The organism is Nocardioides xinjiangensis (genome assembly GCF_017916455.1).
In the GTDB taxonomy this organism is placed as follows: domain Bacteria; phylum Actinomycetota; class Actinomycetes; order Propionibacteriales; family Nocardioidaceae; genus Nocardioides; species Nocardioides xinjiangensis.
Window position 1 is genome coordinate 170412 of the sequence record NZ_JAFMSY010000002.1, and the last position, 56626, is coordinate 227037.

Consider the following 56626-nt stretch of genomic DNA (forward strand, 5'->3'; position numbering starts at 1 on the left):
ATCATCCGCGGGGTGTTGGCCTTGATGCCGAGGTCGACGGCGGCCACGGTGAAGCGCTTCTCGCCCTGCGCCGGGACGACGTACGGCTCGGCGGTGGTGACGGCCTCGCTGAGGTTCGCGCCGCTCATCGCGGCGGCGTCCCGGACGCGCTCGAGCAGGCGCTCGGGGTCGGTCTCGACCGTCGAGATGCCGACGCGCATCGCGCCGCGCTCGCGCAGGTGGCGGGTCAGCGCGCGGGTGTCGACGCCGCTGATGCCGACGACGCCCTGCTCGCGGAGGTCGTCGGCGAGCGTGCGCGCGCTGCGCCAGTTCGACGGCACGCGCGCGGGGTCCCGGACGACGTAGCCCGCGACCCAGATGCGCGAGGACTCCCGGTCCTCGTCGTTCATGCCGGTGTTGCCGACGTGCGGGGCGGTCATCACGACGACCTGGCGGTGGTAGCTGGGGTCGGTCAGGGTCTCCTGGTAACCGGACATGCCGGTGGAGAAGACCGCTTCGCCGAAGGTCTCGCCCTCAGCGCCGAAGGACTCACCGCGGAAGGTGCGACCGTCCTCCAGGACGAGCAGCGCGGGAGCGGGCAGATCGTGGGCAGGCGGTGCCACGCCGTACCTCCTTCTCCGCCTCACGGGACGGATCGTTAAAGGATGTTCGAGCGGCCCCGACCCTACCAGCGGGCGGCCCCCAGGACGCCATCGCGTCCACCGGGTGTCCCGGTCGGACCGGTCGCGCTCACCACGGCTGCAGCGCGAGCTCCGGCCCGTCCCACCGGCGGCGCAGCCACCGGTCGTGGGAGGCCAGCACGACACCGCCCGGCGACGTGGCCAGCGCCTCCTCGAGCTCGCCGGCGAGGGCGAGCGAGACGTGGTTCGTGGGCTCGTCGAGGAGCAGCAGGTCCGGCCCGGCGGCGATGGCCGCGGCGAGCCCGAGGCGGCGCCGCTGGCCGACGGAGAGGCCGCCGACGGGCGTGCGGTGGTCACGGGGGTGCAGCAGGCCCAGCTCGCGGAGCGCCGGGGCGTCCGGCAGGCCTCGGACGGCGTCGTCGTACGTCGCCGCCGCCGAGCGCGCCGGGTCCACGACGTCCGGGTCCTGGGTGAGCTCGCGGACGGTGCGCGCCGAGACCTCGACCGCGCCGGCGGTGGCCGTCAGCCGCCCCGACAGGACGCCGAGCAGCGTGGACTTCCCGGCGCCGTTCGGGCCGGTCACCAGGAGGTGCTCCCCCGCTGCCACGTCGAGCCGGTCCAGGCGGAGCCGGCCGGCCACCTCGAGATCGCGTGCCCGGACCAGCGGCCCGACGGACGCGGACGCGCCGGCCGTCAGGCGGCCGCGGAAGGTCAGTCGCGCCGGCGGCTTGGGCACCTGCTCGCGCTCGGCCGCCTCCAGCCGCCGCTGGGCGTCGCGCTTGCGCCGCGCCAAGGTCTGCTCGACCCGCGCGCCCTTGAACGCGTGGACGAACTTGTCCCCGTCGGTCGGGCCGCGGCCGTGCGCGACCGCGCCCGTCCCGATCCGGGTGGCCGCGCGGAGCCGGGCGATTCCGTCCTGCTGCTCGGCGTACGTCTCCTCCCACCGGCGGCGGGCGTCCGCCCTGGCGGCCTCGTACGCGCTCCACCCTCCGCCGAAGCGCCGGCCGCCGCTGCCGTCGGTCCCCAGCGCCCCGGCGTCGAGGTCCACGAGGTCGGTGCAGACGTCGTCCAGCAGGACGCGGTCGTGGCTGGCCAGGACGACCGCCCCGGGCAGGTCCTGCAGGAAGCCGGTGAGGACCTCGATCGCGTCGTCGTCGAGGTGGTTGGTGGGCTCGTCGAGGAGCAGGCAGGTCGGCCGGGTCGTCATGATGGTGGCCAGGGCGAGCCGCGTGCGCTGGCCGCCGGAGAGGGTGCCGACGACGCGGTCGGCGTCGAGACCGTCGAGCCCCAGGCGCGCGGCGGCCAGGGCGGCGCGACGGTCCGCGTCCCAGGCGTCGTGCGCGAGCGCCAGCTCCAGCGCCCGCCCGTACGCCGCGTCCCCGTCCTCCGTGCCGACGTGTCCGGCGAGCCGCTCGACGTCGGCGACGGCGGCGCGCAGGGGCGCCAGCGCCATCAAGAGCACGTCGGCGACGCTGGCGGTGTCGGCGAAGGGGGGCTCCTGCCCGAGCAGCACCAGGTCGTCGGGGGCGCTGACGGTGCCCGAGGTGCGGGCCCGTGCCGGCAGCCGGCCGGCCACGGCGCGCAGCAGGGTCGACTTGCCCGCACCGTTCTCGCCGACGAGGCCGATGCGGCGCCCGGGCTGGGCGAGCAGGTCGACGCCGGTCAGGACGGCCCGGTCGGGATAGCCGACCGACAGCCCGGTGACGACGAGCGGGGCGAGCGTCCCGGACGAGCGGGTGCCGGACGAACGGTTGCCGGGCGAGCGGGCGCCGGACGGGCGGGAACCGGAGGGTGTGGTGCGTGCAGCCATGGGAGGTCCTCGAAGGAGCTCGGAGGAGCTGGAGGCTCGCCGGGCATGTCGGGCGCGATGATGCGCCGCCGCGGACGCGAGTCGGGTCAGTCCTGGATCCACATGGTGCGACGAGCCTAGGACGTCCGGGCGGCGTCGCCAATCGGTTTTCCGACCGGGCGGCCCCGGCCGCGGCGTCCCGGCACGGAGCTCAGGCCACGAAGACGCAGAACACGTGCCCCTCCGGGCTGGCGTAGGCGCGCAGCGGCTCGTCGGGGTCGTCGGTGCGGTCGAGCCGCTCCTCCCCGCCCAGCGACAGGACGCGCTCGTGCACCGCGTCCAGCGCCGACCGGGAGGGCACGGTCGTGTCGAGGTGCGACACCGACGGATGGCCCGGCTCGGGCCACCGGCTCTCCGGCAGCCGCTCCACGCGCTGGAGCGCCAGGCAGCGGCGTCCGTCGGGGTGGGTCAGCACCAGCCAGTCCGCGTCGTCCGCGCCGTCCGGGATCTCGTCGCCCGGCCGGTAGGCCAGCCCCAGCAGCTCGCGCCAGAACTCGGCCTCGCGGCGTACGTCGACCGCGTCGAGCACGGTGTGCAGCAGCTGCGGGACGGCCGGCGGGAAGTCGAGGTGCTCCGCGGAGGGGTCGGCGGGCGGAGGGGAGCTCGGGTCGGCGGCCATGGCCCGACCCTACGGCCACGACCACAGCCAGCACGCGTGTGACGTGGGACACGGCGCGGCCCGCGGATCCTGCGTACTGTCGGTATGTGACTCTTCGCCGCTCCCTCTCCAGCGCCCTGATCGCCCTCTGTGCCGCCGCCGGCACGAGCGCCGTGCCGGCGCAGGCCGCCGGCTTCGCCGTCCCCGTGCAGTGCGAGGTCGGCACCGAGACGGTCCTGTCCTGGGACGACGTGGCCTACGACCTGCGCGGGACGTGCGGGGTCGTGCGCGTCACGGCCGACCGGGCGAGCGTGACGCTGCCGGCTGCCACGCGGCTGGTCGTCGAGGGGGCCGACAACACCGTCACCGCGAAGCCGGTCTACGACGTCGAGGTGACGGGGGCCGGGAACACGCTCACCGTCCCCAGCGTGCGCTCGCTGGTCCTGACCGGGCCGGGGTCGAGCGTCACGGTGGCCGGGCTCGTCGAGCGCGCCGAGCTGGCCGGCGGCTCCACCATGCTGGGCGCCGACACGATCAACGCGCTGCGGATGCGCGGCACGGACACGGTGACGGCGCGCGAGGCCGTCCGCACCCGCGTCACCGGGTCGGGCAACACCCTCCGCCTGCGACGCGCCGACCGGCTGGTGCTCACCGGCGACCGCAACGCGGTGGTCGTGGAGCGCGGCCGCACCACGCTTCGCGACCGCGGCGAGAACAACCTGCTCGACCTCCGCCCCCGCAGGCGCTGACGGCCGGCAGCGCCGGTCAGGCCAGGGCGCCGTCGCGGACGGTGACCCGGCCGCCGTAGACGGTGTGGACGACCCGCGAGGCGAGGCTGCGGCCGTGCCAGGGGTTGTTGCGCGAGAGCGACGCCGACGCGTCGCGGTCGACGGTCACCGACGCGTCCGGGTCGACCAGGACGACGTGCGCGGGCGAGCCGACCGCGAGCGGCCGGCCCTGGTCCGCCAGGCCGGCGATGCGGGCCGGCGCGACGGACATGACCCGCGCGACGTCGGCCCACGACAGCTCGGGCAGGGCGGTCCGCACGACACCCAGCGCCGTCTCGATGCCGAGCATCCCGAACGCCGCGTCGACGAACGCGTGCTCCTTGTCGTGGCGCGCGTGCGGCGCGTGGTCGGTGGCGACCGCGTCGATCGTGCCGTCGACCAGCGCCTCGCGGAGGGCGTCGACGTCCTCCTGGGGCCGCAGGGGCGGGTTGACCTTGTACGTCGGGTCGTAGCCGGTGAGCAGGTCGGTGGTCAGCAGGAGGTGGTGCGGGGTGACCTCGGCGGTGACGTCCCAGTGCCCGTCCCGCCGCGCCTGCGCCTTCGCCCAGCGCAGCACCTCGACCGACCCGGCGGTCGACACGTGGGCGACGTGGACGCGCGAGCCGGTGTGCCGTGCCAGCATCACGTCGCGTGCCACCACGACCTCCTCGGCGATGCCGGGCCAGCCGGGCAGCCCCAGCCGGCCGGACAGCTCGCCCTCGTGGCAGCAGGCAGCGGGGCCCGCGAGCGTCGGGTCCTGGGAGTGCTGGGAGACGACGCCGCCGAACGCCTTGACGTACTCCAGCGCACGTCGCATCACGCGGGCGTCGTGCACGCACCGCCCGTCGTCGGAGAAGACCGTCACCCGGGCGCGCGAGCGGTGCATCAACCCGAGCTCGGCGAGCTCCTCGCCGGCGAGGCCGCGGGTCACGGCCCCGACGGGCTGGACGTGCACCAGGCCGGCCTCGCGCCCGAGCTCCCAGACGCGGGTCGCGGCCTCGGCGGTGTCGGTGACCGGTGAGGTGTTGGCCATGGCCAGCACGGCCGTGTAGCCGCCGAGCGCCGCCGCCTGCGACCCCGTGAGGATGGTCTCGGCGTCCTCGCGGCCCGGCTCGCGCAGGTGGGTGTGCAGGTCGACGAGCCCCGGCAGGGCGACCAGGCCGTCGGCGTCGAGGGTCTCCGCACCGGCGGGCGCGGCGTCGACGAGCGTGCCCGTGTCGTCGACGTGGAGGTCGGCGGTCCCTTCACCGAGCAGCGAGGCTCCCTTGATCACCAGCGACATCAGGCGACTCCTCCTTGGAGCTCTCCGGCGAGCAGGTGGTAGAGCACGGCCATGCGGACGGCCAGGCCGCTGGAGACCTGCTCGAGCACCACCGACTGCGCGGCGTCCGCCGCGTCGGCGGCGATCTCCAGGCCGCGGTTCATCGGCCCGGGGTGGCAGATCGGCACGTCGGGCTTGAGCAGCGCGAGGCGGCCGCGCGTCAGCCCGTAGCCGACGGTGTACTCCCGGGCGCTCGGGAAGTAGGCGCCGGACATGCGCTCGCGCTGGACGCGCAGCATCATCACGGCGTCCGCGTCGGGCAGCACCGCGTCCACGTCGTACGACGTCTCGAAGCCCGCTGCAGCCGACCACGCTGCGATGCCGCTCGGCATCAGCGTCGGCGGCGCGACGACGGTGACGCGGGCGCCGAGGCGGGTCAGGCACTGCACGTTGGAGCGGAACACCCTGCTGTGGGTGAGGTCGCCGATGATCGCGACGTGGCGGCCCTCGAGCGAGCCGAGGTGCCGCTGGAGGGTGTAGGCGTCGAGCAGCGCCTGCGTCGGGTGCTCGTGGGTGCCGTCGCCGGCGTTGACCACCGAGGCGTCGACCCACTGGCTGACCTGGACCGCGGCGCCGCTCGCGGGGTGCCGGATGACGAGGCCGTCCACGCCCATCGCGCAGACCGTCAGCACGGTGTCGCGCAGGCTCTCGCCCTTGGAGGTGCTCGATCCCTTCGCGCTGACGTTGATGACGTCGGCCGAGAGCCACTTGCCGGCGATCTCGAACGACGAGCGCGTGCGGGTGGAGTCCTCGAAGAACATGTTGACGATCGTCCGGCCGCGCAGCGCCGGGAGCTTCTTGACCTCCCGGCTCTGCACGTCGTGCATGTCCGCCGCGGTCTCGAACAGCTGGAGGATCTCGTCGGTCGACAGGTCGTCGACGGAGAGCAGGTGCTTCACGAGATCGTCACCCCGTCGGTGCCGTCGACCTCGCTGAGCCGGACGCTCACCCGCTCGGCGAGGGCGCTGGGCAGGTTCTTGCCGACGTGGTCGGCACGGATCGGCAGCTCGCGGTGGCCGCGGTCGACGAGCACCGCGAGGCGGACCGCCGACGGGCGGCCGAGGTCGGCGAGCGCGTCGAGGGCGGCCCGGATGGTGCGGCCGGAGAAGAGCACGTCGTCGACGAGGACCACGACCTTGCGGTCGATCCCGCCCGGGGGCAGCGCGGTCTTGTGGGCGCGCCGGGTGGGCTGCGACCGCAGGTCGTCGCGGTACATCGTCACGTCGAGCTCGCCCACGGCCACGGGAGCGCCCTCGACCGTCGCGATCTTGTCCGCGATGCGCCGCGCGAGCGGCACGCCCCGGGTGTGGAGGCCGAGGAGCACCAGGTCGGTGGCGCCCTTGTTGCGCTCGAGCAGCTCGTGCGAGATCCGGGTCAGCGCCCGGGAGATGTCGCGACCGTCGAGGACGGTGCGGTCGGCCCGGCCCGGCTGCTGGCCGGTGGGGGCGGTGACGGCTTCTTCGGGGGCAGGCATCTGCGCGCCGGACCTCCTTCTCCGCCTCACGGGACGGCTCGTTAAAGGATGTCGATCGGCCCCGACCCTACCGGACCGGCAGACCGCTCGGCTCGCGCGGCTCAGCGCTCGAGGATGGCGACCACGCCCTGCCCGCCCGCGGCGCAGATCGAGATCAGCGCGCGTCCACCGCCCTTCTGCGCGAGCAGCTTCGCGGCGACGGGCAGGATCCGCCCGCCGGTCGCGGCGAAGGGGTGGGCGGCGGCGAGCGAGGAGCCGGTGACGTTGAGCTTGTCCCGGTCGATCGCGCCCAGCGGTGCGTCGAGGCCCAGCCGCTCCTTGCAGAACACCGGGTCCTCCCACGCCGCGAGCGTCGCGAGCACCTGCGAGGCGAAGGCCTCGTGGATCTCGTAGAAGTCGAAGTCCTGCAGGGTCAGGCCGTTGCGCTCGAGCATCCGCGGGACGGCGTACGCCGGGGCCATCAGCAGCCCCTCGTGGCCGTTGACGTAGTCGACCGCCGCGGTCTCGGCGTCGACGAGGTGCGCCAGGACCGGCAGGCCCCGCGCCTCGGCCCACTCGTCGCTGGAGAGCAGCACCGCCGACGCACCGTCGGACAGCGGGGTGCTGTTGCCGGCGGTCATCGTGGCGGCGGCTCCCTTGCCGAAGACCGGCTTGAGCGTGGCGAGCTTCTCGACCGTGGAGTCCGGGCGCATGTGGTTGTCGCGCTCGACGCCACGGAACGGCGTGACCAGGTCGTCCTGGAAGCCCTCGTCGTAGGAGCGGGCGAGGTTGTGGTGCGAGCGCGCCGCGAGCTCGTCCTGCGCCTCGCGGGTGATCCGCCACTCGACGGCGGTCAGGGCGGCGTGCTCGCCCATCGACAGCCGGGTGCGGGGCTCGCCGTTCTGCGGGACGTCGAGGCCGATGTCCCCGGGGCGGATCGAGCCGAGCGCCTTGAGGCGGCTCGCCGTGTCCTTGGCGGCGTTGACCTTCATCAGCTTGCGACGCAGCTTGTCGCTGATCGCGACCGGGGCGTCGGAGGTGGTGTCGGTGCCCCCGGCGACGCCGACGTCGATGACGCCGAGCGCGATCTTGTTGGCCACCTGGATCGCGGCCTGGAGGCCCGTCCCACAGGCCTGCTGGATGTCGGTCGCCGGAGTCTCGGGCGCGAGCCGGGAGCCGAGCACCGACTCGCGGGTCAGGTTGAAGTCGCGCGCGTGCTTGAGCACCGCTCCGGCGACGACCTCGCCGAGGCGCTCGCCGCGGAGGTCGAACCTGTCCACGAGCCCGTCGATCGCCGCTGTCAGCATCTCCTGGTTGGAGACCCCGGCGTAGACGGTGTTGGACCGTGCGAACGGGATGCGGTTGCCGCCGACGACAGCGACGGGACGAGTGGTGGGCTGCATGTTCCTATCCTTGCCGGTGGCGCGCCCCGCGCCAACGGGGTGAGGTCCACGTCACGAAAAGTGGACGGTGAGTTGCACTCCGAGTTACATGTCCCGCACCCGGCGCCCGCACGTCCCGACCTCTCCCCACGACCCGACCACGACCCGACCTCGACCCGACCCCGACCCGACCTCGAACCCACGACAAGGACACCGCCACCATGAGTGACCGCTACCAGGGCTTCGCGTCCTCCCCGATCGGCCGGCTGGTCGTGAAGAACCTCGGCCTGCCGAACCCCGTCGCGCTCGAGCGCTGGGCCGGGGGCGACGCGCTCGTCGACGGCCTCGTCGTGCTCGGCGGCACCGGCCGGCTGACGGCCACCCTGCCCGCCACGCTCGACGGACTCGGCATCGCGTGTGCCACGACGCTCGAGGAGGGCGCCCGCGCGAAAGCCCTGGTCTTCGACGCGACCGGGATCACCGACACCTCCGGCCTCGTCGCGCTGCAGGAGTTCTTCACCCCGCTCCTGCGCCGGCTGGAGTCCTGCCCCCGGATCGTCGTGCTCGGCACGCCGCCGGAGCAGCGGAGCGGTTCCGAGCGCATCGCCCAGCGCGCGCTGGAGGGCTTCACGCGCAGCCTCGGCAAGGAGGTCGGCCGCGGCGGCACGGTCCAGCTCGTGTACGTCGCGCCCGCCGCCGACGGCGCCGTCGCCTCGACGCTGGGCTTCCTCCTGTCGCCGAAGTCGGCGTACGTGTCGGGCCAGGTCGTCCGCATCGGCGCCCACGGGGCGACCACGACCGACGAGGTGGCCGACTGGACCCGCCCGCTGGCCGGCAAGGTCGCGCTCGTCACCGGCGCCAGCCGCGGCATCGGCGAGGAGATCGCCCGCGTCCTGCACCGCGACGGCGCGAGCGTCGTGGGCCTCGACGTGCCCCAGGCCGCGAGCGAGCTGCAGACCCTGATGGCCGAGCTCGACGGCGACCACCTCGTGCTCGATATCACCGCCAAGGACGCGCCCCAGCGCATCGCCCACCACCTGCGCGAGCACCACGGCGGCGTGGACGTGGTCGTGCACAACGCCGGCATCACCCGCGACCGGAGGCTCGCGAACATGGCGGCGGACCGCTGGAGCAGCGTCATCGCGGTCAACCTCACCGCCCCCGAGCTCATCACCCGCGAGCTCCTCGACGCGGGCGTGGTCAACCCGGGCGGCCGGATCGTCGGCGTGGCGTCGATCGCCGGCATCGCGGGCAACGTCGGCCAGACCAACTACGCCACGTCCAAGGCGGGCGTCATCGGACTGGTGGACAGCCTGCGCGACGAGCTCACCGACGGCATCACGGTCAACGCGGTGGCACCCGGCTTCATCATCACCCAGATGACGGCGGCGGTGCCCTTCGCCACCCGCGAGGTCGGCCAGCGCCTCAACGCCCTCGCCCAGGGCGGGCTCCCGGTCGACGTGGCCGAGACCATCGCGTGGTTCGCCAGCCCCGGCTCCGGTGCCGTCAACGGCAACGTGGTGCGGGTGTGCGGCCAGATGATGCTGGGCGCCTGATGGCGACCGCGCCGGAGGTCAGGCAGCTCACGGGCGAGCCCGGTGGCCTCACCACGCTGCTCCGCGCGGCGCTGCCCGTCGTGCCGGGCGTCAACCGGCTCCCCGGCGTGCGCAAGGGGTCCGCTCGCGACTTCTCCGGACTGGCGTACGCGCGTGAGGCCGTCGTCGCCGAGCGCGGCCGGGTCGACGCGTACGCCGCGGTGTGCGGGTTCCCGCGCCGCGACGTCGTCCCGCTGACCTACCCGCACATGCTCGCCTTCCCGCTGCACATGGCGATCATGGGCGACCCCGCGTTCCCCTACCCCGCCATCGGCATGGTGCACGTCGAGAACGCGATCACCGCGCACCGCGCCATCGGCGTCGGCGAGTCCCTCGACGTCACGACCTCCGTGGGGGCACCGCGTCCCCACGCGAAGGGCGTGCTGCTCGACTTCGTCACCGCAGCGGTGGCCGGCGGCGAGACGGTGTGGGAGTCGACGTCGACGTACCTGCGCCGCGGCCGTTCCGTCGACGGCGACCCGGCGCCGGGCACCGAGGTCCTCGACCCGCCCGTCGGGGGCGTCGAGTGGCGGCTGCCCGCCGACCTCGGGCGCACGTACGCCGCGGTGTCGGGCGACGCCAACCCGATCCACCTCTACCCCGTCACCGCCAGGGCGCTCGGGTTCCGGCGCCAGATCGCGCACGGCATGTGGACCAAGGCCCGGTCGATCGCCGCGATCGAGAACCGGCTGCCGGCGGCCGTGACCGCGGAGGTGGCCTTCCGCAAGCCGGTGTTCCTGCCCGGCACGGTGGCCTACGCGGCCCGGCGCGACGACGCGGGGTGGACGTTCGCGGTGACGAGCCCACGGGACGGCGCGCCGCACCTGCTCGGTCGCACGCGCCCCGCTTGAGGATCCGCCTGAGGCTCCGCCCGAGGCGGGGCCGGACGCTCCGCCTCGGGCCGCGGGGGCGCCGAGCGGCTCAGCCGCGGGGCGTGCCGAACCGCACGGTCCTGAGCGGGCGCCTGGCCGACGTCGGCGCCCGTCCCACCCCCTGGGTGAAGGTCGCCGTCGCGGGCGACCACACACCGAGGTCGGTGACGCCGTCGCCGTTCCAGTCGCCCGTCACGGGGAGGTCGCCTGCCGCGCCGAACTGCACGACCTCCAGCACGGACAGCCCGGCGGCGTCCAGGCTGCGCAGCGTGAAGGTGGCGGTGGCCTGGTCGTACACGCCGAGGTCGGTCGTGCCGTTGCCGTCCCAGTCGCCGGTGACCGGCAGGTCGTCGGCGTCGCCGAGCCACACCTGGACGGCCGAGCCGTCGGGCATCCGCTGGTGGAACGTCCCCTCGGCCGCGCGCCGGACGCCGATCTCGGTGCTGCCGTCGCCGTTCCAGTCACCGCTGACCGGGATGTCGGAGGGCACGCCCCACCTCATCTTGACGATGCCGCTCGGCGTCTTGAGCTTGAACTTGCTCTTGCGCGGCGTCCGCACGCCCACGTCGAGCCGCCCGTCGCCGTTCCAGTCGCCGAGCAGCGGCTCGTCGTACGCCTTGCCGAACCTGACGGTGACGGGTGCGGCACCGGCGACGTGGACGATGAACGAGGACTTGCGGGCCCGACGGAACACCGCGATCTCCGAGGCACGGTCGCCGGCGAAGTTGCCCGCCAGCGGGACGTCCACGCAGTTGCGGGAGGTCTGGGCGCCGCTGCGGAACTGGCTGCCGTTGAACCACGCGGGCACCACGCTGCGGCCGCTCTTCTCCTCGAAGTGCAGGTGCGATCCGGAGGAGTTGCCGCTGTCACCGAGCGTGCCGATCATCGCGCCCTGGTCGACACGCTGGCCGACGGCGACGACCACGCTGGCCAGGTGGGCGTAGAGCGTGCTCTCGCCGTTGCCGTGGTCGATGACGACCCAGCGCCCGTAGCCGCCGCGCGGCGTGGCGTACGCCGCCGTCACCACGCCTGCAGCGGCGGACACGACCGGTGCGCCGAGGTCGGGGTTGCGGTTCCAGTCGACCGCGTTGACGCTCGGGCTGTGCCCCGGCCGGGTCGAGCCCGTCCAGGTCTCCCCGCACGGGAAGGGCATCTGGAACGCCGTCACGGGCGCCGCCCGGCGCGCACCGGTCGCCGGGGCGGCGGGAGCGAGCAGCGCGAGGGCGGCCGCGGCGGCCACCAGCGTCCTCGCGCGCGGGGTCGTACGGGCAGTCGTACGGGCATTCGTACGGGGGGCAGGACCCATCGGTGAGCGTCCTCGTCACAGGTGTCGAGCGGAGGGCGCTCGGGGCCGGCTGGACGTCACGCACCACACGGGTGAGCGGCAGTCACGGCAGCCCCAATCGCCACACGAGCGATCACAGGTTACGGCCGCGCGACACGCCGGTCATCCAAATGCGACGAATTACAACGATGTAATGCTATGTGCGGGGCTCACGGACCCGGATCAGGCCCTCCTGCGCGACGGTCGCGACCAGGTCGCCGGACCGCGAGAAGACGCGGGCGAGCGCGAGTCCGCGAGCGCCACCGGCGAACGGGGAGAACTGGTCGTAGAGCCACCAGTCGTCGGCACGGAACGGACGGTGGAACCAGATCGTGTGGTCCAGCGACGCCGGCTGCAGGCGCGGCGAGGCGATGGTCATGCCGTGCGGGACCAGCGCGGCGCCGAGCAGCGTGAGGTCGCTGGCGTAGGTGAACGCCGCCTGCTGGACGGTCGGGTCGTCGGCGAGCGTCCCGTCGACCCTGATCCAGAGCCGGGCGCGGGCCGTGTGCTCGGTGTCGTCGTCGATGCCCTGGCCGGTGATGCCGACGTGGCGCACGTCGAGGGCGGCCCACTCCCGCTCCCAGTCCTGGGCGGTCTCGGGGCCCTGGGCGCGGGCGAGCTCGATCAGCGGCAGTCCGTGCTCGGGCGCGGGCACCTCGGGCATCCGGTCCTGGTGCTCCAGCCCCGGCTCGGGGACCTGAAAGTTCGCGGTCATGTAGTAGATCGGTCGGCCGTGCTGGCGCGCCGAGACGCGGCGAGTGATGAAGGACCGGCCGTCGCGGATGCGCTCCACGTCGTAGACGATCGGCACGGTGGTGTCGCCGGGCCGCAGGAAGTACGAGTGCAGCGAGTGCAGGACGAAGTCGCCGTCCACGCTGCGGGTGGCTGCGACCACGGCCTGCGCGGCGACCTGTCCGCCGAAGACCCGCTGACGCGTCGTGCGCGCCTGCGAGCCGCGGAAGAGGTCGACCTCGAGCGGCTCGAGGTCGAGCAGGCCGGCCAGCTCGGCAGCACTCCCCGCCATCAGCGCTCCTCCCAGCCCGGGTCGGTGTCGTTGTCCTTCGAGGGGTCCCTCGACTGGTCGTCGAGGTCGGCGAGGAAGGCCTCGAAGGCGCTGCCGATCTCGTCGCCGGTCGGCAGCGGACCGTCGCCGGCCAGGAGCGAGGAGCCGCTGGCCTCGGCCTCGCGGAAGGAGTCGTACTGCTGCTCCAGCCCGCGGACGACCTCGCCGACCTCGTCGTGCGTGGAGAGGTAGCGGTCGACCTCGGTCTCGGTGATCTCGGCCGCCTCGCGCAGCTCCCCGAGGTCGACGGTGAGCCGCCCCCCGATCTCGAGGTGCTCCAGCAGCACCAGGGCCGCCTGCGGGTACTCCATCTGCGCCAGGTAGTGCGGGATGTGCGCGACGAAGCCGAGCGCGTCGAGGCCCCACTCCCCCAGCCGGACCTCCAGGAGCGCCTGGGCGCTGGCGGGGACGCGCAGCTCGCCCTGCCAGGGGCTCTTGCCCGGCACCAGGTCCGGGCGGTTGGCGTGGGGGGTGATCGCGATCGGACGCGTGTGCGGCACGGCCATCGGCACCGCCCCCAGGCTCACCGTCCGGGAGACCCCGAAGTGGTCGACGACCTCGCGCACCGCACGCGCGAAGGCCTCCCAGCGGATGTCCGGCTCCGGGCCGGCGAGCAGCAGGAACGGCGTACCACCCGTGTCGCGCAGGGCGCGGACCACCAGTCGCGGCGCCTCGTAGTCGGCGTAGTGGTCGCGCACGAACGAGAGCGGGGGCCGGCGCGCGCGGTAGTCGTGCAGCGAGTCCACGTCGAAGGTGGCCACGACCTTGCCCCCGTCGGAGAGCCCCGCGAGGTGGGTCGCCGCGAGCTCCGCGGACTTGCCGGCGTCGAGGAACCCGGTGAGCACGACGACCAGGGTCAGGTCGCCGGCGTCGGCGAGCACCTCGGCGTCGTCCACGATGTGCACGAGTCGGTCGGCCATGCGCCCCACCCTAGTGACCCGCGCGGAGTGACCTGACACACACCCGTCTTCGTGGGCAGCCGTTGTTACCCGAAGGTAACGTGAGCGCACCCGTCCCCTCCGACCCTGGGAGCAGCCCGTGTCCCGTCCTCAGCGTGAGGTCGTCTTCGTCGACGGCGTGCGCACCCCGTTCGGCAAGGCCAAGGGCCAGTACGCCGAGACGCGCGCCGACGACCTCGTCATCAAGTGCATCCGCGAGCTGATGCGCCGCAACCCCTCCCTGCCGCCCGAGCGCGTCGACGAGGTCGCGGTCGCCGCCACCACCCAGATCGGCGACCAGGGCCTGACCATCGGGCGCACCGCCGCGCTGCTCTCCGGCCTGCCGCAGAGCGTCCCGGGCTACTCGATCGACCGCATGTGCGCCGGCGCGATGACCGCCGTCACCACCACCGCCTCCGGCATCGCCTTCGGTGCCTACGACGTGGCGATCGCCGGCGGCGTCGAGCACATGGGCCGCCACCCGATGGGCGAGGGCGTCGACCCCAACCCGCGCATCCTGTCCGAGCGGATCGTCGACCCCGACGCCCTCGTGATGGGCAAGACCGCGGAGAACCTGCACGACCGCTACCCCACCATCACGCGCGAGCGCGTGGACGCGTACGCCGTGCGCAGCCAGCAGAAGACGAAGGCCGCCTACGACGCGGGCCGGATCCAGCCCGACCTCGTCCCGGTCGCCACCCGCTCGGCCGACGCCGGCTGGGGCCTGGCCACCGTCGACGAGCCGATGCGTCCGGAGACCACGCTGGAGTCGCTCGCGGGTCTCAAGACCCCCTTCCGCTCCTCCGGCAACGTCACGGCGGGCAACGCCGCCGGCCTCAACGACGGTGCCACCGCCGCGCTGCTGGCCGACGAGGCGACCGCACGCGAGCTGGGCCTGCCCGTGAAGATGCGCCTGGTGACCTACGCCTTCGTCGGCGTCGCGCCCGAGGTGATGGGCGCCGGCCCCATCCCCGCGACCCAGAAGGCGCTCGACCTCGCCGGCCTGACCATCGACGACATCGACGCGTTCGAGGTCAACGAGGCGTTCGCCGTCCAGGTGCTGGCCTTCCTCGAGCACTTCGGCATCGCCGACGACGACGCCCGCGTGAACCCCTACGGCGGCGCGATCGCCGTGGGCCACCCGCTCGCCTCGTCCGGCGTCCGCCTGATGACCCAGCTGGCGCGCCAGTTCGAGGAGCGCCCCGAGGCCCGCTACGGGCTCACCACCATGTGCATCGGCATCGGGATGGGCGGCACCGTGATCTGGGAGAACCCGCACTGGACCGGCGCCGGCTCGGACGAGGGAGAGATCAAGTGAGCACCGACATCTTCGAGCGCGCCCGCGCGATCGTCTCCGACGCCGAGCGCGTGACGCAGGCGCACCTGCGCACGGTCGCGCTGCCCGGCGCGACCTTCGGGCTGATCACCCTCGACAACGGCGAGGACCACACCAAGCCCAACACGTTCGGCCCCGCCTCGCTGCTCGCGCTCGACACGGCGATCGACGCGGCTCTCGCCGACGACGCGATCGACGCGATCGCGGTGACCGGCAAGCCGTTCATCCTGGCGGCCGGTGCGGACCTGACCGCCATCCAGGGCGGCGGCCCCGACGCCGTACGGACCGTCGCCGAGCTCGGTCACGCGGTCTTCCGCAAGCTGCAGGACGGCGGCAAGCCGTCGTTCGGCCTGATCAACGGGCTCGCGCTCGGCGGCGGTCTGGAAGTGGCCCTGCACTGCACCTACCGCACGGTCATGGACTCCGCTCCCGCGCTCGGCCTGCCGGAGGTCATGCTCGGGCTCGTCCCGGGCTGGGGCGGCGCGTGGCTGGTGCCCAACCTCGTCGGCGCCGACACAGCGGTCACGCTGATCCTGGAGAACCCGCTCAACCAGGGCCGGACGCTCACCGGCACGGCGGCACACGAGCTCGGCCTCGCCGACGCGGTGTTCAGCGGGGCCGACTTCCTCGAGCAGTCGCTGCTGTGGGCTGCGTCGGTGGTCCGTGGCGAGGTCGTCGTCGAACGTCCCGAGGTGGACCGCGGCGAGGCGTGGGACGCGGCGATCGAGCGGGCACGGGCGATCGTCGCCGCGAAGACCGGCGGCGGCTCCCCGGCGGCGGCGAAAGCCGTCGAGCTCATCGCGGCGGCCCGCGACATCGATCGCGACGCCGGCTTCGCGGCCGAGGACGACGCGCTCGAGGCGCTGTCGCAGACCCCCGAGCTGCTCGCCTCGCTCTACGCGTTCGACCTCGTGCAGAAGCGGGCGAAGCGCCCCGCCGGCGCCCCCGACCGGTCCCTCGCCCGGCCGGTCACCAAGGTCGGCATCGTGGGTGCCGGCCTCATGGCCAGCCAGCTGGCGCTGCTCCTCGTACGTCGCCTCGAGGTGCCGGTCGTGCTCACCGACCTCGACCAGCAGCGCGCCGACAAGGGCGTCGCCTACGTGCACGCCGAGATCGACAAGCTCCTCGCGAAGGGCCGGATCAACCAGGACAAGGCCAATCGCCACAAGGCGCTGGTGTCGGGCGAGACCGACAAGCAGGTCGCCTTCGGCGACGCGGACTTCGTGATCGAGGCCGTGTTCGAGGAGATGGCGGTCAAGAAGAGCGTCTTCGCCGACGTCGAGAAGGTCGTCTCCGCCGAGTGCGTGCTTGCGACGAACACCTCGTCGCTGTCGATCACCGAGATGGCCGCCGACCTCGAGCACCCCGAGCGGGTCGTGGGCTTCCACTTCTTCAACCCCGTCGCGGTCATGCCGCTGCTGGAGATCGTCAAGGGCGAGGCCACCGACGACGCGACGCTCGCCACGGCGTTCGCCACCGGCAAGGCGCTGAAGAAGACGACCATCCTCGTCAAGGACAGCCCGTCGTTCATCGTGAACCGGCTCCTGGGCCGGTTCATGAGCGAGGTCGGCCGGATCGTCGACGAGGGCACGCCGGTCGAGGTCGCCGACGGCGCCTTCGCCGGCATCGCCCCCATGCCGCCGTTCGTGCTGCTGTCGCTCGTCGGCCCGGCCATCGCACTGCACAACAACGAGACGCTGGCCGCGGCCTTCCCCGACCGCTTCCACGTCTCCCCCGCGCTCGAGCGGATCGTGGCGGCGCGCAAGACGGCGTACTACGGCCCCGACGGCCGGCTCGACCCCGAGGTCGAGGCGCTGCTCGAGAAGCCGGGCTCGCCGGTGGTCCTCACCGCCGACGAGGTCCGCGAGAGGACTCTCGCCGGCCTGGCCGAGGAGGCCCGGCTGATGCTCGACGAGGGCGTCGTCGCGGCCCCGCAGGACATCGACCTGGCGATGATCACCGGCGCGGGCTTCTCGTTCTGGAACGGCGGGCTGACGTTCATGCTCGACGTCACCGGCATCGCGGAGAAGGCGACTGGGCGCCGCTTCCACTGAGGCTCGCCCGCGGGCGGTGCGTGAGGCAGGTTCCCGAGCCGCAGAACCTGCACCACGCACCGCCCCACACCCGCACGCCCCGGCAGCGGTGCGTGAGGCAGGTTTCCGAGCCGCAGAACCTGCACCACGCACCGCCCGACGTCCGCACGCCCGCGCAGCGGTGCGTGAGACACGTTTCCGAGCCGCAAAACCTGCACCACGCACCGCCCCACACCCGCACGCCGGCGCAGCGGTGCGTGAGACACGTTTCCGAGCCGCAAAACCTGCACCACGCACCGCCCCACACCCGCACGCCCCGGCAGCGGTGCGTGAGACATCTTCCCGAGCCCTAGAACCTGCACCACGCACCGCCCCAGCGGGGGCCGCAGCCGGGGGCCGCAGCCGGGGGCCGCGGCGCGGCCCGCGTCGGCCGTACGACGATCAGGCGCCGGGGTCCGCGGGCACGTCGACGGGCCGGGTGCCGGCGAGCTCACCGCGACCGAGGCGGCTGTGCGAGCGGCCGTAGAGGACGTACACGGCCAGGCCGATCGCCATCCAGACCAGGAACCGCACCCAGGTCTCGCCGGTCAGGTTGAGCATCAGGTAGAAGCACAGGAGCACCGAGAGCGTCGCGACGACGGACACCGCCGGGGTGCGGAACGCGCGGGGCAGCTCGGGACGGGTGCGCCGCAGCACGACGACGCCGATCGAGACGAGGACGAAGGCGAACAGCGTCCCGATCGAGACGAGGTGGCCGAGCGTCTCGAAGTCGACGAAGCCGGACAGCAGGGCGACGCCGATGCCGGTGATGGCGGTGATGCGGTAGGGCGTGCCGAAGGTCGGGTGGACCTTGGCCAGCGACGTGGGCAGCAGCCCGTCGCGGGCCATCGCGAAGGCGACCCGGGTCTGGCCCATCATCAGGATGAGGACGACCACGGTGAGACCGATGGTGGCGCCCACCGCGATGACGTTGCCGATCCACTCGACGCCGACCGCGTCGAAGGCGGTCGCCAGGGGCGCGGCGTCGGCGGGGTCGATGTCGGTGTAGTTCTGCATGCCGGTCACCACGAAGCAGACGGCGACGTAGAGCACGGTCACGATCGCGAGCGACCCCAGGACGCCGATCGGGACGTCGCGCTGCGGGTTGCGGGTCTCCTCGGCGGTGGTCGCGACGACGTCGAAGCCGATGAAGGCGAAGAACACGATGGCGGCACCGGCGATCACGCCGGCGATCCCGAAGACGGCGGGCTCGAGGCCGAAGATCGAGGTGACGAGGGGCAGGGACCAAAAGCTGCCCTCGGCGTCGCCGGTGGGCTGGCTCGGCGGGACGAACGGCGTGTAGTTGGCCGCCTTGACGTAGCCGATGCCCATCACGATGACCAGCGCCACGACGCCCAGCTTGATGGCGACGACGACCTGGTTGACCCGGCTCGAGAGCTTGATGCCGCCGATCAGGACGGCCGCGACGAGCAGCGAGATGAGCACGGCCGGCAGGTTCACGATGCCGTCGCTGGCCGAGGCGAGCGACGCCGGCACCTCGAGCGGCGTGCCCTCCAGCACGTTCTGGAGGTAGCCGGAGAACCCGGCCGCGAGCGCCGAGGCGCCGACGGTGAACTCCAGCACCAGGTCCCAGCCGATGATCCACGCGATCAGCTCGCCGAAGGTGGCGTAGGAGAACGTGTACGCGCTGCCGGCGACCGGCACGGTGGAGGCGAACTCGGCGTAGCAGAGGGCGGCGAGGGCGCAGGCGAGGCCGGCGATGAGGAACGACACCGCGATCGCGGGACCGGCGTTGGTCGCCGCCACCTGGCCGGTGTAGACGAAGATGCCGGCGCCGATGATCACGCCGACGCCGAAGATGGTCAGGTCCAGCGCACCCAGGTTCTTCCTCAGGCGGTGCTCGGGGGCCTCGGTCTCGGCGATCGACTGCTCGACGGACTTGGTGCGGAAGACGCTCATCCCTGCAACCTAGGGCGCGGGCGTCCCCACCGTCGAGTCGGGTCGGTCCGGGCGCGGTCAGGCGGTGTGGTCGACCTGGACCAGCGTCGGGCCGCCGTCGAGGGCGGTGACGTCCTCCACGACGGCGCGGGCGATGGTCTGGGCGTCGAGGCCGATGCGGGCCAGGATGGCGTCGCGCTTGGCATGGTCGAGGAACTCCTGCGGGATGCCGTGCAGGCGGAAGGGCGTACGCACGTCGGCGTCGTTGAGCGCCTGCAGGAGCGCCGCCCCGCAGCCGCCGACGCGGCCGTTGTCCTCGACGCTCACCACGAGGCGGTGCTCGCGCGCGAGGTCGATCACGGCGGGGTCGACGGGCTTGACCCAGCGCGGGTCGACCACCGTGACGCCGATGCCCTGGTCGACCAGGCGGGACGCCACCTCGACGGCTGTGGTCGCCATCGAGCCGACCGCGACGATGAGCACGTCGCGCTCGCCCTCGCGGACCAGCACGTCGGCGCCGCCGACGCGGTCGACGGCCGGGACGTCGGCGGGCGGTGGGCCCTTCGGGAACCGCACGACCGTCGGGGCGTCGTCGACCTGCACGGCCTCCTCGAGCAGCTCGTGGAGGCGAGTCACGTCGCGCGGGGCCGCGAGCCGGAGGCCGGGCACGACCTGCAGGATCGACATGTCCCACATGCCGTTGTGGCTCGCGCCGTCGTCACCGGTGACACCCGAGCGGTCGAGGACGAAGGTGACGCCGCACCGGTGCAGGGCCACGTCCATCAGCACCTGGTCGAAGGCGCGGTTGAGGAAGGTGGCGTAGACCGCGAAGACAGGGTGCAGGCCGCCCATCGCGAGGCCCGCAGCGGAGGTGACGGCGTGCTGCTCGGCGATGCCGACGTCGAAGGTGCGCTCGGGGAACCTCTGGGCGAACACGTCGAGCCCGACCGGGTGCATCATCGCGGCGGTGATCGCGACGACGTCCTCGCGGCGACTGCCGAGGTCGACGATCGCCTCGGAGAAGTGGTCGGTCCAGATCTTGCCCTTCGGCTTCTCCGCACCGGTCTGGACGTCGAAGGGGCCGGGTGCGTGGAACTGGTCGGCCTCGTGCCGAAGCGCCGGGTCGTAGCCCTGGCCCTTGCGGGTGATGGCGTGGACGATCACGGGACCGTTGAAGCGCTTGGCGTTGGCGAGGGCCTGCTCCATGGCGGCGCGGTCGTGGCCGTCGACGGGTCCGACGTACTTCAGGCCGAGGTCCTCGAAGAGCCCCTGCGGTGCGAGCGCGTCCTTCATGCCCTTCTTGACCGCGTGCAGCGCGTCGTAGGCCGCGTGCCCGATGCCCGGGACGGCGTTGAGGCGCTTCTTGACCAGGTCGAGGACCTGCTCGTAGCGCGGGTTCGTGCGCAGCGAGGTGAGCGCCGTGGCCAGCCCGCCGATCGTCGGGGTGTAGGACCGCTCGTTGTCGTTGACCACGATGACCAGGCGGCTGCTCCTGGCGATGGCGATGTTGTTGAGCGCCTCCCACGCCATGCCGCCGGTCAGGGCGCCGTCGCCGATGACTGCGACGACGTGGCGGTCCTCGCCGCGGATGGCGTACGCCTTGGCGAGCCCGTCGGCGTACGACAGCGAGGTGGACGCGTGGGAGTTCTCGACGATGTCGTGCTCGGACTCGGCCCGGCTCGGGTAGCCGCTGACGCCGCCCTCCTTGCGCAGGGTCGCGAAGTCGGCGTGGCGCCCGGTGACGAGCTTGTGGACGTAGGACTGGTGCCCGGTGTCGAAGACCACGCGGTCGCGCGGGGAGTCGAAGACGCGGTGGATGGCCAGGGTCAGCTCCACGACGCCCAGGTTGGGGCCGAGGTGCCCGGAGTTGGTCGCGACCGTGCGGATCATGACGTCGCGGATCTCGGCGGCCAGCTCGTCCAGCTGCTCCGACGAGAGCGCCCGGAGGTCGCCCGGGGTCGCGATCGAGTCGAGGAGTGACATGTCGGCCGAGTCTATTTCATGCCAGGTCGTGGACGGCCACCGCCGGCTCGTGGAGGCTGCCCATCCAGACCCTCCCGTCGTGCTCGCGGACTCCCGTGACCATGTGGTAGCCCGGCCCCTGCTCCGGCGGGGCGAGGTCGAGGTCGTGGACCAGCCGGCCGTCGTCGGCGTACGCCTGCACGCGGATCGTCCGCGCCGGCCTGGGCTGCCACGACTCGGGGATCCGGGTGATCGCCCGGCGCAGGGCCATCGGGGCCCGCCCGAGCCGCTCCACCAGGCCGTTGACGGGACTCGCGACGCTCACCCAGATGAGGCCGTCGCTGCCGCGACTGATGTTGTCGGGGTAGCCCGGGAGGTCGGTGACGAGGTGGTCGCGCTCCCCCGCCCGCGGACCGGTGAGCCAGAGGCGCACGACGGTGCGGCCGCGGCACTCGGCCACGCACACGTAGGACTCGTCCGCGGACAGCGCGACGCCGTTCGCGAAGGCGAGCCCGTCGAGCGCCACCGTGACGGTGCCGACGGGGTCGCGGCGCAGGAGCCGGCCGGTGCGGGTGTTCCGGACGAAGTCGGCCCTCCACTCCTCGACGCCGTGGTGGAGGGAGGAGTCGCTGAACCAGATCGTGTCGTCGGCAGCGACCGCGGCGTTGTTGCAGAAGCGCATCGCGCGCCCCTCGACCCGGTCGACCAGCACCTCCACCGAGCCCGAGGTGCGCGAGACCCGCAGCAGCCCGCGGTGCGCGTCGCACACCAGGAGGTGCCCGCTCCCGAGGAGCTCGAGGCCGAGCGGCCGGCCGCCGGTGTCGGCCACACGACGGGTGCTGCCGGTGGACGGGTCGAGGGCCCAGATCGCCCCGTCCTCGGTGCCGGTGTGGACGAGGCCGTCGGGAGTGACGAGGACGTCCTCGGCCCCCATGGCCGGGACGGGGTGGACGGTGAGCGTCGGCGCGGAGGTCATGGCGCCATGCTGGCGTAGAGGTGGTTGTCGAGGCGGGCGGGTACGACGACGCAGCGGTGAACCGCCCGACCGTGGCCCGCCCTCACATCCGCACCCGGTAGCGACGTCCCCGCAGCGCCTCCTCGACGAGGCCGACCTCGCGGCGTACGCCGAGCAGGCGGGCGTCCTCGAGCTGGAAGGTCTGCACCGCGGCCCGGACGACGGCCTCGTCGGCGACGTCCTTCAGGTCGCCGCGGATCTCGCTGAGCCCCCGACGCGTGGCGAGCTGCTGGGCCTCGACGTGCAGGACGGCGAACCGCGCCAGCACGACGACGTGCCGGCGCAGGCCCGTGAACCGGCGGTAGTCGGGCGGGCACAGGTCGAGCAGCCAGCTGGCCGCCGTGGCCTCCCAGTCCGGTGCGTCGGGCGGACGGACCTGCCTCGGCCAGCCCGGCGGCGCCACCCCCCGGTGCCCCTCGGGCGGGGTCGGCCGCTGGCGCGGCTGCGGCGGTGGGAACACCGGCTCAGGATATCGAACACGTGTTCGATCCCGCCATCAGCCACCGAGGAAGGACCAGCGCACCTCTCGCTCGGCGTTGTCGATGTTGAGGTCGACCAGGCAGATGCTCTGCCAGGTGCCGAGCGCGAGCCGACCGTCGAGCACCGGCACCGTGGCGTGCGGAGGCACGATCGCCGGCATCACGTGCGACCGCCCGTGGCCCCGGGACCCGTGCCGGTGCCGCCACCGGTCGTCGGCCGGCAGCAGGTCTGCGAGCGCCGACAGCAGGTCGTCGTCGGAGCCGGACCCCGTCTCGATGATCGCGATGCCGGCCGTCGCGTGGGGGACGAAGACGTGGAGCAGGCCGTCACCCCGGCCGGCGGCCACCTCGGCGGCGTCGTCGGTCAGGTCGAGCACGACCTCCTCGCCGCCGGTGCGGTAGGAGCGGGTCTCGCTGTGCACCTCAGCCCTCCCGCAGCGCCTGCTCGATGCGCTCCACCTTCGCGGTGAGCTGGCCCTCGTAGCCCGGGCGGATGTCGGCCTTGAGCACCAGGCCCACGCGCGGCGACACCGCCGCGACGACGTCGACGGCCTGCTTCACGACCGCCATCACCTCGTCCCACTCCCCCTCGATGTTGGTGAACATCGCGTTGGTCTCGTGCGGGAGGCCCGACTCGCGCACGACCCGGACGGCCGCCGCGACGGCCTCGGTGACGGACCCGCTCGGGTCGCTGGACATGGGCGAGAGGGAGAAGGCGACGATCATGCCGACCACGCTAGCGGTGCGGCGCTCCCCCGCGCGCCGGCCCTTCCCGCTCGCGCTCCACGCGCAGCCGGTCAGGCGTTGGTGCCCTGCCCGGGCAGCTCCCCCTGGGGGTCCGGCGTGCCGCCGCGGCAGCTCACGCCGAGCTCGGGGGCGGTGTGCCCGTCGCCGTACTCCTCGAGGAACAACCCGAGGCGAGCGTCGTCCGCCCCGTCGAGCCGCAGCTGGGCGTCCCAGACCGTGACGACCACCGGCGAGGGCAGTCCGTCGCGGGGCGACATGATGCCGTTGTCGGGCAGCTGCTCGGCGAGCCGCTGCAGGTCGTCGGCCGGGAGGTCCGGGTCGTGGGTGATCCAGACCGAGCCGTGCTCGAGGTCGTGGACGGCGTTCTCGTCGCGGACGGGCTCGTCGTAGACGCCGCAGGCCAGCCACACCGGGTGGTGCGCGCCGCCCGCCGGTGGGTCCTGCGGGTAGGTGACGTCCCCGGTCGTGTGTGCGCGGTCGGTCACCTCCCACGTCTGGACCAGGCGCAGGTCGAGGGCGCGCCGGGCCTGCTCGTCACCGCGCAGGGCCCGGTCGACGAGCGGGGCCACGAGCGCCGCGCCCATCACGAGGGCGGCGGCCACGCCGGCGAGGAGGAGCGGCAGCCGACGGGGGCGCGCCTCGTCCACGGCGGCGGTCGCTCCCGCCGGCGGCGACTCGTCCTCGGGCAGCACCGGGTGCGCCATGTCAGGCCAGCGCCGCGCGCACGACGTCGGCGCGCGCCTCGAGCTCGTCCTGCGGGATGTCGGGGAGCATGTCCGCCCAGACCGGCAGGTTGGACCCCCGCAGCTCGAGGACGCCGAGGGGCCGCGCGAGGACGTTGACCGAGAGGTGGCCACCGCCGTTCTCCCACTTGCTCACCTGGACGTGGCCCACGCCCGGCAGGGCGCGCAGCGCGCGGTAGGTGCGGGCCACCAGCCGTCCGAGCTCGGCGTCGGCGTCGTCGTCGAGGTCGTCGAGCCGCTCGTGCGCGCGGGCGACGACGTTGGCCACGAACATCAGGCTGGTGCCGCCGGGGCGGATCACGGCGAGGCGCGAGCCGGTGTGCAGGACGAGGTCGTCACGAGCCAGCGCCCGGCAGGTGCCGCACTGGTCGGCCGGGCGCGAGCGGTCCGGCTCGGGGACGACCCGCTCGCCCAGCGGCTTCGGCGTCAGCCCGTCGCGCTCGAAGGGGAAGACCTCCCAGCCGGCCATGTCGCCGAGCGACGGGCGGCCGGCCGCGTCCAGCTGCTGCTGGACGCGGCCGCGCCACACCTCTGCGGGGTCGCTCACCCGCGCAGGAGGCTGCGCAGGACGTACTGCATGATCCCGCCGTTGCGGTAGTAGTTCGCCTCACCGGGGGTGTCGATGCGGACGGTGGCCTCGAACTCGCTGGCCTCGCCGTGGGCCTGGTCGGTGCCCGGGGCGGGCTCGACCTTGACCGTCACCGTCTTCGGCGTGGTGCCGTCGTTGAGCTCGGTGATGCCGCTGATCGAGATGACCTCGGCGCCGGTGAGGCCGAGGTCGTCGGCCGTCTTGCCCTCGGGGAACTGCAGCGGGATGACGCCCATGCCGATGAGGTTGGAGCGGTGGATGCGCTCGTACGACTCGGCGATGACGGCCTTCACCCCGAGCAGGGCCGTGCCCTTGGCCGCCCAGTCGCGCGAGGAGCCGGAGCCGTACTCCTTGCCCGCCAGCACGACCAGCGGGGTGCCGGCCTCCTGGTAGTTCTGGCTCGCCTCGAAGACGCTGGTGACCTCGCCGTCGCGGGTGAAGTCCTTGGTCACGCCGCCCTCGGTGCCCGGCGCGATCTGGTTGCGCAGGCGGATGTTGGCGAACGTGCCGCGGATCATGACCTCGTGGTTGCCGCGGCGCGAGCCGTAGGAGTTGAAGTCCCGCTGCTCGACGCCGTGCTCGGCGAGGTACCGGCCGGCCGGGCTGTCCTTCTTGATGGCACCGGCCGGGCTGATGTGGTCGGTGGTGACGGAGTCGCCGAGCTTGAGCAGGACCCGCGCACCGACGATGTCGGTGACCGGCTCGGGCTCGTCGGGCATCCCGTCGAAGTAGGGGGGCTTGCGGACGTAGGTCGACTCCGCGTCCCACTCGAACGTGTCGCCGGTCGGGGTGGGCAGCGACTGCCAGCGCTCGTCGCCCTTGAAGACGTCGTCGTAGGAGGAGCCGAACATGTCGGCGGTGATCGCCTCGGCGATGGTCGCCTCGACCTCCTGCGGGCTGGGCCAGATGTCGCGCAGGAAGACGTCGTTGCCCTCGGAGTCCTGGCCGAGCGGGTCCTCGAACAGGTCGACGTCCATCGAGCCGGCCAGCGCGTAGGCCACCACCAGCGGCGGCGACGCGAGGTAGTTCATCTTCACGTCGGGGTTGATCCGGCCCTCGAAGTTGCGGTTGCCCGAGAGCACCGACACCACGGCGAGGTCGGCCTCGTTGACCGCCGCCGAGACCTCGGGGATGAGCGGGCCCGAGTTGCCGATGCAGGTCGTGCAGCCGTAGCCGACGAGGTTGAACCCGAGCTTGTCGAGGTACGGCGTGAGGCCGGCGCGGTCGTAGTAGTCGGAGACCACCTTGGAGCCGGGGGCGAGCGACGTCTTGACCCACGGCTTGCGGGACAGGCCCCTCTCGACGGCGTTCTTGGCCAGCAGGGCCGCACCGATCATCACCGAGGGGTTGGAGGTGTTGGTGCAGGAGGTGATCGCGGCGATCACGACCGCGCCGTGGTCGATGTCGACCTCCTGGCCGTCGAGCGAGACCGTCGTCGGCTTGCGGGGCCGGTCGTCGGCCGCAGCGACGGCGTGGTCCTGCCAGTGGTCGGGCGAGCCGTTGCCGTTGCCGCCTCCGCCGCTGCCGTTGGAGGCGGGCGAGTCGCTGGAGGGGAAGGACTCCGCCGAGGCCTCGTCGACCTTCGACGCGACGCCCGCGGGCTGCTCCTGCTGGGGCACACCGGGCTTGCGGTCCTCCCCGCCGGTCAGGTCGTCGCTGACGTAGTCGGCCAGCGCGGTGCGGAAGGCCGCCTTGGCGGTCGAGACCTCGACGCGGTCCTGCGGGCGCTTCGGGCCGGCGAGCGACGGGACGACGGTCGAGACGTCGAGCTCGAGCTGCTCGCTGTAGCGCGGCTCGGCGCTCGGGTCGTGCCAGAGGCCCTGCTCCTTGGCGTACGCCTCGACGAGCGCGAGCTGCTCGTCGGTGCGGCCGGTCATGCGCAGGTAGTCGATCGTCTGGTCGTCGATGGGGAAGACGGCGATGGTGGAGCCGAACTCCGGGCTCATGTTGCCGATGGTGGCGCGGTTGGCCAGCGGCAGGGCCGAGACGCCCTCGCCGTAGAACTCGACGAACTTGCCGACCACGCCGTGCTCGCGGAGCATCTCGGTGATGGTGAGCACGAGGTCGGTGGCCGTCGAGCCCTCGGGCAGCTCGCCGGAGAGCTTGAAGCCGACCACGCGCGGGATGAGCATCGAGACCGGCTGGCCGAGCATCGCGGCCTCGGCCTCGATGCCGCCGACGCCCCAGCCGACCACGCCGATGCCGTTGACCATCGTGGTGTGGGAGTCGGTGCCGACGCAGGTGTCGGGGTAGGCGACCCCGTCGCGGACCATGACCACGCGGGCGAGGTGCTCGATGTTGACCTGGTGGACGATGCCGGTGCCCGGCGGGACCACCTTGAAGTCGTCGAAGGCGCCCTGGCCCCAGCGCAGGAACTGGTAGCGCTCGCGGTTGCGCTCGTACTCGATCTCGACGTTGCGCTCGAAGGCGTCCGCGGAGCCGAACACGTCGGCGATCACGGAGTGGTCGATGACCATCTCGGCGGGCGCGAGCGGGTTGATCTTCGTCGGGTCGCCCCCCAGGTCGGCCATGGCCTCGCGCATCGTCGCGAGGTCGACCACGCACGGCACGCCGGTGAAGTCCTGCATGATCACGCGTGCCGGCGTGAATTGGATCTCCTGGTCGGGCTGCGCGCTGGCGTCCCAGCCGGCGATGGCCTTGATGTGGTCGGCGGTGATGTCGGCGCCGTCCTCGGTGCGGAGCAGGTTCTCCAGGAGCACCTTCAGCGAGAAGGGCAGGCTCTCGACGTCGAGGCCCTCGCCCTTGACCGCGTCGAGCCGGTAGATCTCGTAGGACTGTCCGTCCACGTCCAGGGTGCCCTTGGCACCGAAGCTGTCCTGACTGGCCATCAGCCACATCTCCTCGGGAGTTCGCGGGTTCACGTCCATCTTGCCGCCGGAGGCAGAACGACGGGAAGGCAGGTGACCCTTAGTTCGAAGCGTCGCAGTATCTTGACGTCAAGATATCACACCGAGCCGCGGCGACGGGCGGTAGCGTCGCGGCCGTGCCGAGCCTCCTCCACCTCAACGGGCCGTCGGGCGTCGGCAAGTCCACCCTGGCCCGCGCGCACGCCGCGGCGCACCCCGGCACGCTCCTGTGCGACATCGACGAGCTGCGCTCGTGGGTGTCGGGCTGGGAGGACGACTTCGTGGGCACCGGCGAGGCCGTGCGCAGCTCGGCCCTCGCGCTGCTCACCGCCTACCTGCGGACCGGGCGCGACGTGGTGCTCCCCCAGCTCATCGTGACGCCCGCGCAGGTCGAGCGGTTCGAGGCGGCCGCCGCCGAGGCCGGAGCGGCGTACGTCGGCGTGGTGCTCGACGTCGCCCCGGACGTGCTGCTCGACCGGCTCCGCTCACGTGCCGTCACGCCGGTCACCGCGGTCGTCTCGCGCATCATCGAGCAGCGCGGCGGCGACGAGCTGGTGCTGGCCGGCAGGCGGCAGCTCCTCGGCCTCGCCGACGAGCGCGGCTGGCCGGTCGTCGACGCCGCCGACCGCGCCCGGGCGCTCGCGGAGCTCTGGGGCCTCGTGCGTGCCGCGGCCCGACCGCCCCGCCAGGTCACGTGATCCCGGCCGTCCGGTCCAGGTGCTGGAGCAGGTCGTGGGCCGCGAGCTCGACGTCCTTGTGCCGCCACTCCGAGGCTCGGTAGACGCAGGCGATCAGGCCGCTGCGGTGCACTCGACGGAGGTCGCCGTAGACGAAGGCGTGGCGCGCCTTCGTCTGCTCCTTCGCGTCCTCCGTGAGCCCGAGGAACCAGCGGCCGTAGCCCTGCCACCCGTGCCGCTCGAGGTAGGCGTTCTCGGACTCTGCGCCCGGCTGCACCGCGCCCCAGTCGCTGTCCAGGACGTACTGCCGGGCGTCGATGAGCCGGCGGGCGTGCGCGACGGCCTCCGGGTTGACGGCGTAGCGAGCCATGCCGTCACCCTCGCGGACTACCTGGTGCGTGACAACAGCGCCACGCACTCGACGTGGTGCGTCATGGGGAAGAGGTCGAAGGCCCGCACGGCGGTCAGCTCGTAGCCGTGCTCGGCGAAGATGGCCACGTCGCGGCCGAGCGCGGCGGGGTCGCAGGCGACGTACGCGACGGCCCGGGGGCGGCGGTCGACGACCTGCTCCACCACGACCCGCTTGGCGCCCTCACGGGGCGGGTCGAGCACCACGAGGTCGAACGGCTCGTCGAGGGCCGAGCGCAGCACCCGGTCCGTGGGGCCGCACTCCACCGCCGCCGGCCGCAGCGGCGACAGGTTCGCGCGGGCGTGCCGGCAGGCGGTGCGATCGGCCTCGACCGCCACCACCCGGGCCCCGGTGGCCTCCCCGACGAAGCGGGCGAACAGTCCCACGCCGGCGTAGAGGTCGAGCGACCGCTCGCCGGGCTGTGGGTCGAGGAGGTCGAGCACCGCCTCCACCAGCACGCGCGGCGCCTCGGGGTGGATCTGCCAGAAGCCGTCCGCCGCGACGGAGAAGGGGTGCGTGCTGCCGGCCGCGGTGACCTCGCGCACCACCGTGTCCTCCGAGGCGCGCGGCACGCCCGCCTCGACCACCGGGTCCGGCAGCCGGGAGGGCGGGCGGGCACCCTCCGCCGCGATGGGGCAGTCGGCCAGCGGCACGAGGTCGTGGGAGCGGTGGGCGCGCATCGCCGGACGACCGTCGGGCATGGCGGCGTACCGCTGGCGGGTGCGCCAGCGCAGGCCGTCGTCGTCCCGGCCGGGGACCGGGACGGCCTCGACGCGCAGGCCCGACACGAGCGGGGAGTCGGCGTCGAGCCCGCCCAGGCGCACCAGCTGCTCGCGGACGACCGCGGTCTTGAGCTCCCGCTGCGCCGGCACGGCCACGTGCTGGAGGTCGCAGCCGCCGCAGAGGCCCGGCCCCGCGACGGGGCACGGCGCGACCACGCGGTCCGGGGACGGGGTCAGGACCTCCACGGCGTCCCCGCGCCAGAAGCGGTCGCCGTCGGTGCCCTCGGTGACCTCGACGACCACCCGCTCGCCCGGCAGCGTGTGACGCACGAACACCACCCGTCGCTCCGGCTCGGGCAGTCGGGCGACGCAGTGCCCGCCGTGGGCCACCGGACCGACCTCGACCTCGAAGCGCTCCCCCACCCGCGAGCGACCGCGGGCGCGACGGGGCCGGTTGGCACGGCTCACGCGCCGTCGCCCCTCTCGGAGCCGCCCCGGGAGTCGACCCGCCCGCGCCGCAGGTCGCCGGCGTGCACGCGGACGTCGTCGCGCAGCTCGCGCTCCTGCGCCGCCTGCGAGGACCGCAGCTGGTAGGGCACGGAGATGACCATCACGCCCGGGGTGAACAGCAGCCGGCCCTTGAGCCGCAGCGCCGTCTGGTTGTGGAGCAGCTGCTCCCACCAGTGGCCGACCACGTACTCGGGGATGTAGACCGCGACGACGCCGCGCGGGCTGGCCCGTCGGATCTCCTGGGTGTACTCCACGATCGGGCGGACGACCTCCCGGTAGGGCGAGTGCAGCACCTTGAGCGGGATGTCGAGGTGCCGCTCGTCCCACTCCTCGAGCAGGCGGCTGGTGGCCTTGGGGTCGATGCTGACGTAGATCGCCTCCAGCACGTTGGGCCGGGTGGCGCGGGCGAAGGCGAGCGCGCGCAGGGTCGGCTTGTGCAGCCTGGCGGCCAGCACGATCGCGTGCACGCGGGTCGGCATCACCTTGTCCTGCTCGTCGGCGGCCAGCTCGAGCTCGACGCGCGCGTAGTGGCGGCCGATCGCCTGCATGACGAGGAAGAAGAAGCCCATCGCCAGGATCGTGATCCAGGCGCCGGCGAGGAACTTGGTGATGAGCACGATGACCAGCACGACCGCGGTCATGCCCAGTCCGAAGGTGTTGATGGCCCGCGACCGCATCATCCGGCGGCGCGCCGCCGGGTCGCGCTCGGTCCGCAGGTGCCGCGTCCAGTGGCGGATCATGCCGAGCTGGCTGAGGTTGAACGAGACGAACACCCCGACGATGTAGAGCTGGATCAGCTTGGTCGTCTCGGCGTCGAAGACCCAGATCAGCAGGATCGACATCGCCGCCAGGAACACGATGCCGTTGCTGTAGGCCAGCCGGTCGCCGCGCGAGCCGAGCGAGCGCGGCGCGAGACCGTCCTGCGCGAGGATCGAGCCCAGCACGGGGAAGCCGTTGAAGGCGGTGTTGGCGGCGAGCACCAGGATCACGCCGGTCACCGTCACGACGAAGTAGAAGCCCGGCGAGAAGTGGTCGAAGACGCCCGCCGCGATCTGCGCGATCACCGGGTGCTGCTCGTAGCCGTCGGGCAGCGCGCCGCCCGCGGCGGTGCGGAGCCGATCGAGCTCGTGGGGGTCGACGTAGCGGATCGCCATCTGCTTGGCGAGCACGATGACGCTCATCATCATCGTGATGGCGATCAGGCCCAGGAGGAGCAGCGTGGTGGCCGCGTTGCGGCTCTTCGGCCTGCGGAAGGCCGGCACCCCGTTGCTGATCGCCTCGACGCCGGTCAGCGCCGCGCATCCGGACGAGAAGGCGCGGGCGAGCAGGAACATGAGGCCGACCTGCGTCAGCGGCTCCTCCCAGCCCGGCTGGGGCATGATCTCGAGGTGCGCGCTCTCCGCCTCGGGCAGGTCCCCGGCGAGCAGGCGCAGCAGGCCGTAGGCGCACATGCCGAGGATCGCGACCATGAAGAGGTAGGTCGGCACCGCGAAGAAGGCGCCGGACTCACGCACGCCGCGGAGGTTCATCGCGGTCAGCAGCGCGACGGCCACGACGCCGACGGTGGCCTCGTGCCCGATCAGCGGCGGGATCGCGCCGGCGGCGTACTGCGCGGCCGAGGAGATCGACACCGCGACGGTGAGGACGTAGTCGACGAGCAGCGCGCTGGCCACCGTGACGCCGGCGTTGCGGCCCAGGTTCACCGTGGCCACCTCGTAGTCACCGCCGCCCGACGGGTACGCGTGCACGGTCTGCCGGTAGCTGGCCACGACGGTGAGCATCACGACGGCGACGGCGAGGCCGATCTTCCACGACCAGACGTACGTCGACGCGCCGGCGACCGCCAGCATGATGAAGACCTCGTCGGGTGCGTAGGCCACCGAGGAGAGGGCGTCGCTGGCGAACACCGGCAGGGCGATGCGCTTGGGCAGCAGGGTCTCCCCGAGCTGGCTGCTCCGGAGCTTGCGGCCCAGCAGGATGCGCTTGGACACGTCGCCGACACTCACGGGCGGCAAGCCTAGACCCGGAGCGGTCGCCGTCCCCGCTGGGATACGGTTCCGGAGTGCACGTCGTGATCATGGGTTGTGGCCGCGTCGGATCGACGCTCGCCCGCAGCCTCGAGGACCGCAACCACACCGTGTCGATCATCGACAGCGAGCCCGACTCGTTCCGGCGGCTCGGTCCGGAGTTCAACGGCGACAAGATCACCGGGTACGGCTTCGACCAGCAGGTGCTGGAGAAGGCGGGCATCCGCCGCGCCGACGCCTTCGCGGCCGTGTCCAGCGGCGACAACTCCAACATCATCGCCGCGCGCGTGGCCCGCGAGACCTTCGGTCTCCAGCAGGTCGTCGCCCGCATCTACGACCCCGGCCGGGCCGAGGTCTACCAGCGCCTCGGCATCACCACCGTCGCGACCGTGAAGTGGACCGCCGACCAGGTGCTGCGGCGGATCCTGCCGGCCGGCGCCGAGCCGGACTTCCGCGACCCGTCCGGCACGATCCGCGTCGACCACGTGCCGATCCCGGAGGCCTGGATCGGCAACCGGACCGTCGAGTTCCAGATGCAGTCCCGCAGCCGGATCGCGTGGATCGACCGCCTCGGCGAGGGCATGCTCCCCACCCGGGAGACCGTGCTGCAGGAGGGCGACATGCTGCACCTCGTGATCCGCGAGGAGAACGCCGCCCACGCCTACGCCGTGCTCGAGTCCGGCCCCGACGACGACTGAACGCCCCGACGCCCCGACACCCGACAGCCCAGACCTCAGCCCAGACCTCAGCCCAGACCTCAGCCAGGAGCACTGCACACATGCGCGTCGCCATCGCCGGAGCCGGAGCCGTGGGTCGATCGATCGCCCGGGAGCTGATCGAGAACGGCCACCGGGTGCTGCTCATCGACAAGAGCCCGTCCGCGATCCGGCCCGAGCGCGTCCCCGACGCCGAGTGGCTGCTCGCCGACTCCTGCGAGCTGTCCTCGCTGGCGGAGGCGCAGCTCGGCACGTGCGACGTGGTCATCGCGGCCACCGGTGACGACAAGGTCAACCTGGTGACCTCGCTGCTGGCGAAGACCGAGTTCGGCGTGCCCCGCACGGTCGGCCGGGTGAACCACCCCAACAACGAGTGGCTCTTCACCGAGGCGTGGGGCGTCGACGTGAACGTCTCCACCCCGCGTATCATGTCCGCGCTCGTGGAGGAGGCCGTGTCCATCGGCGACCTCGTCCGGCTCTTCACGTTCCGCCAGGGCAACGCCAACCTCGTGGAGCTCACGCTCTCGGCCGACTCGCCCTACGTCGGTACGCCGGCCGGGCTGGTGCCGTTCCCGGAGAACTGCGCCCTGGTCACGATCCTGCGCGACGGGCAGGTCTACACCCCCGAGGCCGAGCAGCCCCTCGAGTCCGGTGACGAGCTGCTCTTCGTGGTCCCGGCCGAGGTCGAGGCCGAGCTCGAGCACCTGCTCTCCCCCGGCCACCACCCGGGCTGACCCCGCGGACGCCGGCGGGCGGGGCCGCGGCCTGCGTCAGGCGGGCTTCGCGTCGGGACCGACCGGCGTGCGGCGGGTCAGCAGCCAGACCATCGCGCCCAGCGCCGCCAGCTGCAGCGGCCAGCCCAGCACGATCTTCAGCACGCCGAGGACGGCGACCGCCGCGTCCGGGTCCATCGAGCCCGAGCTGCCCGCCAGCCACACCGGCGCCTGGGCTGCGACCCTGAGGACGCACGGCGCGACCAGCAGCCAGGTCAGCCGGCTGCACAGCCGGACGACCTGCTTGTCGCGGTGCCAGGCGGTGGCGTCGCCGGTGATGCTGCCCACCATGAAGCCGACCAGCGGCCAGCCGACGAGGCAGGAGAACGCGAGCACGACGGCGTACCCGCCGTTGTAGAGGATCCCCGGGAGGAAGTAGGCCAGCGCCTGCTCCTGCTCCGAGCCGCCGGACGCCGCCGAGCGGTGCACGAAGAACCACCCGATGCCGATGCCGAAGAGGGCGTTGACGACGAACTGCACCGTCGACCGCTGCACCAGCCGCACCACGAGCAGCACCAGCGCGGCGCCGATGCTGACTCGCAGGGCGAGGTCGAGCTCGCGCATCGTCAGCCAGGTGAGGGTGAACAGGATCGTCGGCACCGCGGCCTCCGCCATGCCGCGGCGGCCCCCCAGCGCCTTGGAGAGCTGCTGGCGCACCGCCGCCTCGACGGTCTCGTGGGCGGTCTGGGCGGTCACGGGCGCAGCTCGTAGCGCGGGTTGAACATGATCGGCACGCCGCCCTGCCGGCCGATGCAGCCGGACACCGTGACGGAGCGGCCCGGGTCGACCCCCGAGATGCGTCGACGTCCGAGCCACACGACGGTGATGACCCCCGACCCGTCGTCGAGCTCGGCCTCCAGCGCCGGCACGCCGCCGCGGGGACGGAGGGTCACGGTGCGCAGGACGCCGTTGACGGTCACCGGCTCGCGCTCGGGGGCGTCGGCGATGGCCACCGCCTCGTCGGAGGCGTGCGTCTGCCTCAGGTCGCGCTGGTGCGCCTCGGAGGTGTCGGCCCACCGCGCGAGCGCCTGCCGCAGCCGGCTCTTCTCGGCCACGGGGGTCACCGGACCCGGCGGGCGTCGTCCGGGAGCCGGACGGGCAGCGGCTCGCCGACGGGCATGGCCTCGGCGCCCCGGCGCACGACCACCTGGGCGAGGGCGTCCTCCCAGTCCGCGGTCGCGTCGGGCTCGATCGCGGGCCGGCCGAGGAAGGACGCGCGCAGCATCCAGCGCTCGCCGTTGATGCCGATGATCCGCGAGGGCTGCGTGGCGGTGGTGCCGTCGGGACGGCGGACCGGCATCTGGCACACGAGCTCGGTGCCCCAGCGGCCCTCGCGCTCGGTGGCGTTCCCCCCGCGGCGCACCATGTCCTGCGCGATCTGGGGTCGGACCTCGGACCAGAGGTCGCCGTTGCGCGGGGCGGCGAACGCCTGGAACTCGCACGCGCCGTCGCTGCCGGCCAGCATGACCGCGCGGACCTGTCCGCTCTTCTCGTCGACCTGGAGCCGGAGCTCACGCCCAGCGAGGGCGGGGACGAGCAGGGAGCCCAGGTCGGCCCGGTCGACCCCGTCGCCCTCGACCTGCGAGGCGTCGAACGGACCCGAGCCCCGCGCTCCCCCGCCAGCCGTCCCTGAGGACGCGTCGGCGGCGCCGGCGGTCGTCTCGGCGGTCGCCCCGGACGTCGTCTCGGTGGTCGTCTCCGCGGTCGTCTCCGCGGCGGGCCCGGTCGCCTCCTTGCGGCGGAACTTCACGTCAGGACTCCTTCGATCAGGGCTCGTTCGGCTGCAGTCACCGGCTCACGGACGCGAACCGGTACCCGTAGAACCGTAGCCCCCGGCGCCCCGGACGGACTCCGGCAGCACCCCCACCTCGACGAAGCGGGCCCGCTCGAAGCGCTGGACCACGAGCTGGGCGATCCGGTCCCCGCGGGAGAGCGCCACCGCCTCGACCGGGTCGTGGTTGATCAGCAGCACCTTGATCTCGCCCCGGTAGCCGGCGTCGACCGTGCCCGGCGTGTTCACGATGGACAGGCCGTGGCGGGCGGCGAGGCCCGAGCGCGGGTGCACCAGCGCGACGTACCCGTCGGGGAGCGCGACCGACAGCCCGGTCGGCACGAGCGCCCGCTCGCCCGGGGCGAGGACCACGTCGACCGTCGTGTGGAGGTCCGCGCCGGCGTCGCCGGGGTGCGCGTAGGACGGCAGCGGCAGGCCGGGGTCGAGCCGCACCACGGCGATCTCGAGGTCGGCCGCGGGAGGGGTCGGGTCGTGGTCGGGCACGAGGAGGGAATCTATAGGCTCTGCGCCGTGGACTACGCCGAACGCCTCACCGTCCCGTTGCGCTGGTGGGCGCAGGGCACGATGCTCGTGGCATCCCTGTGGCTGGCGGTCCTCGTGGCGGTCCCGGAGTCCCAGGTCGTCGTCTGGGCGGTGACGGCGGCCGCGTTCGCGGCCCTGGTCACGTTCCTCGTCGGCTATGGCAACGTGCGGGTCGCCGTCGAGGGCGACACGTTCCACGCCGGCCGGGCCCACGTCCCGCTGCGGCACGTCGGGGAGGTGACCGCCCTCGACGCCGAGGCGGTACGCCGCCTCGCGGGCGTCGACGCGGACGCCCGGGCCCACCTCGTGCTGCGCCCCTACCTCAAGCGGGGCGTCCGCGTGGACATCGTCGACCCCACCGACCCGACGCCGTACTGGCTCGTCAGCTGCCGGCGCCCGGACGCCCTCGTCTCAGCCCTAGAGGCGACCCGAGCGCGCTGACGCGCTGGGTAGGGTTGCGGCCATGGCAGAGGACAGCTCGAAGGTCTGGACCATCTTCTCGCTGGCGAGCGCCCTCGGCGCCGCCTCGATCGCCCGCAAGGGGATCGACAAGGCCTGGAAGATGAGCACCGGCAAGAATCCCCCGGAGAACCCCGCCGACCCCGACGTCTCCGTCGGGGAGGCGGTGGCGTGGGCCGCCGTGACCGGCGCCCTGGTGGCGCTGGCGCGGATGTTCGCCCAGCGCCGGGCGGCGGGCTACTACACCCGCTCGACCGGTCACCGCCCGCCCGGCCTCCGCGCCGGCGACAAGGCCTAGCAGCCACACGCACGAGGCCCCGGCCCGTCCCGCGAGGGGACGGCCGGGGCCTCGTTGCTCGTGGTGGTGCGTCGTGCTCCGTCGTCTGCTGCCGGCGGCTCAGATGCAGTCGCGGCAGATGAGCTTCCTCTCGTCGGCGAGCTGCGAGCGGTGGTGCACCAGGAAGCAGCTCATGCAGGTGAACTCGTCGTCCTGGCGCGGCATCACCTCGACGGCGAGCTCCTCGTGCGAGAGGTCGGCGCCCGGCAGCTCGAAGGACTCGGCAGCCTCCGTCTCGTCCTCGTCGACCTTGCCGGAGTTCTTGTCGTGGCGCCGCGCCTTCAGCTCCTCGATGCTCTCCTCGCTCTGGTCCTCCTCGGACTTGCGCGGTGCGTCGTAGTCGGTGGCCATCAGTTCCCTCTCCCCATGCAGTGGCTCGTGCCCGCCGGGTCGCGGCTCGGGCTGAGACCAGTTGTGCGCGTCGTCGGCGCCAAAGTGTGCACCATGGACCGGTTCCGTGGTGAGCCGGTCCGCGACGTGTCGCCTGAACAGTGGGCGACAGCGCGCTATTCCCGCCCGTTCAGGCGAGGAACCCGGCCGCTGCGAGCGCCTCCACGAAGTCGTCCCAGCCGTCGGCCGGGGCTCCGACCACCACGTTGCGGACGGGGTGGGACCCGAGCGTGAAGGTGCCGTCGAGCAGCGCGAACCGGCCGCCGGCCTCCTCGAGGACCAGTCCGCCGGCGGACCAGTCCCACGGCTGCGGACCGGCCTCGACGTAGCCGTCGCCGCCGCCCTCCGCCACGTGGCACAGGTCGAGCGAGCAGGAGCCCATCCGGCGGATGTCACGTACCTCGGGCAGCAGCCTGGCGACGCAGCCGGCCTGGTGCTCGCGCACCTCCCGCCGGTAGCCGAAGCCGGTGAGGACCAGGCGCTCGGCCAACGGCGGCGAGGGGCGCACGCGGATGGGCCGACCGTCCCGGGTCGCGCCGTGCCCGCGAGCGGCGGCGTACTCGACCCCGGCCGGGATCGTGACCACCGCACCCGCCACGACGCGGCCGTCGACCTCGGCGGCGACGGAGACGGCGCAGTCGGGGAGGCCGTAGAGGTAGTTCACCGTGCCGTCGATGGGGTCCACGACCCACCGCACGCCGGACGTGCCGGGTCGGTCGTCGCCCTCCTCGCCGAGGATGGCGTCGTCGGGCCGGGCGGCGGTGATGCGCTGGCGGATGAGGGACTCGACCGCGCGGTCGGCCTCGGTGACCACGTCGACGGCGCTGGTCTTGGTGTCAGCGACCCCGATGCCCCCGACCCGCATCTCGCGTGCGAGCGCGGCACCGTCGTGCGCCAGCGTGCGCGCCAGGTCGCGCAGGTCCGCCGCGGCGGCGATCACGAGTCGAGCCCGCACAGGGCCGGGCGCGGCCCACGCGGGTTGGGGCAGCAGCCGGCGCCGCACAGGTCCGGACCCGCGGGCATCGACCCGACGGCCGCCCGCTCGGCCTCCTCGCCCCGCTCGGCCGCGGACCGCTCGAGGAGCAGGTCGCGCACCATCGCCACGAATCGCGGGTCGACGCCGGGGGTCGCCGCACGCACCGCCTGCACGCCCAGGCGCTCGGCGGTGGCCAGCGCCTCGGTGTCGAGGTCGTAGATGACCTCCATGTGGTCGGAGACGAAGCCGATGGGCACCAGCACGACCTGGGTGACCCCGTCGCGGGCCAGCTCCTCGAGGTGGTCGTTGACGTCGGGCTCGAGCCACGGCGTCGACGGCGCGCCCGAGCGGGAGCAGTAGACGAGGTCGTGCCGGCGGTCCTGACCGGTCGCCGCCCGGACGCGGGCGGCGACCTCGTCGGCGGCGCTGAGGTGCTGCGGCACGTACGCCGGGCGCGGCTGCCCGCGGCCGTCCTCCGAGCCGCTGGTCTCGGCCATCGCGGTCGGGATCGAGTGCGTGACGAACACGAGGCGGGCCGCGTCGCCGCCGGCGGGCAGCTGCGCCAGCGCCGCCAGGCAGGCGTCGACCACTGGCTCGATGAAGCCGGGGTGGTTGTAGTACTGCCGGAGCTTGTCGAGCCGGGGCGCGCCCGGCACCTCCTGAACCGCGTCCCAGAGGTTCTCGCGGTACTGACGGCACGAGGACCACGAGGAGTAGGCCGACGTGGCGAGAACCGCGGCGCGGCTGATGCCGTCTGCGGTCATCCGGCGCAGCGTGTCGGCGAGGTAGGGGTCCCAGTTGCGGTTGCCGAAGTAGACCGGCAGGTCGATGCCCTGCTCGGCGAGGTCCTGCTCGAGGGCGGCGATGAGGGCGCGGTTCTGGTCGTTGATGGGGCTCTTGCCCCCGAAGAGGAAGTAGTGCTGGCCCACCTCCTCGAGCCGCTCGCGCGGGATGCCGCGGCCTCGGGTCACGTTCTCGAGGAACGGCACCACGTCCTCCGGCTTCTCCGGTCCCCCGAAGGAGAGCACGAGGAGCGCGTCGTACGGCTTCACGTCGGGGTGACCCGCAGGATTCATGCTGCCAGCGTAGAGCGGCCTACCATCGCGCTGATGCTCGACTCCTACCGCCGGGTGCTGGCCCGCCCGGGCGCCCTCGCCTTCAGCAGTGCCGCACTCGTCGCCCGGCTGCCGATCTCCATGGTCGGGCTCGGGATCGTGCTCCTCGTCGAGGCGCGCACCGGCTCCTACGGGCTGGCCGGCACCGTGTCGGCGGTGTTCGTCCTCGCGGAGGCGGCGTTCGCCGTGCTGCACGGACGATGGGTCGACCACTACGGCCAGGCGCGCGTGCTGCCGCTCGCGATCTCCGTCTTCGGCGCCGGCCTGGCTCTGATGATGATGGCGGTCGAGCAGGACTGGTCGGGGCCGTGGACCTACGTCTTCGCGGCCGTCGCGGGCGCCGCCCTCCCCCAGGTCGGCGCGAGCGTGCGCACCCGCTGGTCGCACCTGCTCGACGACGGGAGCGAGAAGCAGACCGCGTTCGCGCTCGAGGCGGTGCTCGACGAGGTCGTCTTCGTGGTCGGGCCGGTGCTCGTCACGCTGCTGGCCACGAGCTGGCACCCGGTCGCCGGACTCACCGCGGCCCTCGTCACGGGGGTCGTGGGCACGTTCGCCTTCGCAGCACAGCGCCGCACCGAGCCGCCGGCCGGCCGGGCCGCGCCGTCGGGGGCGCGGGCCCCGATGCCGTGGCGGCTGGTCCTGCCGCTCGCGCTGGTCTGCCTCACCCTGGGCGCCCTGTTCGGCGCGGCCGAGGTCACGACCGTGGCCTTCGCCGAGGAGCGGGGCGAGCGCTGGGTCGCCGGATGGCTGCTCGCCGCGTGGTCCCTCGGCAGCCTCGTGGCGGGACTCGTCACCGGCGCCGTCGCCTGGCACAGCGGTCCGGACGCGCGCCTGCGGTGGGGCTCGGCGGCGATGGCGCTGGCCATGGCGCCGCTGATGTTCGTCTCCTCCATCCCGCTCATGGCCGTCGTGCTGCTCGTCGGGGGCCTGGCGATCGCGCCGACGATGATCGGCGCGATGACGATGGTCGAGCAGGGCGTCCACCCGAGCCGGCTCACCGAGGGGATGGCGATCCTGCACACCGGGATCGTCGCCGGGGTCGCGCCCGGTGCGAGCATCGCCGGCTTCGTGGTCGACCACAGCGGCGCGTCCGCCGCCTACGCCGTGGCGCTCGGCGGCGGGATCCTCGGCGCCCTCGGCGCCCAGGTCGCCCGCCAGCCCGCGCCTCGCGCCGACCGCGACCCCGCGCCGGTGCGCTGACCCCCACCGGGCGATGCCCTAGCGTGCGGGCATGACCGCACGCGCGCACGACCACGTCTGGCGCAACTGGTCCGGACTGGAGCAGGCGGTGCCTCGTCAGGTGGAGACCCCCGCGTCGGTCGCCGCCGTCGTCGACGCCGTACGCCGGGCCCGCGAGGACGGCACGACGGTGAAGATGGCCGGCACCGGGCACAGCTTCACCGCCATCGCGGCCCCCGAGCACACGCTCCTGCGCCCGGACGCGCTCAGCGGCGTCCTCGCCGTCGACCGGGAGGCGATGACGGTGACGGCGCGCGCCGGCACGCCGCTGAAGGACCTCAACCTCGCCCTCGAGCGGCTGGGCCTGTCGTTGCACAACATGGGCGACATCGCCGAGCAGACCCTCGCCGGCGCCACGTCGACCGGCACGCACGGCACCGGCGGGACCGCCGCCGGGCTGGCGGCCCAGCTCGCCGGCCTCGAGCTGGTCACGGGCACCGGCGAGGTGCTGCGCGCCTCCGCGACCGAGCACCCCGACGTCTTCGACGTCGCCCGGGTGGGGCTCGGGGCGCTCGGGATCCTCACCAGCCTGACCTTCCACGTCGAGCCGCTCTTCGTCGTCGAGGCCCACGAGCAGCCGATGACCTGGGAGCGCGCCCTCGGCTCCTACGACGAGATGGTGGCCGCGGCCCACCACGTCGACATGTACTGGTTCCCCCACACCGACCGCCTCCTGGTCAAGCAGAACGTCCGCACCGACCTCGAGCCCGGCGAGCAGCGGCCGCCGTCCCGGCTGGCGTCGTGGTGGGAGGACGAGCTGGTGTCGAACAGCGTCTTCGGCGGACTGTGCCGCGCCGGCTCGCGCGTGCCTGCGCTGGTCCCCCGCATCAACCGGCTCGCCGGCCGTGCCCTCTCCGAGCGCCGCTACAGCGATCTCGCCCACCGCGTCTTCGTGACGCCCCGACGGGTGCGGTTCCGGGAGATGGAGTACGCCGTCCCGCGGGAGGTCGGCCTCGACGTGCTCCGCGAGTGCCGCCGCGTCATCGATGCCAGCGACTGGCGGATCGCGTTCCCCGTCGAGGTCCGCACGGCTCGCGCCGACGACGTGCCGCTGTCGACCGCGCACGGGCGCGACAGCCTGTACCTCGCCTTCCACGTCCCGGCCGGCACCGACCACCGGCCCTTCTTCGGGGGCCTGGAGCCGCTGCTGCGCGAGGCGGGCGGACGACCCCACTGGGGCAAGGTCCACACGCGCACGGCAGCGGACCTGGCGCCGGCGTACGAGCGCTTCGGCGACGTCCTCGCCATGCGCGAGCGGCTCGACCCGGACCGGGTGTTCGCCAACGCCCACCTCCGGCGCGTGCTCGGCGACTGAACGGCGCCGCCGGCGCACCGGGGACGCCGCGGCTCAGACGTTGGCCGGGCCCCTCGGCAGCGGCGCGCGCCAGCCGCGCACGAGCGCCAGCAGGCGCCACCCGAGACAGGTCGCGAAGCCCGCGGCCGCGACGACCAGCAGGGGCAGGCCGAGGCGGTCCAGCACCACCACCACCCCCGCCCCGGCCAGTGCCGGCGTGGCGTAGAGGACGCCCTCGAAGATCACCGGGACGCTGCCCGCCAGGACGTCGCGGATCATCCCGCCGCCGATCCCGGTGACCATGCCGAGCAGCGCCGCCGGCAGGGGCTCCAGGCCGAAGTCCAGCGCCTTGAGGGCGCCCGTCACGCAGAACAGGGCCAGGCCGAACGCGTCGAGCACCGTGATCGTGCGCTCCATCCGGCCGACCGTCGGGTGGAAGACGAACGTGAGCAGGCCGGCCGCGACCGGGACCAGCAGGTAGCGCCAGTCGGCGAGCGCGGCGGGCGGCGTGGCACCGATGAGGACGTCGCGGATGAAGCCGCCGCCGAGCCCGGTGACCCCGCCGAGCACCAGGGCGGCGAAGAGGTCGAGGTTGCGGCGGACGGCCACCAGGGCGCCGGCGACCGCGAAGACGAAGATGCCGGTCAGGTCGAGCACGACCAGCGTCGCGGCGAAGTGCGTGTCGGGCACCCGGGAAGCCTAGGGCGCGCCGCGGGCGCAACGGCGCCGGGGCACCGCGCTGGCGTAGGCTCGACGCAACGGATGCAGCCGTGCACCGACCGCCCCTCACCGCCCGCTACCCGACCGCCACCCGACCGCCACCCGTCACCGCCGCAGGCAGGAGTCCGCCGTCCATGGCCAAGCTGACGTTCACCGGACGCAGCGGGGACGGCAAGCGCCTGCTGCTGGTGGACGAGTCGGGCCAGCAGCACTCCCTGGCGATCGACGCACGGCTCCGCCGCGCCCTGGCGGGCGCACCCGACAGCAACGGCCAGTTGGAGATCCCGATGCAATCAAGCCTCCGCCCCCGCGACATCCAGACGCGCATCCGCGCCGGTGAGAGTCCCGAGGCGGTGGCACACGCCGCGGGCACGTCGGTCGAGAAGATCATGCCCTTCGCCGCCCCCGTGATGGCCGAGCGCGCCCACGTCGCCGAGCGGGCCCAGCTCGCGTCCGTGCGCCGCCGCGCCACCGAGTCGGGTGCGCGCACGCTCGGCGAGGCCGTGAGCGCCCACCTGCGCTCGCACAACGTCGACCCGAGCAGCGTGGAGTGGGACGCCTGGCGCCGCGAGGACGGGCGCTGGACGCTCACCGGGGTCTTCGACGTGGCCGGGCGCTCCGGCATCGCGACCTTCTCCCACGACCCCCGCGGCAACTTCGTGACCGTCGACGACGAGGACGCCCACTGGCTGGTCGGTGACGCGGCGCCGTCCGCCGCCGAGCACGCCCCCGAGCACGACGCCCGGCCCGGCCCCGAGGCCGCCGACGACGAGCTCGCGGCCCGCCGGCGCCGGCTCAGCGCGGTCGGCGACGTGCCGCTGGGCGACGACGCGATCGAGATGGTCGCCGGCGAGCAGTCCGCCACCGAGACGACCATGGAGCTCTTCGACGAGGGGCTCGATGCGCAGCCGGCCGCTGCCGACGCCGAGGAGGACGGCCAAGGCCGATCCGCCGCCGACCCCGCCGGCAGGTCCGAGCCCGACGCGGCCGGACCCGCCGCCCAGGCCCCCGCGGAGCCGCGCCGGCCCGCGAGGAAGCGCGGCCGCGCGTCGGTCCCGAGCTGGGACGAGATCATGTTCGGCGGCGGCAAGAGCGAGTGAACCGGCCGAGGGCGGCGCGGGTCCGCGGCGGGTGAGTGGCCAGTGCGCCTGCTGCAGCTCAACGTCCACCCGCTGAAGTCCGGGGCCGTCCGGCCGGTCCCCGCCGCCGACGTGCTGCCGCGCGGCCTGGCCGACGACCGCTCCTGGATGCTCGTCGACGGCGAGGGTCGTCTCGTCTCGGCCCGTGAGGCGCACGCGACGTTCACCATCGTGGCCGACACGCCCGCCACCGACCCCACGGTGACCTCCGCCCTCCGGCTCCGTGCGCCCGGGCGGGCCGACCTGGAGCTCGACGTCCCGGACGCCGACCCGGTGGCCGTGCGGCTGTTCTCCCAGGACCTGTGGGCGACGCCTGCGGGGGACGACGCGGACGAGTGGGTCCGAGCCGTCGTCGACCGCCCCGACGTACGCCTGGTGTGGTGCCACGATCCGCGGAGCCGCACCCTCCAGCCGGGGTTCTCCGTGCCCGGCGACCACACCGCGTTCGCCGACTCCTTCCCCGTGACCATCGCCTCCCTCGCCTCGCTGCGGCAGCTGCACGACTGGATCACCGAGCGCGCCCTCGAGACGGGCGAGGATCCGCCGGAGCCGCTGCCCGTCGAGCGGTTCCGCGCCAACCTCGTCGTCGACGGCGACGAGCCGTTCGCCGAGGACCGGTGGACGCACGTGGTCGTCGGGGACGTCCGGTTCCGGCTGGGCAAGCCGGTCAGCCGGTGCGTGATGACGGCGATCGACCTGCACACGCTGGCGACCGGCCGGGAGCCGATCCGGACGCTCGCGCGCCACCGCCTCGTCGGGGGCAAGACGCTGTTCGCCGTGCACCTGGTGCCCGAGACCGTCGGGCGGATCGCCGTCGGCGACGAGGTCACGGCCGACTGATCACCCGGTGGCGACCGGGCGCGACGGATCGGTGACCCAGCCGCTCCAGCTGCCCGGGTAGAGCGCCGCGCGGATGCCGGCCACCTCCATCGCGAGCAGGTCGTGCGCCGCCGTGACCCCCGACCCGCAGTAGGCCGCGACGGAGCCGGCGGTGTCGGCGCCGACGCGGGCGTACCTCGCCCGGAGCTCGGCCGGCGACCGGAAGCGCCCCCGCTCGTCGAGGTTGTCGGTGGTCGGGACGTTGACCGCGCCCGGGATGTGCCCGGCCACCGGGTCGACGGGCTCGGTCTCCCCGCGGTAGCGCTCGGGCGCGCGCGCGTCGACGAGCACCTCGACGTCGAGCACGTCGTCGGCCCCGACCACGGCGGCCCCCTTGGACGCCGCCACCGTGAAGTCGCCCGGCGCGGGGTGCGTCTCCCCCACCTCGACGGGGTGCCCCTCCTCGAGCCAGGCCGTCCACCCGCCGTCCAGGACACGCACGTCACGGTGTCCGTGGTGACGCAGCAGCCACCAGGCGCGCGCGGCGGCCCGACCCTGCCAGTCGTCGTAGACCACGACGGGCCGGTCGTCCCGCACGCCGGCGCGCCGCATGGCGGCGGCGAACCGCGCCTCGTCGGGCAGCGGGTGACGCCCGCCCTCGCCGGGCGGGTCGGCGAGGTCCTCGTCGAGGTCGACGTACGCCGCCCCCGGCACGTGCCCGGAGGCGTGCGCCTCGCGGCCGGGCGGGCCACCCAGCGCGTAGCGGACGTCGAGCACGGTGACGCGCGCCTGTTCGTCGGCGAGGTCGGCGGCGAGGTCGGCGGGGCTGATGAGCGGGCCGCTGGCGTCCATGACCGGCACGGTAGCCGCCCGGCGGGGCCGTCGCTGTGACAAGATCGCCCGGACATGGCTGAGCTGCACTTCTTCACGGGCACGATGGACTCCGGCAAGTCGACGCTGGCGCTCCAGACCAACCACAACCACGCCGCCCGCGGACGCGTCGGCCGCATCTTCACCACGCACGACCGGGCGGGCCAGGCGGTGGTCTCGAGCCGGCTCGGCCTCACCCACGACGCGCTCGAGGTCGACGGCGGCTTCGACTTCTGGGCCTACGTCGTCGCCACGCTCACGCGCGGCGGCCGCATCGACTACCTCATCTGCGACGAGGCCCAGTTCTACACCGCGGAGCAGATCGACCAGCTCGCCAAGGTCGTCGACGAGCTGCAGATCGACGTGTTCGCCTTCGGCATCCTCACCGACTTCCGCTCGGTGCTCTTCCCGGGCAGCGCCCGTCTCGTCGAGCTCGCCGACCGGATGAACGTGCTCCAGGTCGAGGCGCTGTGCTGGTGCGGCAAGCGCGCCACGCACAACGCGCGCACGGAGAACGGCGTGATGGTGGTGGAGGGCGAGGTGATCGTCGTCGGCGACGTCGACCAGGTCGACGAGCCCGCCGCCGACGTGGCCTACGAGGTGCTCTGCCGCCAGCACCACCGGCGCCGGCTCACGGCCGCTCGCGCCAAGGCCGTCTCCCTGGCCCCCGAGCCCCTGCCCTTCGGCTGAGGCCCGCGCGAGCGCGACGCGCGCCGCGGCGCGTCGGACGACCAGAACTTTGTCAGTACGTCCCCGAACCCGCGGGACCGGGCCGCCGGAGGCGGTTCCGGTCGACCGACACGCCGACCTGGCTGTGAGTCTCCTGGCGACTCACGGGCGGGGATCAGCCGACGAGCACCGGGATCAGCATCTCGGCCGGAGTGAGCGAGCCGTGCAGCCCCACGAGGGTGTCCTCGTAGGGGAAGTCGCGCGTGGAGATGATCGCGGCGTCGCCGTGGCAGGCGACCATCACGTCGCCCAGCCGTGGCAGGACGCCGGGCGCGACGTCGCCGAACCAGCCGCGGCCGACCGCGTCCTCGCGGGTCAGCACGGTCGCCGCGTCACCCAGCACCTCGCGCCAGGTGTCGACGACGTCGGCGACGGCGCCCGCCGAGCAGTAGAGGTGGCGGAAGCGCGCCTCGCCGCCGAGCAGGGCCACGCCGTCGCGCATCCCCTCGACCTCGTCCACGTCGACGCGGGACGTCCGAGGGCTGTCGACCATGCCGTGGTCGGCGACGACGAGCAGCCGCGTCGACGCCGGGAGCGCCTCGCGCAGCTGCTCGGCCTCCGCGTCGACCATCGCGAGCTGCTGGAGCCACTGCGTCGACGCGACGCCGAACTTGTGCCCGGTCCAGTCGAGGTCGGAGTCGTAGACGTAGGTCAGCGAGGGCTCGTCGGCCGAGGCGGCGACGGTGGCCGCGATCCGCTCGCCCACCCGGTCCGCGCCGACGTACGTCGCTCCGCGCTGCGAGGCGACGGTCAGGCCCGTGCCGTCGAAGTCGCGCTTGTTGACCGAGGTGACGTGGACGCCGGCGCGGGCCAGCCGTCCGAGCGCCGTGGGGTGCGGCTGCCACTCGACCGGGTCGACGGTCTTGTCCCACCAGAGGTGGTTGAGCAGCCGGTCGGTGCCGGGGATGCGGGCGGTGAAGCCGACCAGCCCGTGGACACCCGGGGCGAGCCCGGTGCCGAGGGAGGTGAGCGACGTGGCGGTGGTGGACGGCACGCCGGCGGTACCGGTCGCGGCGCCCTCGGCGAGCGAGGACAGGTACGGCGCGGCGTGGCCGTGGCGGGCGATCAGCTCCGCCCCCATCCCGTCGACGAGGAAGACGACGTACGACGGCGCCTCGGGCAGCTCGAGCCCCACGGGGTGGCCGTCGAGCGGGACGCCGAGGGCCCGGGCGACCGACGGGACGACGTCGGCCAGCGAGCGGTCGCCGTAGGCCGGCGGCAGGAAGCCGGACGGGCCCGCACCGGGGGCGGCGGTCACGCGATGCTCATCCGCGGGTCCGCGCGGAGAGCGCGTCGGAGAAGGCCAGCAGCCCGGCGACCGCGTCGGCGCCCTCGGCCGCGGCGGAGACGCGCAGGGTGTAGTCGTCGCCGGCCAGGGTGCCGGTGTAGCCGTGGTCGGCGTCGCAGTCGGGGTCCGAGCAGCCGGCAGGCTCGAGGTCGATGCGGCCCACGCCGCCCCAGCCGATCGTCAGCACCGCCTCCGCCGGCGGGGCGACGCCGGCCGTGGGGTTGGCGACCATCCGGGTGACGACCACCGTCCTGATCGAGGTCAGCGTGACCGCCTCGGTGGTCGTCGAGGTGTACGGCTCGGGCAGCAGGTCGTCGCCCGGGTGCTCGTCGGTGTGCGCGATCACCAGCCGCGTCGGCGTGAGCAGCAGCGCCGTGAGGTGGCGGCGCACCTCCTCGTGGTCGAACGTCGTCTCGTGGTGGACGAAGTAGGAGAGGACCTCCTCGCCGCCGGCGGCCGAGAAGACGCCGTCGGTCACGACCTCGGGGTAGTAGCCGGTGCGGTGGATCGCCTGGCGGAGGTCGTGGGAGACGTCCGCGTCACGGGTGGAGCGGGGCATGGTCGCAGTCTGTCACGCGGGGCTCAGTCGGGCAGCGTGTCCCCGGGCATCGTGCTGAGCCGGCGCACGAACCAGTCCGAGCGCGGGTCCTTCACCGGCTCCACGCGCACCGACGCGCCCAGCACCGTCGCTCCGTGGGCGCCGGCGAGGACGAGCGGCAGCTGCAGGGCGCGCACCTGGGGCAGGTCGTGCTGGAGCTGCGCCACCTGGCGCACCAGCCGCTCGATCTCCCCCACGTCGACGATCTCGCTGCCGCGGTAGCCGAACAGCAGCGGCGAGGCCTTGATCTCGCGGACCATGTCCTGGGCGTCGTGGTCGGCCAGCGGCGGGATGCGGAAGGACCGGTCGCCGAGGAGCTCGGTGAGCGGACCGCTGATGCCGAACGACAGCACGGGCCCGAAGAGCGGGTCCTCCATGGTCGCGATCGTGACGGGCACGCCCGGCGGTGCGTTGCGCTGCACCACGAAACCGGCCCGGTCGGGGTCGGTGATGACCTGGTTGAGCGCGCGCCACGCGCTGGCCATGGCGTCCGCGTCGTCGATGTTGCGCCACACGTGGGCGAGGTCGGGGCGGTCGCGCAGGTGGTCGGCCGTCGCCTTGAGCACGACGTCCCAACCGAGCGCCTCCCCCGCGGTGAGCGCCTCGTCGAGCGTCGCCACGGCGTAGGTCTCCCACAGGTCGATGCCGTAGGCGCCCAGCAGGCGGCTCTGCTCCTCGAAGTCGAGGTCCCGGCCCTCGGGATGGCGCATCAGCACCTCGTTGACGAGGTGGCGAGCAGCGTCGAGGTCGTTGACGGCCGGCTCGGTGATCGTCGTCTGCGGGACCCGCAACCACACGGCGTACTCCACCACCCGCGCGAGCGCGCGGACCGCGGCCTCCACGGCGGGGTACGACGGCACGGACCCCCGGCCGGCGCTGGAGCCGGCGACGTCGGGCACGCGCAGCAGCTCGGGGACGCCCTCGGTGCCGAGGAACGTCGACACGATCGGCTTGTCGGATTGCTCGCCGACGGCGGCGAGCACGTTGGCGACGTCCTCGCGCGCCCCGGCGACGTTGAGCGGCGGGATGAAGATGGCGACCACCGCGTCGACCTCCGGGTCGTCGATCGCGGCGTCGAGGGCGTCCTCGAAGTCCTCGGCGGTCGCATCGGCGCCGAGCGCCTCCTGCCGGTTGACCACGAGGCCGACGGAGTTGGCGGCGTCGACGGCGAGCAGGCCCAGGGCGTCGGAGTTGCCGACGATCGCGACCCGGCGCCCGCGCGGCAGCGGCTGGTGGGCGAGCAGCTGGGCGACGTCGAACATCTCCTCCAGCGACTCGACCTGGATGATCCCGGCCTGCCGGAACATCGCGTCCACGGCCTCGGCGGGCGCACCGATCTTGCGGACCGCGTGGCCCATGGGCACGCCCTGCGAGCTGCGGCCGGACCGCACGGCCACGATCGGCTTGCGGCGGCTGACCCGCCGGGCGATGCGCGAGAACTTGCGCGGGTTGCCGATCGACTCGAGGTACAGCAGCACCACCTCGGTGGCGTCGTCCTCCTCCCAGTACTGGAGGAGGTCGTTGCCGGACACGTCGGCGCGGTTGCCGGCGCTGACGAACGTGGTGAGGCCCAGTCCGCGGTTCTGCACCTTCTCGAGGATCGCCGAGCCGAGGGCGCCGGACTGGGAGAAGAAGCCGGCGCGGCCCCGCGGCGGCATCACCGAGGACAGGGACGCGTTGAGCTGGACGTCGGGATCGGTGTTGATGATGCCGAGCGCGTTGGGACCGATGAGGCGCAGGCCGTAGGAGCGCGAGAGCCCCACCAGGCGGCGCTGGCGCATCCGGCCCTCCTCGCCCGTCTCCGCGAAGCCGGACGAGATCACGACCAGGCCGTGGACGCCCTTGGCGGCGCAGTCGAGCACGACGTCCTGCACCGACTCCGCCGGGACCGCGACGATCGCGACGTCCACCTCGCCGGGGATCTCCCCCACCGTCTTCCACGCCGGCATGCCCGACACCGAGTCGGCGCTGGGGTTGACGACGTGGATGCGCCCGGTGAAGTTGCCGAGCACGAGGTGGCGCACGAGCGCCTGCCCGATCGTGTCCTGGCGGCGGCTGGCCCCGATGATGGCGACCGACCTGGGCGCGAAGAACCGCTCGATCGAGGCGTACTCCGCGCGGTGCTCGCGCCGCTCCATGACCCCGATCGCGGTCTCGGTGGGGTCGATGCGGAACACCAGCTCCATCACGCCGTCCTCGAAGGCGCTCCTGACCTGGTAGCCGGCGTCCTTGAAGGTGTGGATCATCGGCTGGTTGTCGGGGAGCACCTCGGCGACGAACTCCTCGATGCCGCGCTCGCGCCCCGCCTGCGCGAGGTGCTCGAGCAGCAGCTGGCCGATGCCGCGGCCCTGGTGGCGGTCCTCCACGAGGAAGGCCACCTCGGCGTAGCCGGGGCGGATCGTGTCGTAGCGACCGACGGCGATCATCTGGCCGGCGACGAGCAGGATCATCGCCACGCGGTCGCGGTGGTCGACCCGGGTGAAGCGGTCGAGGTCGCGCTCGGACAGCTCGGGCATCGGGGAGAAGAAGCGGTAGTACTTCGACTGGTCGGAGACGCGGCTGTAGAACTCGACGAGCAGCTCGCGGTCCTCCGGCTGGATGGGCCGGATGTGTGCCGTGCGCCCGTCGCGCAGCAGGACGTCCGCCTCCCAGTGCCGCGGGGGCGGCGGAACGGTCGACAGCTCGTGCGCTTCGGTCACGGCTGCAATCTATCGGCTGGGCGACGCCCGGCGCCCGTCCCCCGACGGAACGACGCGACCCGCACCGGCGTGCCCCCGTGGGGTCGCGGGGACGGAGCGGGGAGAATGCACGCCATGGCACGACGCACGGCGAAGCAGCCCCTCCCGGACGACTTCGAGGAGCACATCCTCGACACCGACATCCGCGACGAGATGCAGACCTCGTTCCTGGAGTACGCCTACTCCGTCATCTACTCCCGCGCGCTGCCTGACGCCCGCGACGGCCTCAAGCCGGTGCAGCGCCGCATCCTCTACACGATGGACGACATGTCGCTGCGGCCCGACCGCGGGCACGTGAAGAGCGCGCGCGTCGTCGGCGAGGTGATGGGCCGGCTGCACCCCCACGGCGACGGCGCGATCTACGACGCGCTCGTCCGGATGGCGCAGCCGTGGTCGATGCGGCTGCGGACCGTCGACGGCCACGGCAACTTCGGCTCCCCCGACGACGCCCCCGCGGCGATGCGCTACACCGAGTGCCGGATGGCGCCGGCGGCGGTGGCGATGACCGCCTCGATCGACGAGGACACCGTCGACTTCAAGCCCAACTACGACTCCCGCGAGATGGAGCCGGTGGTCCTGCCGGCCGCGATCCCGCACCTGCTCGTCAACGGCTCCGCCGGCATCGCGGTCGGCATGGCCACCAACATCGCCCCGCACAACCTCGTCGAGGTGGTCCAGGCGCTCAAGCACCTCATCACCCACCCGGGCGCGAGCCTCGACGACCTCATGCGGTTCGTCCCCGGGCCCGACCTGCCGACCGGCGGCAAGATCGTCGGGCTCGACGGCATCCGCGACGCCTACGAGTCGGGCCGCGGCACCTTCCGCATGCGCGCCACCGCCCGCATCGAGTCGGTCACCCCGCGCCGCAAGGGGATCGTGGTCACCGAGCTCCCCTACGGCGTCGGTACCGAGCGGGTCATGGAGCAGATCAAGAAGCTCGTCCTGGGCAAGAAGCTGCAGGGCATCGCCGACATCAAGGACCTCAGCGACCGCGACAACGGCCTGCGTCTGGTCATCGAGGTCAAGAACGGCTTCGTCCCCGAGGCGATCCTCGAGCAGCTCTACCGCCAGACCGCGATGGAGGACTCCTTCGGCATCAACGCCGTCGCCCTCGTCGACGGCCAGCCGCGCACCCTGGGCCTCAAGCAGCTGCTCGAGGTGTTCCTCGGGCACCGCTTCGAGGTCGTACGCCGTCGCTCCGTGTTCCGCCGCACGAAGGCCGCCGACCGGCTGCACCTCGTCGACGGCCTGCTCGTCGCGATCCTCGACATCGACGAGGTCATCCAGGTCATCCGGTCCTCCGACAACGCCGCGGCCGCCAAGGAGCGCCTGATCTCGGTCTTCGACCTGTCCGAGGCGCAGGCCGACTACATCCTCGACATGCCGCTGCGCCGCCTCACCAGGTTCTCCAAGCTCGAGCTCGAGAAGGAGAAGAGCGAGCTCGAGCGCACCATCGAGTACCTCGACGCGATCCTCGCCGACGAGAAGCTGCTGCGGAAGGTCGTCTCCGACGAGCTGGGCGACGTCGCCAAGGAGCACGGCACGCCGCGCCGCACGGTCCTGCTCGCCTCGGCCGGCACCGCCGTCACGGCCGCCTCGACCACGCCGCTGGAGGTCGCCGACGACCCCTGCTTCGCGCTCCTGTCCTCCAGCGGCCTGCTCGCCCGTACGACGTCGGCGGCCCCGCCCGGCCACGGCGAGGGCCGCGCCAACCACGACGTCGTCACGAGCGCCGTGCGCACGACCGCGCGCAGCGAGGTCGGCGTGGTCACCAGCCGCGGCCGGCTGGTGAGGGTCGGGGTGCTCGACATGCCGGAGCTGCCCGACTCGGCCAACGACCCCAACCTGCAGGGCGGCCTGCCGCTCAGCGAGGTCCTGTCGCTCGAGGCAGGTGAGCGTCCCCTGGCCCTGACGTCGCTGGCGACCGACGGTCCCGGCCTCGCCCTCGGCACCCGCGACGGCGTCGTGAAGCGCGTCAACCCCGAGGTGCTGGGCCGCGACGAGTGGGAGGTCATCGGGCTGCGGGACGGCGACGAGGTCGTCGGCGCCGTCGAGCTGGTCACGGGCGAGGAGGAGCTCTGCTTCATCTCCACCGACGCCCAGCTGCTGCACTTCCCCGCGTCCGCGGTGCGCCCCCAGGGGCGTGCCGGCGGCGGCATGGCCGGCATCAAGCTCGGCGCCGGCCAGCAGGTCGCCTTCTTCGGCGCGTTCGACCCGGCGGGGGCCGTCGTGGTGACCGCCTCCGGCTCCTCGACCGCCCTGCCGGGCACGGAGGCCGGCGCGGTGAAGGTCACGCCGTTCAGCGAGTACCCGGCCAAGGGCCGGGCCACCGGAGGGGTCCGCAGCCATCGCTTCCTCAAGGGTGAGGACACCCTCGTGGCCGCCTGGGCCGGACCTGGCCCGGCGCGCGCGGCGGCGTCGAGCGGGGCTCCGGTGGACCTGCCCGACCCCACCGGGAAGCGCGACGGGTCGGGCGTGCCGGCAGCCCAGCCGATCGCGGCCGTGGCGTCCCCCGTCACCGCGCAGGTCGCCGCCCAGGTCGCCGCCCATGACTCCGGGGCCGCCGGTCCGGCGGCGGGCGCCGCCGCCACCCCTGTGGAAGGCTGACGCCATGCCCGCTCGAGGACCTGCACGGACCCACTCGCGGCCCGCCCGCGCCGCAGCACGACTCACGACCCGCGCGGCCGCGGTCGCGCTGGCCCTGCCGGTGCTCGCCGCCTGCTCGGGCGGCGGGAGCGGGAGCGGCCCGGGCGGGGACGACGGCCCGACGCCGGAGGAGGTGCTCGCCGAGGCGTCGGCGACCCTGACCGAGACCAGCGGCGTCGAGCTCACCCTCTCCACCGAGGCGCTGCCCGACGGCGTGTCCGGCATCACCCGCGCGGTGGGCACCCTGACGAACGCGCCCGCGTTCGAGGGCTCGATCACCGTCGTCTTCGCCGGGCAGAACGTCGACGTGCCGGTCGTCGCGGTCGACGACACGGTCTACGCCCAGCTGCCGTTCACCCCGGGGTGGAACGAGGTCGACCCCCAGGAGTACGGCGCCCCCGACCCGTCCGGCCTCATCGGCGACGACGGGTTCGCGGGGCTGCTCACGCTCACCGACTCACCCGAGGCGGGCGAGAGCGTGCGCGGCGGCGCCGACAACAGCGAGATCCTCACGACGTACACCGGCACGGTGCCCGGCAACGCCATGAAGTCGGTGATCCCGTCCTCCACCGGTGAGTCCTTCGACGTGGAGTGGCAGGTCAGCGACGAGGGCGAGCTTCGCAGGGCGACGCTCACCGGCGCCTTCTACCCGCGCGCCGACGAGATGACCTACACCGTCGACTTCGCCGACTACGGCACCGACAAGGACATCACCGCGCCGTGAGCGGGGCCACGGCCGCCGAGGTCACCCGCACCTCGCGGCTGCTCCTCGCGCTGGCGGCGGTCGCCGTCGCGATCGCCGCCGCCGACACGTACGTCGTGGTGCTGGCACTGCCCGACATGATGACCGGCGTCGGCGTGCCCATCGACCAGCTCCAGCGCGCCGCCCCCATCGTGAGCGGCTTCCTGCTCGGCTACGTCGCGATGCTGCCGCTCATCGGTCGGATCGCCGACCTCCGCGGGCGGGTCCCGGTGCTCGTCATGGCGCTCGTGCTGTTCGCCCTCGGGTCGCTCGTGACGACCGTCGCCTACGACATGCCCAGCATCGTGGCGGGGCGGTTCCTCCAGGGCGTCGGCGGAGGCGGCCTCGTGCCCGCCACCCTCGCGCTGGTCGCCGACCTCTACCCGGCGCACCGGCGCGGCGTCCCGCTCGGGGTCGTCTCGGCGGTCCAGGAGATCGGCTCGGTGCTCGGCCCGCTCTTCGGCGCGGCGGTCCTCGCCATCGCCGACTGGCGGGCGATCTTCGCGGTCAACCTGGCGGCGGGACTGGTCCTCGCCGCCGCGATCCGTGCCCTCGCGCCCCGGTCGGACGAGGCCCGGCGGCGCGTCGACGTGGTGGGCACCGCGCTGCTGCTCGCCGCCCTGGCCAGCGCCGCCATCGTGTTCCTGCGGCCCGCGCCGCTCATGCGCGACCTCACGTGGGGCCGGCTCTTCATCCCGTTCGCGGGCGACGGGCGCTGGCTGACCCCGATCGGCGCGACCACCGTCGCCGCCCTGGCGCTCCTGCTCGCCTGGTGCTGGTACGCCCCGCGGCCCCTGCTGGACCTGCGCGGCTGGACCCGCGTCCTCGTCGAGGCCGACCTGGCCGGCGCGCTGCTCCTCGCGGCCGCGCTCGGCGGCGTGATCCTCGCCTTCGCCACCGCCGACCCCAAGGTCGAGGTGTTCTCGCCACGCGGACGCTGGTACCTCCTGGGCGCGGTCGTCGCCGCCGCCGCCTTCGCCTGGCACGTGCGCCGCGCCGCCGACCCGCTCGTGCCGCGCGGTGCGCTGCGTCGTACGCCCGCCTGGGGCGCACTGCTGGTCAGCTTCTTCGTCGGCGCCGCCCTGATCGCCGCGCTCATCGACATCCCGCTGTTCGCCCGCACCACGGTCTACCCCGACGACCAGCTGCCCGCGGCCCTCGTGCTGGTGCGCTTCCTGGTCGCGCTGCCGGTCGGCGCGGTCGCCGGCGGCTACCTCATCCGCTTCCTCTCCCCGGGTCTCGTCACCGCCGTCGGCATGGTGATGGCGGCGGTGGCGTTCGTGCTCATGACCCGCTGGGGCCTCACGACGATCGAGGAGCCGGTCGCGAACCTCGCACTCGTCACCGGCGGGCTCGGGTTCGGCCTGGCGCTCGCGCCGGTCAACGCGGCGCTGCTCGCGTCCACCGACGACGACGTGCACGGCGTCGCCAGCGCGTTCGTCGTCGTCGCCCGGATGGTCGGGATGCTCGTGGGCATCTCCGCTCTCACCACCATCGGGCTGCGGCGCTACTACGCCGAGCAACGGGCCGTCCCCCCGGTGCAGGAGGTCTGCGACGGCGACAGCCGGTGCAAGGAGTTCTCCGACCTGCTCCGTGTCGCCGGCATCGCGCAGGAGCACGCCGTCTTCTGGGGCGCCGCCGGGTGTGCGGCGGTCGCCGCCGTCCTGGCACTCGTGCTGTTCCGCGACTTGCGGCCGACCCGGCTCACCGTCCGGGACGCCATCGGGTCGGGCGGCTGAGGCGCCCGGATCGCGGGGCCGGGCGCCCACCGGCGCCCACGGGGACTAGCCTGCGGGTCGTGAGCGACTTCGACGACCTCCTCGACGCCAACCGCCAGTTCGCGGCGTCCTTCGACCTCGGCGGCTTCGACGGCAAGGCGCACGCCGGCATCGCGCTGGTCACCTGCATGGACTCGCGCATCGACCCGCTGCGCATGCTCGGCCTCCGGCACGGCGACGCCAAGATCTTCCGGAACCCGGGCGGGCGCGTCACGCCCCAGGCGCTCGAGGCGCTGGTGCTCGGGGTGCACCTGCTCAACGTGCAGCGCATCCTCGTCGTGCCACACACGCGGTGCGCGATGGCCTCGGCGTCCGAGCAGGAGCTGCGGGCGCGGGTCGGGGAGTCCGCGGGCGTCGACGCCAGCTGGCAGTCGTTCGGCGTCGTCACCGACCAGGTCGACCAGCTCCGCCAGGACGTCGCCAAGGTCCGCACCCACCCGCTGATCGGCGACCGCGCCAAGGTCGGGGGCTTCCTCTACGACGTCGACACGGGCCTGCTCACCCAGCACGTGTGAGCGCGCGCGTGCGCTCGGCGGTCCGGACGAGGTCGCGGGCCGACGTCACGTTCCCGCGCGCCGTCCGGGCGTCACTGCACCTCGACGGAAGGATGCGGACGTGACCGACCAGGACGACAGCGTGGCCGGACTCCTCGACGAACGCGCCCGCCTGCTGGCGATCGGCTACCGCATGCTGGGCAACCACGCCGAGGCCGAGGACGCCGTCCAGGAGACGTACGTGCGGTGGTACCGCCTGGACGCGTCCGAGCAGGCCGCGATCCGCAACCCGGCGGCCTGGCTGACCACCGCCATGACTCGCGTCTGCCTCAACGTCCTCGACTCCGCGCGGCACCGCCGCGAGTCGTACGTCGGCGAGTGGCTGCCCGAGCCGCTGGCCGCCGGCTCACCCCTCGCCCGCGGCGGCGAGGCACGGACCGCCGACCCGGCGGACCAGGCCTCCCTCGCCGACGAGGTCACCATGGCCCTGATGGTGGTCCTGGACTCCCTCACCCCGGCCGAGCGGGTGGCGCTGGTGCTGCACGACGTGTTCGGCTACCGCTTCGACGAGATCGCGGAGATGGTCGGGCGGACGCCCCAGGCCGTGCGCAAGCTG

At 73.5% G+C, this 56626-nt stretch carries 54 protein-coding genes (2 of these 54 only partly in view); 20 read left to right on the forward strand and 34 right to left on the reverse strand.

Annotated elements, in window-relative coordinates; translation table 11 throughout:
• The 3 genes from carA to J3P38_RS11790 form a co-directional block, all read right to left on the reverse strand.
• Window positions 1-602, reverse strand: partial view of a glutamine-hydrolyzing carbamoyl-phosphate synthase small subunit gene (carA, locus tag J3P38_RS11780; protein ID WP_307807876.1) — the 5' portion only. Its footprint begins 565 nt before the window's first position; the window shows 602 of its 1167 coding nt (coding positions 1-602); it begins with the start codon at window positions 600-602; its stop codon lies beyond the left edge, outside the window.
• 127 nt (window positions 603-729) lie between these two features.
• Window positions 730-2430, reverse strand: a complete 1701-nt coding sequence (locus tag J3P38_RS11785; RefSeq protein WP_210503775.1) for an ABC-F family ATP-binding cassette domain-containing protein — start codon at window positions 2428-2430, stop codon at window positions 730-732.
• 190 nt (window positions 2431-2620) lie between these two features.
• On the reverse strand, window positions 2621-3088 hold the full coding sequence (locus J3P38_RS11790; protein WP_210503776.1) for a VOC family protein: 468 nt from the start codon (window positions 3086-3088) through the stop codon (window positions 2621-2623).
• Window positions 3089-3174: 86 nt separating this feature from the next.
• Here J3P38_RS11790 and J3P38_RS11795 point away from each other — a divergent pair, with 86 nt between their 5' ends.
• The gene (locus tag J3P38_RS11795) at window positions 3175-3816 is read left to right on the forward strand and encodes a DUF3060 domain-containing protein (protein WP_210503777.1); all 642 of its coding nucleotides are present in this window, start codon (window positions 3175-3177) and stop codon (window positions 3814-3816) included.
• A gap of 16 nt (window positions 3817-3832) precedes the next feature.
• On the opposite strand, the gene J3P38_RS11800 is transcribed toward J3P38_RS11795, so the two are convergent.
• The 4 genes from J3P38_RS11800 to J3P38_RS11815 form a co-directional block, all read right to left on the reverse strand.
• The gene (locus J3P38_RS11800) at window positions 3833-5116 is read right to left on the reverse strand and encodes a dihydroorotase (protein ID WP_246856050.1); all 1284 of its coding nucleotides are present in this window, start codon (window positions 5114-5116) and stop codon (window positions 3833-3835) included.
• Complete coding sequence (locus J3P38_RS11805) at window positions 5116-6054, reverse strand: aspartate carbamoyltransferase catalytic subunit (RefSeq protein WP_210503778.1); 939 nt, start codon at window positions 6052-6054, stop codon at window positions 5116-5118. Before J3P38_RS11805 ends, J3P38_RS11800 begins: the two co-directional genes overlap by 1 nt.
• A complete protein-coding gene (gene pyrR / locus J3P38_RS11810) occupies window positions 6051-6629 on the reverse strand; it encodes a bifunctional pyr operon transcriptional regulator/uracil phosphoribosyltransferase PyrR (RefSeq protein WP_210503779.1) in 579 nt (192 codons plus the stop codon). Before pyrR ends, J3P38_RS11805 begins: the two co-directional genes overlap by 4 nt.
• A 101-nt stretch (window positions 6630-6730) precedes the next feature.
• Entirely contained in the window at window positions 6731-8011 is a 1281-nt protein-coding gene (locus J3P38_RS11815; protein WP_210503780.1) for an acetyl-CoA C-acetyltransferase, read from the reverse strand.
• Window positions 8012-8211: 200 nt separating this feature from the next.
• Between J3P38_RS11815 and J3P38_RS11820 the strand changes: the two genes are divergently transcribed.
• The gene (locus J3P38_RS11820) at window positions 8212-9546 is read left to right on the forward strand and encodes a 3-oxoacyl-ACP reductase (RefSeq protein ID WP_210503781.1); all 1335 of its coding nucleotides are present in this window, start codon (window positions 8212-8214) and stop codon (window positions 9544-9546) included.
• Complete coding sequence (locus J3P38_RS11825) at window positions 9546-10436, forward strand: MaoC/PaaZ C-terminal domain-containing protein (RefSeq protein ID WP_210503782.1); 891 nt, start codon at window positions 9546-9548, stop codon at window positions 10434-10436. The genes J3P38_RS11820 and J3P38_RS11825 overlap by 1 nt, the downstream gene beginning before the upstream one ends.
• 70 nt (window positions 10437-10506) lie before the next feature.
• On the opposite strand, the gene J3P38_RS11830 is transcribed toward J3P38_RS11825, so the two are convergent.
• From J3P38_RS11830 to J3P38_RS11840, 3 genes are all read right to left on the reverse strand, one after another.
• Entirely contained in the window at window positions 10507-11697 is a 1191-nt protein-coding gene (locus J3P38_RS11830; protein WP_307807877.1) for a M23 family metallopeptidase, read from the reverse strand.
• Between the two features lie 241 nt (window positions 11698-11938).
• Window positions 11939-12805: an acyl-CoA thioesterase gene (locus J3P38_RS11835; protein WP_210440994.1), complete on the reverse strand. Its 867-nt coding sequence runs from the start codon at window positions 12803-12805 to the stop codon at window positions 11939-11941.
• Window positions 12805-13764 (reverse strand): PAC2 family protein, encoded by a 960-nt coding sequence (locus J3P38_RS11840; protein WP_210503784.1) that lies wholly within the window; start codon window positions 13762-13764, stop codon window positions 12805-12807. The genes J3P38_RS11835 and J3P38_RS11840 overlap by 1 nt, the downstream gene beginning before the upstream one ends.
• A gap of 118 nt (window positions 13765-13882) precedes the next feature.
• On the opposite strand from J3P38_RS11840, the gene J3P38_RS11845 reads away from it, so the two are divergent.
• Entirely contained in the window at window positions 13883-15100 is a 1218-nt protein-coding gene (locus tag J3P38_RS11845; protein ID WP_210503785.1) for a thiolase family protein, read from the forward strand.
• The gene (locus J3P38_RS11850) at window positions 15097-17172 is read left to right on the forward strand and encodes a 3-hydroxyacyl-CoA dehydrogenase NAD-binding domain-containing protein (RefSeq protein ID WP_210503786.1); all 2076 of its coding nucleotides are present in this window, start codon (window positions 15097-15099) and stop codon (window positions 17170-17172) included. Before J3P38_RS11845 ends, J3P38_RS11850 begins: the two co-directional genes overlap by 4 nt.
• 420 nt (window positions 17173-17592) lie before the next feature.
• On the opposite strand, the gene J3P38_RS11855 is transcribed toward J3P38_RS11850, so the two are convergent.
• The 9 genes from J3P38_RS11855 to J3P38_RS11895 all read right to left on the reverse strand — a co-directional run bounded on the left by J3P38_RS11855 (window position 17593) and on the right by J3P38_RS11895 (window position 27473).
• Window positions 17593-19110: an amino acid permease gene (locus tag J3P38_RS11855; RefSeq protein ID WP_210503787.1), complete on the reverse strand. Its 1518-nt coding sequence runs from the start codon at window positions 19108-19110 to the stop codon at window positions 17593-17595.
• A gap of 57 nt (window positions 19111-19167) precedes the next feature.
• The gene (gene dxs, locus J3P38_RS11860) at window positions 19168-21072 is read right to left on the reverse strand and encodes a 1-deoxy-D-xylulose-5-phosphate synthase (protein ID WP_210503788.1); all 1905 of its coding nucleotides are present in this window, start codon (window positions 21070-21072) and stop codon (window positions 19168-19170) included.
• Window positions 21073-21088: 16 nt separating this feature from the next.
• Window positions 21089-22027, reverse strand: a complete 939-nt coding sequence (locus J3P38_RS11865) for an SMP-30/gluconolactonase/LRE family protein (RefSeq protein ID WP_210503789.1) — start codon at window positions 22025-22027, stop codon at window positions 21089-21091.
• Window positions 22028-22109: 82 nt separating this feature from the next.
• Window positions 22110-22526 carry a hypothetical protein gene (locus J3P38_RS11870; protein ID WP_210441008.1) on the reverse strand — a complete coding sequence of 139 codons (417 nt, stop codon included), beginning with the start codon at window positions 22524-22526 and terminating at the stop codon, window positions 22110-22112.
• Between the two features lie 36 nt (window positions 22527-22562).
• Window positions 22563-22967 (reverse strand): secondary thiamine-phosphate synthase enzyme YjbQ, encoded by a 405-nt coding sequence (locus tag J3P38_RS11875; protein ID WP_210503790.1) that lies wholly within the window; start codon window positions 22965-22967, stop codon window positions 22563-22565.
• Window position 22968: 1 nt separating this feature from the next.
• The gene (locus J3P38_RS11880; RefSeq protein ID WP_210503791.1) at window positions 22969-23271 is read right to left on the reverse strand and encodes a thiamine-binding protein; all 303 of its coding nucleotides are present in this window, start codon (window positions 23269-23271) and stop codon (window positions 22969-22971) included.
• Between the two features lie 71 nt (window positions 23272-23342).
• Window positions 23343-23996, reverse strand: coding sequence for a DUF3105 domain-containing protein (locus J3P38_RS11885; protein WP_210503792.1), 654 nt, complete (start codon window positions 23994-23996; stop codon window positions 23343-23345).
• A 1-nt stretch (window position 23997) separates the two neighbouring features.
• Window positions 23998-24582 (reverse strand): hypothetical protein, encoded by a 585-nt coding sequence (locus tag J3P38_RS11890; RefSeq protein ID WP_210503793.1) that lies wholly within the window; start codon window positions 24580-24582, stop codon window positions 23998-24000.
• The gene (locus tag J3P38_RS11895; RefSeq protein WP_210503794.1) at window positions 24579-27473 is read right to left on the reverse strand and encodes an aconitate hydratase; all 2895 of its coding nucleotides are present in this window, start codon (window positions 27471-27473) and stop codon (window positions 24579-24581) included. Before J3P38_RS11895 ends, J3P38_RS11890 begins: the two co-directional genes overlap by 4 nt.
• 155 nt (window positions 27474-27628) lie before the next feature.
• Here J3P38_RS11895 and J3P38_RS11900 point away from each other — a divergent pair, with 155 nt between their 5' ends.
• Window positions 27629-28189 carry an AAA family ATPase gene (locus J3P38_RS11900; RefSeq protein WP_210503795.1) on the forward strand — a complete coding sequence of 187 codons (561 nt, stop codon included), beginning with the start codon at window positions 27629-27631 and terminating at the stop codon, window positions 28187-28189.
• On the opposite strand, the gene J3P38_RS11905 is transcribed toward J3P38_RS11900, so the two are convergent.
• Genes J3P38_RS11905 through J3P38_RS11915 form a run of 3 tightly spaced genes read right to left on the reverse strand, consistent with a single transcriptional unit; the run spans window position 28182 to window position 31815 of the window.
• Window positions 28182-28538 carry a hypothetical protein gene (locus J3P38_RS11905; RefSeq protein WP_210503796.1) on the reverse strand — a complete coding sequence of 119 codons (357 nt, stop codon included), beginning with the start codon at window positions 28536-28538 and terminating at the stop codon, window positions 28182-28184. The two genes, J3P38_RS11900 and J3P38_RS11905, sit on opposite strands and share 8 nt — an antisense overlap.
• Window positions 28539-28555: 17 nt before the next feature.
• Window positions 28556-29767: a class I SAM-dependent RNA methyltransferase gene (locus tag J3P38_RS11910; RefSeq protein WP_210503797.1), complete on the reverse strand. Its 1212-nt coding sequence runs from the start codon at window positions 29765-29767 to the stop codon at window positions 28556-28558.
• The gene (locus tag J3P38_RS11915) at window positions 29764-31815 is read right to left on the reverse strand and encodes an APC family permease (protein ID WP_307807878.1); all 2052 of its coding nucleotides are present in this window, start codon (window positions 31813-31815) and stop codon (window positions 29764-29766) included. The genes J3P38_RS11910 and J3P38_RS11915 overlap by 4 nt, the downstream gene beginning before the upstream one ends.
• Before the next feature lie 56 nt (window positions 31816-31871).
• On the opposite strand from J3P38_RS11915, the gene J3P38_RS11920 reads away from it, so the two are divergent.
• Entirely contained in the window at window positions 31872-32534 is a 663-nt protein-coding gene (locus J3P38_RS11920) for a potassium channel family protein (RefSeq protein WP_210441030.1), read from the forward strand.
• 80 nt (window positions 32535-32614) lie between these two features.
• A complete protein-coding gene (locus tag J3P38_RS11925) occupies window positions 32615-33286 on the forward strand; it encodes a potassium channel family protein (RefSeq protein ID WP_210441032.1) in 672 nt (223 codons plus the stop codon).
• 36 nt (window positions 33287-33322) lie between these two features.
• Here the strand turns inward: J3P38_RS11925 and J3P38_RS11930 are convergent, their stop codons facing one another.
• The 4 genes from J3P38_RS11930 to dut are packed head-to-tail and all read right to left on the reverse strand — an operon-like array spanning window position 33323 to window position 35600.
• Window positions 33323-34021 carry a DUF3159 domain-containing protein gene (locus tag J3P38_RS11930; protein ID WP_307807879.1) on the reverse strand — a complete coding sequence of 233 codons (699 nt, stop codon included), beginning with the start codon at window positions 34019-34021 and terminating at the stop codon, window positions 33323-33325.
• The gene (locus J3P38_RS11935) at window positions 34018-34380 is read right to left on the reverse strand and encodes an OB-fold nucleic acid binding domain-containing protein (protein WP_210441034.1); all 363 of its coding nucleotides are present in this window, start codon (window positions 34378-34380) and stop codon (window positions 34018-34020) included. The genes J3P38_RS11930 and J3P38_RS11935 overlap by 4 nt, the downstream gene beginning before the upstream one ends.
• A 5-nt stretch (window positions 34381-34385) precedes the next feature.
• Window positions 34386-35075, reverse strand: coding sequence for a DUF3710 domain-containing protein (locus J3P38_RS11940; protein WP_210503798.1), 690 nt, complete (start codon window positions 35073-35075; stop codon window positions 34386-34388).
• 45 nt (window positions 35076-35120) lie between these two features.
• Window positions 35121-35600: a dUTP diphosphatase gene (gene dut, locus J3P38_RS11945; protein ID WP_210441038.1), complete on the reverse strand. Its 480-nt coding sequence runs from the start codon at window positions 35598-35600 to the stop codon at window positions 35121-35123.
• Window positions 35601-35627: 27 nt separating this feature from the next.
• Here dut and J3P38_RS11950 point away from each other — a divergent pair, with 27 nt between their 5' ends.
• Window positions 35628-36080 carry a DUF3093 domain-containing protein gene (locus J3P38_RS11950; RefSeq protein WP_210441039.1) on the forward strand — a complete coding sequence of 151 codons (453 nt, stop codon included), beginning with the start codon at window positions 35628-35630 and terminating at the stop codon, window positions 36078-36080.
• Between the two features lie 22 nt (window positions 36081-36102).
• Complete coding sequence (locus J3P38_RS11955) at window positions 36103-36396, forward strand: DUF4235 domain-containing protein (protein WP_210441040.1); 294 nt, start codon at window positions 36103-36105, stop codon at window positions 36394-36396.
• Window positions 36397-36495: 99 nt separating this feature from the next.
• Here J3P38_RS11955 and J3P38_RS11960 read toward each other — a convergent pair whose 3' ends face one another.
• The 3 genes from J3P38_RS11960 to J3P38_RS11970 form a co-directional block, all read right to left on the reverse strand.
• A complete protein-coding gene (locus J3P38_RS11960; protein ID WP_210503799.1) occupies window positions 36496-36786 on the reverse strand; it encodes a DUF4193 domain-containing protein in 291 nt (96 codons plus the stop codon).
• Between the two features lie 169 nt (window positions 36787-36955).
• Entirely contained in the window at window positions 36956-37765 is an 810-nt protein-coding gene (locus J3P38_RS11965) for an inositol monophosphatase family protein (protein WP_307807880.1), read from the reverse strand.
• Window positions 37762-38877 carry a ferrochelatase gene (locus J3P38_RS11970; RefSeq protein ID WP_210503800.1) on the reverse strand — a complete coding sequence of 372 codons (1116 nt, stop codon included), beginning with the start codon at window positions 38875-38877 and terminating at the stop codon, window positions 37762-37764. The genes J3P38_RS11965 and J3P38_RS11970 overlap by 4 nt, the downstream gene beginning before the upstream one ends.
• 33 nt (window positions 38878-38910) lie before the next feature.
• On the opposite strand from J3P38_RS11970, the gene J3P38_RS11975 reads away from it, so the two are divergent.
• Both J3P38_RS11975 and J3P38_RS11980 read left to right on the forward strand, forming a co-directional pair.
• The gene (locus J3P38_RS11975) at window positions 38911-40116 is read left to right on the forward strand and encodes an MFS transporter (protein ID WP_210503801.1); all 1206 of its coding nucleotides are present in this window, start codon (window positions 38911-38913) and stop codon (window positions 40114-40116) included.
• Window positions 40117-40147: 31 nt separating this feature from the next.
• The gene (locus J3P38_RS11980) at window positions 40148-41470 is read left to right on the forward strand and encodes a D-arabinono-1,4-lactone oxidase (RefSeq protein WP_210503802.1); all 1323 of its coding nucleotides are present in this window, start codon (window positions 40148-40150) and stop codon (window positions 41468-41470) included.
• A 33-nt stretch (window positions 41471-41503) separates the two neighbouring features.
• On the opposite strand, the gene J3P38_RS11985 is transcribed toward J3P38_RS11980, so the two are convergent.
• Window positions 41504-42139: a trimeric intracellular cation channel family protein gene (locus J3P38_RS11985; protein WP_307807881.1), complete on the reverse strand. Its 636-nt coding sequence runs from the start codon at window positions 42137-42139 to the stop codon at window positions 41504-41506.
• Window positions 42140-42303: 164 nt separating this feature from the next.
• Here J3P38_RS11985 and sepH point away from each other — a divergent pair, with 164 nt between their 5' ends.
• Together sepH and J3P38_RS11995 are read left to right on the forward strand one after the other, a co-directional pair.
• Window positions 42304-43269: a septation protein SepH gene (gene sepH / locus J3P38_RS11990; protein ID WP_210503803.1), complete on the forward strand. Its 966-nt coding sequence runs from the start codon at window positions 42304-42306 to the stop codon at window positions 43267-43269.
• 42 nt (window positions 43270-43311) lie between these two features.
• The gene (locus J3P38_RS11995) at window positions 43312-44148 is read left to right on the forward strand and encodes an MOSC domain-containing protein (RefSeq protein ID WP_210503804.1); all 837 of its coding nucleotides are present in this window, start codon (window positions 43312-43314) and stop codon (window positions 44146-44148) included.
• Here the strand turns inward: J3P38_RS11995 and J3P38_RS12000 are convergent, their stop codons facing one another.
• Window positions 44149-44979, reverse strand: a complete 831-nt coding sequence (locus tag J3P38_RS12000) for a sulfurtransferase (protein ID WP_210503805.1) — start codon at window positions 44977-44979, stop codon at window positions 44149-44151.
• Window positions 44980-45033: 54 nt separating this feature from the next.
• Between J3P38_RS12000 and J3P38_RS12005 the strand changes: the two genes are divergently transcribed.
• On the forward strand, window positions 45034-45687 hold the full coding sequence (locus J3P38_RS12005) for a thymidine kinase (RefSeq protein ID WP_210441049.1): 654 nt from the start codon (window positions 45034-45036) through the stop codon (window positions 45685-45687).
• 154 nt (window positions 45688-45841) lie between these two features.
• Here J3P38_RS12005 and J3P38_RS12010 read toward each other — a convergent pair whose 3' ends face one another.
• Genes J3P38_RS12010 through J3P38_RS12020 form a run of 3 tightly spaced genes read right to left on the reverse strand, consistent with a single transcriptional unit; the run spans window position 45842 to window position 50311 of the window.
• Window positions 45842-46984, reverse strand: a complete 1143-nt coding sequence (locus J3P38_RS12010) for an alkaline phosphatase family protein (protein WP_210503806.1) — start codon at window positions 46982-46984, stop codon at window positions 45842-45844.
• A gap of 7 nt (window positions 46985-46991) precedes the next feature.
• A complete protein-coding gene (locus tag J3P38_RS12015) occupies window positions 46992-47573 on the reverse strand; it encodes a DUF5998 family protein (RefSeq protein WP_210441053.1) in 582 nt (193 codons plus the stop codon).
• A 23-nt stretch (window positions 47574-47596) separates the two neighbouring features.
• On the reverse strand, window positions 47597-50311 hold the full coding sequence (locus tag J3P38_RS12020; protein WP_307807882.1) for a bifunctional acetate--CoA ligase family protein/GNAT family N-acetyltransferase: 2715 nt from the start codon (window positions 50309-50311) through the stop codon (window positions 47597-47599).
• A 114-nt stretch (window positions 50312-50425) separates the two neighbouring features.
• Between J3P38_RS12020 and J3P38_RS12025 the strand changes: the two genes are divergently transcribed.
• The 5 genes from J3P38_RS12025 to sigJ all read left to right on the forward strand — a co-directional run.
• Window positions 50426-52957: a DNA gyrase/topoisomerase IV subunit A gene (locus J3P38_RS12025; protein ID WP_210503807.1), complete on the forward strand. Its 2532-nt coding sequence runs from the start codon at window positions 50426-50428 to the stop codon at window positions 52955-52957.
• Between the two features lie 4 nt (window positions 52958-52961).
• On the forward strand, window positions 52962-53720 hold the full coding sequence (locus J3P38_RS12030; protein WP_210503808.1) for an LppX_LprAFG lipoprotein: 759 nt from the start codon (window positions 52962-52964) through the stop codon (window positions 53718-53720).
• Complete coding sequence (locus J3P38_RS12035; protein WP_210503809.1) at window positions 53717-55477, forward strand: MFS transporter; 1761 nt, start codon at window positions 53717-53719, stop codon at window positions 55475-55477. The genes J3P38_RS12030 and J3P38_RS12035 overlap by 4 nt, the downstream gene beginning before the upstream one ends.
• 59 nt (window positions 55478-55536) lie before the next feature.
• Complete coding sequence (locus J3P38_RS12040) at window positions 55537-56031, forward strand: beta-class carbonic anhydrase (protein ID WP_210441062.1); 495 nt, start codon at window positions 55537-55539, stop codon at window positions 56029-56031.
• Between the two features lie 100 nt (window positions 56032-56131).
• Window positions 56132-56626: the 5' portion of an RNA polymerase sigma factor SigJ gene (gene sigJ, locus J3P38_RS12045; RefSeq protein WP_210503810.1), read on the forward strand. Its footprint extends 423 nt past the window's final position; only the first 495 of its 918 coding nucleotides appear in the window; it begins with the start codon at window positions 56132-56134; its stop codon lies off the right edge, out of view.

Excerpts from the sequence above, each read along its gene's own strand:
- J3P38_RS11785 (WP_210503775.1), bottom strand. The coding sequence starts at position 2,430 with ATGGCTGCACGCACCACACCCTCCGGTTCCCGCCCGTCCGGCGCCCGC.
- J3P38_RS11790 (WP_210503776.1), bottom strand. The coding sequence starts at position 3,088 with ATGGCCGCCGACCCGAGCTCCCCTCCGCCCGCCGACCCCTCCGCGGAG.
- J3P38_RS11800 (WP_246856050.1), bottom strand. The coding sequence starts at position 5,116 with ATGTCGCTGGTGATCAAGGGAGCCTCGCTGCTCGGTGAAGGGACCGCC.
- pyrR (WP_210503779.1), bottom strand. The coding sequence starts at position 6,629 with ATGCCTGCCCCCGAAGAAGCCGTCACCGCCCCCACCGGCCAGCAGCCG.
- J3P38_RS11815 (WP_210503780.1), bottom strand. The coding sequence starts at position 8,011 with ATGCAGCCCACCACTCGTCCCGTCGCTGTCGTCGGCGGCAACCGCATC.
- J3P38_RS11820 (WP_210503781.1), top strand. The coding sequence starts at position 8,212 with ATGAGTGACCGCTACCAGGGCTTCGCGTCCTCCCCGATCGGCCGGCTG.
- J3P38_RS11825 (WP_210503782.1), top strand. The coding sequence starts at position 9,546 with ATGGCGACCGCGCCGGAGGTCAGGCAGCTCACGGGCGAGCCCGGTGGC.
- J3P38_RS11835 (WP_210440994.1), bottom strand. The coding sequence starts at position 12,805 with ATGGCGGGGAGTGCTGCCGAGCTGGCCGGCCTGCTCGACCTCGAGCCG.
- J3P38_RS11840 (WP_210503784.1), bottom strand. The coding sequence starts at position 13,764 with ATGGCCGACCGACTCGTGCACATCGTGGACGACGCCGAGGTGCTCGCC.
- J3P38_RS11855 (WP_210503787.1), bottom strand. The coding sequence starts at position 19,110 with ATGAGCGTCTTCCGCACCAAGTCCGTCGAGCAGTCGATCGCCGAGACC.
- dxs (WP_210503788.1), bottom strand. The coding sequence starts at position 21,072 with ATGTCACTCCTCGACTCGATCGCGACCCCGGGCGACCTCCGGGCGCTC.
- J3P38_RS11865 (WP_210503789.1), bottom strand. The coding sequence starts at position 22,027 with ATGACCTCCGCGCCGACGCTCACCGTCCACCCCGTCCCGGCCATGGGG.
- J3P38_RS11880 (WP_210503791.1), bottom strand. The coding sequence starts at position 23,271 with ATGATCGTCGCCTTCTCCCTCTCGCCCATGTCCAGCGACCCGAGCGGG.
- J3P38_RS11885 (WP_210503792.1), bottom strand. The coding sequence starts at position 23,996 with ATGGCGCACCCGGTGCTGCCCGAGGACGAGTCGCCGCCGGCGGGAGCG.
- J3P38_RS11895 (WP_210503794.1), bottom strand. The coding sequence starts at position 27,473 with ATGGCCAGTCAGGACAGCTTCGGTGCCAAGGGCACCCTGGACGTGGAC.
- J3P38_RS11905 (WP_210503796.1), bottom strand. The coding sequence starts at position 28,538 with ATGGCTCGCTACGCCGTCAACCCGGAGGCCGTCGCGCACGCCCGCCGG.
- J3P38_RS11925 (WP_210441032.1), top strand. The coding sequence starts at position 32,615 with ATGCGCGTCGCCATCGCCGGAGCCGGAGCCGTGGGTCGATCGATCGCC.
- J3P38_RS11955 (WP_210441040.1), top strand. The coding sequence starts at position 36,103 with ATGGCAGAGGACAGCTCGAAGGTCTGGACCATCTTCTCGCTGGCGAGC.
- J3P38_RS11960 (WP_210503799.1), bottom strand. The coding sequence starts at position 36,786 with ATGGCCACCGACTACGACGCACCGCGCAAGTCCGAGGAGGACCAGAGC.
- J3P38_RS11970 (WP_210503800.1), bottom strand. The coding sequence starts at position 38,877 with ATGAATCCTGCGGGTCACCCCGACGTGAAGCCGTACGACGCGCTCCTC.
- J3P38_RS11975 (WP_210503801.1), top strand. The coding sequence starts at position 38,911 with ATGCTCGACTCCTACCGCCGGGTGCTGGCCCGCCCGGGCGCCCTCGCC.
- J3P38_RS11980 (WP_210503802.1), top strand. The coding sequence starts at position 40,148 with ATGACCGCACGCGCGCACGACCACGTCTGGCGCAACTGGTCCGGACTG.
- sepH (WP_210503803.1), top strand. The coding sequence starts at position 42,304 with ATGGCCAAGCTGACGTTCACCGGACGCAGCGGGGACGGCAAGCGCCTG.
- J3P38_RS12000 (WP_210503805.1), bottom strand. The coding sequence starts at position 44,979 with ATGGACGCCAGCGGCCCGCTCATCAGCCCCGCCGACCTCGCCGCCGAC.
- J3P38_RS12005 (WP_210441049.1), top strand. The coding sequence starts at position 45,034 with ATGGCTGAGCTGCACTTCTTCACGGGCACGATGGACTCCGGCAAGTCG.
- J3P38_RS12015 (WP_210441053.1), bottom strand. The coding sequence starts at position 47,573 with ATGCCCCGCTCCACCCGTGACGCGGACGTCTCCCACGACCTCCGCCAG.
- J3P38_RS12025 (WP_210503807.1), top strand. The coding sequence starts at position 50,426 with ATGGCACGACGCACGGCGAAGCAGCCCCTCCCGGACGACTTCGAGGAG.
- J3P38_RS12030 (WP_210503808.1), top strand. The coding sequence starts at position 52,962 with ATGCCCGCTCGAGGACCTGCACGGACCCACTCGCGGCCCGCCCGCGCC.